The sequence below is a fragment of the Kitasatospora sp. NPDC058048 genome (assembly GCF_042885555.1).
GTDB classification, from domain to species: domain Bacteria; phylum Actinomycetota; class Actinomycetes; order Streptomycetales; family Streptomycetaceae; genus Kitasatospora; species Kitasatospora lactacystinica.
Genome location: NZ_JBHVRT010000015.1, coordinates 54,369 through 100,283, shown reverse-complemented (window position 1 = coordinate 100,283; position 45,915 = coordinate 54,369). Strand labels below are relative to the sequence as shown.

Genomic DNA, 45,915 nt, shown 5'->3' with positions numbered 1-45,915 from the left:
CCCGCCCGGCCCCCCCCCCCCCCCCCCCCCGCGGGTGGGGCGCGGGACGTCGGCCCGGCCGACTCCCCGCGCGGCGTGGACGTCCTCGATGTCGTCGGCGAGCGCGTACCCGCATCGCGGTGAAATGCGCGCAGCCGGTCATCGCCGGAAAGGGCGTTGCGCGATGGCAGGCCGGCCGTCCGTCTCCGGCCGGGGCTCGGAGAGTTGCGTGTCCGGGCTCATGCGGCGAGCCGCCGTCTTCGCCGTTACTGTACGAATCGGTAATGGGCCCGCGACAGCAGAAAGTATGCGGGGCCGGACTCTTGTGAGCCAGGGCTCCGGAGTGTGAGACTGCAAGAAAAGAAATAACCTGCCGAGGAGGTGGGTATTGTGGCGCTGCAGGCGAGTTGGGTCCACGGGAACGCCATGGTGGTGGAGAATCCCGAGAACCTCAGCCGCAACGGACACTTCGGGTGGGGCTCCGATGTGGACATCACACCCGGGAAGACCAGCTGGTTCCACATCGCCGTACCGACGCCGGTGATCGTCAACGACGTCCGGACTAACCTGGTCAGGGTCTTCGTCCTGTTCAAGACCGACGTTGGATTCGGCCGGCTCACCCGGGTGCACGTCTGGGACGCTTCCGGAGGGCCCATCCAGCAATTCGAGAACCTCGCAGGCGAAGGCGAACACCGCACCGGGCTGGACGGTCAGAACACGTTCAACCTCGACCAGCCCCATTCCGTGGCCTTCGGTATCGGAATCTCGTTCTTCGTCGTCGCGGCGATCGGGTTCGACACGCCGATCGCCCCCTCGCGTCTGATCCTCGGAACGGCGGGTGGTGATTTCACGACCTGACCGCCAGTCATTCCATCAGCCGCTCAGGGCATCGCGGCCGAACGCCGCCGGATTCGACCACGAGTCCTGGCGTCAGTTGCTCACGGCGTCCTCGGACAGCGACGTCGGTCGGCCGCGAACCGGCGGCCCGGACGGCGTGTGCCAGGTGCGCAGTCCTGGACGTACTGAAGCTTGATCGGGTGGTGTCCGGGCCGCCGTGGTGCAAACGCTGCCCACGTGAGCGAAGACGACGCTCCACGTACTGACGAGGACCATGACGGCGCGGGCGCCGGCGAGGACGCCAGGGGACGTCCTTGCCCTGCTGGGCGACCCCTGGGGCCGGGCGGCAAGCCCGACTGCCCGTCACGCAAAGCGCTCGGCCGGGCAGGCGGGCGCGAGCGGCTCGGTCATGCGCTTCCAGTACAGGTCGTCGGCCGTGCCGCCGTCGCTGGCACCTCTGGCAGGATGGCGCCGACCCGCCCCACCGAGATCATGAGGTACGAGTGAGCAGCGAGTGGACCGTCCACGGCAGCCGTCCCGTCTACACCAGCCCGTGGGTGCGGCTCGACCTGGTCGACGTCGAGCCGCTCGGAAGGGACCGGTACGAGCACCACCTGGTGCGTTTCGCACCGGTTGCCGCCGTCGTATTGATCAACGATCGGGACGAGGTGCTGATGATGTGGCGGCACCGCTTCGCGACGGGCACCTGGAGCTGGGAGATCCCCAGCGGCATCGTTGAGGACGGAGAATCCCTCGAGGCCGCAGCGGTCCGCGAGGTGTTCGAGGAAACCGGCTGGCAGGTGGACGAGGTCGAGGCACTCGCCTACACCCAGCCCATCGGCGGCATGAGCAACGCCGAGCACCACGTGTTCCTTGCCCACGGCGCCACCTACGTCGCACCGCCGGCGGACACCCATGAGGCTGACCGGATCGAGTGGATCCCGATCTCCCGGATCCAGGACATGATCGACCGGCGGGAGATCGTGGCAGGCGTCGCGGTCACCGGGCTGCTCCAACTGCTAGCCCGGCGGCCCTAGTTCGGCAGGGCCAACATCTCGCGAAGATCAACAACCAGCGGCAGGCGGGCCGCACGGGGTGGAACCGCCGCCGCGACTTCCCGGGCCCGGGCCAGCACAATCCCGGTCCGGTGTTCGTCCGGGAGCGTGGCAACCGCCACCATGCTGGTTTGCGCTCCCGAGCCGATCTCACCGATACGCATCAGGCCGTCTGCCTGGTCCAAAGCAATGAGCGCTCGGTCGAGGTACTGGGTGGGTGTGTAGAGGTTGAGAGCCTGGTCAAGGGATTGCTGCGCGCGCCGGATGTCACCAAGCGTGGTGTACATGCTGCCCATGTGCCATCGAAGTTGACGCTCCGTGTACCCGTATGCCAGGTCGGCGGTGTGTTCTGCCCCCAGCCGGACGAACGCCCGTTCAGCGAGGACCATGGCGGCGCGGGCTTCCTCGTGGCGGCCGAGGCGCGCGAGCGCGCGAGCTTTCAGCGCAGGCGCCCAGGCTGCGGTGGCACACACCGTGGTACCCGCGATCACCCGGGCCCGCTCGGCCAGCTCGGCCGCGCCCGCCGGCGCCCCGTAGTAGAACGGGATGACGGCCTCACGTGCTACAAGCCACGCGCGGAGGGCACGGTCATGAGTTTCCTCGGCCGCAAGCTGTGCAACCCGGTACCAGGCCCGTGCTTCGCGGTGCTCGCCCATCGCAACCAGGGCGATGCCTGCGGTGGCGGCGAGTCTGGCAGCGACGTGGCAGAGACGGGTGCGGTGGTCGGCCGACTGTCGGCGACTGAGGAGCTGCCGGACGTCGAGGAAGTCCAACACGGAATCGCCGAGGAGCCGGGCCGGCGGAGTGTGTTGGTAAGCATGGCCATACTCGGCAGCGGTGTTCTCCCACTGATCCACGGTGGTGTCGGCCACGCTCGCGGTGAAGACGGCGGCCCCGTCCTGGCGGGCGCTCATGAGGGCGGACAAGACCGGAGCGGACAGGCTCAGGCCTACCTGGCTGAGCAGTCCACGAAGTATGGCGTGCCGGGCAGTCGGCATCTCTGCCTGCATCGGGTCCACGGAAACCTCGGTGCTGATGCTGGTGCTCGGGGCGGACTCAGGGGCAGCTTGGCTGTCCACAGGGGTGTAGTCGGTGCCGTAGCCCAGACGGTCTGGTCTGGTCTGGTGGAGGCGGCACAACGCGTCAAGACGTTCGATCGATGGCCTTGTGGTGCCCTGCTCCCAGGCCGAGAGCTGTTGCACGGTGACGCGGTGGCCCAGCTGGGCGAGTTCGTCGGCTGCCTGTCGCAGGGACCATCCACGGCTGAGGCGTGCAGCCTGAAGCAGACTCACAGCGCATTCACGCGCGATTGCGCTGGATAGCTGCCAGGGTGTCCAGCCGGAGGCCTCAGCGGTGGAGACAAGTCGGGCAGCGGCAGTCCGCGGGTCGGCGGCGCGGGGCATCTTGGCTCCGTCCAACAGAGGGTTGTAGTTCCACGCTAGGCCATTCCTGCGGAACCCTGAGTCGGCTTTCGTCACGCTGTGGTGAATGGCTGTCGACCTGTAGCGGCCCCACCGTGAAATCACGGTGGGGCCGCAATTGCCGGAACCCACCGTTGCGATCGATCCTCTCGTTACGTTCCTCTCCGCGCCCTCCGAGGTCCCCATGCTCACTGCCCGTCGTCCCCGCATGTTCGTTGCGCGCCTCGATTCCCGTATCGAGTCCACGCCCCTGGCGCGCTACCTGCTCCGCGCGTACCTCTCCGCCCTCCCCGCGGGCGACCGGTACTCGGACACCGCCGAACTGTTGCTCGGCGAGTTGTTCGCCAACGCCGTCCAGCACTCCGACGCCCCCGACGACTGCCACATCGAGGTCCGCTTCACCGTCACCGGCTCCCGTCTGCGCCTGGAAGTCCACGACGCCGGCACCGACCACCCCACCCTCCACACCCCAGCCCCCGACGACGAACACGGCCGAGGCCTGCTCCTCGTCGACCGGCTCGCCGAACGCTGGGGCAGCGCCAACCGCCCCGGCGGCATCGGCAAGTACGTCTGGGCCCTCGTCGCGCCCGCCCCCGGCCCCGCCCTCGCCACCGCCTGAAAGCACCAACTCCCATGCACCTCACCACCCTCGCCGGCCACGCCCTCTCCCGCGGCCGGACCCCCGCCGACACCTACGCCCTGCTCGCCCGCCGGACCCACAAGCCCGTTCCCTCCGCCCGCGCGGTCTGCCTCGCCCTGACCATTCCCCTGGCCGAGACGATCCGCCGCCTCGACGAGTGCCACGACGCCCTCCTCGCAAACCCCCGCGCGGGTTCCGAGACCGACACCGGTGAACTCCTCGAAGCCCTCGGCGTCTTCGACGTCCCGGCCTCCCTCACGGACACCGAACTCGCCGTCGTCGACCTCTTCCTGGTCGCCATCGACGCCATGGGCGGCATCCGACCCGGCCACCACCACGGCCTGCACCGCTGGTTCACCACCGGCAACCTCACCGCCGCCTACCTCTCCCTCGCCGCCGCCCGACCCCTCCCCCGCACCGGAAACCCGACCACCTACTGGGCCGCCCTCGTCACCGCCGGCGAACTCCTCACCACCACCCCCAACCCCGACACCCGCCTCAAGTACGCCCTCACCCACTGCCGCACCCAAGCAGCCCGTACCTGAATTCCGCGCCGTGCACAGGAAGTCGGACCCGCCGACTTCCTGTGCAGTGCGGCAGGAGCCGGGCGCGTTCACCGTCGCGCATCCGCGAGCAGCGCCCGAGCTTGACTCTGTCGGTGATTTTGCGAGCTCAGGTGCCAAGGGTTCGCCAGGACTTCGGCCGGGGGATGTCGTTCTCGTCCGGGTAGGTCCGGAAGGCGGTCTCGATAACGAGGTTTCGTCCCGGTGACATGTGCGGCGAACCCCTTCCAGCTGATGATGTGCCCGCGGCGGACGTAGCGAGCCGTCGTGTCGTGCAGGGAGACGATCGCCGAGGCGGAGGGTGGCAGGCTGCCGTCGTCGGCGGCGAGGATCCTGGCCTTGGGCCGGGTGGGGTTCTTGCCCGGACGGACCGGGCGTCCGTCGCGCGGGTACCGGCCCGCGAAGCCCCGTTGCACCACAGCCCGTCCAGCCGGTCTCCGACCCGCATTGCGGTCGTGCCGACGGGGTTGCTCGACCGCGCGATCCGAGCGGTCGGAGAAGGGGCTTGCTCACCGGAGCCGGGGCGCAGCGACAACTGACACCTCAACAACTGCACGGTCTTCGATCAGCCCCGAGCATGCCCGCTGATCACGTCGGCACCGGCGCGTCCGGTCCCGGCGCCCTCGGTCAGGTCCTCGGGTCAGGCACCCGACCGAGGGTCCGGGCGGATCAGCGGATCAGCGGATCAGCGGAGCCGCCGGGGCCGCCGGATCAGGAGACGCGCTTCAGCTGCCAGGCGTTGTTGTTGAGGCTCGGGTTCGACCAGGCGACGCAGCTGCTGGTGTAGTAGGAGCTGGTCTGGACCCAGCCCGCGGGCGGGTAGGTGGTGGAGCAGGCCTGGACCACGGTGCCGACGGGCAGTCCGGTGAGCTGCTTGATCTGCTTGATGTTCGGGCTGAAGCTCCCCGTGCCGCAACTGCTGCTGTAGCCCCAGCTCACGTCGACGAAGCCGGCCGGGGTGACCACGCTTGCGCACGAGGTCGTGACGTCACCCGGGGCGGCCTGGGCGGGCGCGGCGGCCAGGGCGAGCATCGCGGCGGTGGCGGCGACGGCCATACAGGTGGTACGAAGGCGAATCATGGGTGAGGCTCCTTCTGGTCGGGGGTGGCCGGTCAGGCCGTGGAGCCATTCCTATGGTTTGATCACCGGTTTCGGATAGCGACTTTCAGGCCTAAAGATCCAGCGCGCAGAGCGGCGGCCAGGACGCGCGGGAAGGCTGGAGAACGGGACACGCGGGGAAGGCGGGGGCGGGCCCGGACCGGTCCGGGCCCGCCCCCGCCTCGGGTGCCGGTGTCGGACCTGGTAGCGGTCCGGCGCGAGCAGGTGCAGGTGCTCGGCGTCCCGGCCGGAGGCGACGAGCAGGGCCTTGGCCGGGTCGTCGATCGACATCTCGCCGCCGGTGCCGAGGTTGACGGTCTCGCCGAGCGCGCGGTCGGCACGGGCGATGGCCAGGAAGCCCTCCGCGGTGTCGGTCTCGTAGGTGAAGTCGCGGGTGGGAGTCGTCGAGCCGAGCCTGATCTCCCGTGCGCCGGAGTGGAGTTGGGCCAGGATGGTGGGGATCACGGCGCGGGCCGACTGGCGCGGGCCGTAGGTGTTGAACGGGCGGACCGCTGAGGCCGGCAGTGCGAAGGTGTGCCGGCAGGAGAGCGCCATCATGTCCGCGCCGATCTTCGAGGCGGAGTACCGGGGGGGGAGATGCCATCACCCGGCGCGCAGCCGCACACGCCGTTCCCCCGGCGGCGAGCTGACGACGGCCGACCGGGGAACGGTCCTGCTGGTCCGCGAGGTGGGCAGGGATGCCGACTTGTCCGATGCCGGCCCTGTTGCCCGTGCGGGCGTGGAGGAAGGGTGCAGCTCGGGGGGGGGCAAGGCGACCTGGCCGTCGGGGCGCCGATCCTGCGCGACAGGGTGTGAGAGCCTGACCCGGTGCTGGACGACGGACATGGCGGGCGGACAGCGGCCCGGCCGCAGTGGTGGGCCGCCTACCTGACACGGCATTGCGCGGTGGCCGACACCGAGCGCGAGCTGGTCGCGGGGTGGTTCGGTACCGGTGCCGCCGAGGCCGACGCCGTGTGGGAGACGGCGATGCTGGAGGGGCTGGAGGTGCGCCTGCCCTTCGGCGGCGGGCACGCGGTGCACGTGTACAGCTGCGACCTTCCCACGGAGTGGGGAACGGAGTACCTGGTCGTCCACCCCGACTGGGGCCGGTTGCGGGGCCGTCTCGCCGCCGTCGACACCCGCCTCCCGGAGCCGGAGCACCAGCAGGGACCGGGCCTGTCCTGGCGGGAGCTGATCCACGTCGCGAGCACGCCCGACCGCGCCGCGCCCGGTGTGCACGACCCGTCCGTGCGGCTGCTGCTCCTGCTGCCGACCCTCGGCGACGCGCAACTGCCGCCGGACGCCGCCGAAGTGGTGCGGGCGGCGCTGGCCGCCGTCGGGACACCCCCGGAGAACGCGGCGCACCTTGCCGCCTTCGTCCTGCGGCACCCGCGCTGGGCACCCGCTCGCTGGAGCGCACCGCAGGGCCGGCGATGGGCCCGGCCCCGGGCAGGGCGGGAGCGCGCCGTCGCCGGGATCCTGCGGTGCGACGTCCCGGGAAGCCCGCGGTTCGCCCGGCAGCTCGCCCACGGCATCACACCCGCGCAGGGCAGGCAGCTCGCCCGGGCGCTCGGGACCCGGCAACCGCGGTGACGGCCGTCCACCGGGCTCTCCGTCACGGGCCCGGTCGACGGCTCGGTCGACGGCTCGGCCGGGCACGGGCTCGGTCGACCACGGGCCCGGTCGACGGCTCGGCCCAGACCCGCGACAGGGGCCGGGGAGGGCTCAGAACCGCTCCGGAACGACGTCCACGCCGGCTGCGAGCATCTCGGCAGTGATCCGCTGCGCCAAGGTGTCGTTGCAGATCAGCAGTTGCGTCCACGGCGCGTCCCGGCGCCGGACCACATGGCCGCCGCCGCTCTCGTGGAGCTGCCACCGGTCACGTTCCGTGGTCCACAGGTACTGGTAGCCGCCGAGGGCGCGTTCGACCTCGACGGCTTCCGCCGCGGCCCGGGTCCGTCGGCCTGCCGGCGGGGGTGGCGGGGTGGCTCGCAGGGTGACGGCCGTCAGGTAGCCGTGCCGGTCCTGCGGCGCGATCGAGAGTTCCGCGGGCAGATCGTCGCCCAGGGCCTCCAGCACCTCGGTCGCCGGGTACCCGAAGAGATCGACGTCGGCGAGGACGACGGGCGTGCCGCCCGGCACGTGTGAGGCCGACCGGCCGCGGCTCAGCACGACGGACCGCAGGACAGGCTCGGTGGGCTCCGCCCCGGCCCCGCCCAGCTCCTCGGCGCCGTCCAGCTCCTCGGCACTGGCGGTCACTTCGATGTCCGCCCAGCGGGCGGTGCGGCTCCGGACCGTGTCGGGTACGGGCCTCGGCGGGAGCGGGCCGAGCCCGGCCAGGGTCTCGGCGGTCGTCCGGTCGTCCAGGCCGAACCGCAGGGTGCCCGCTGCGCCCGGCAGTTGGACCCCGATGCCGGGGAGCAGTTCGAACATCGGCCGATCCTCCCGCGGTGCCGGAGTGGGAGGCAAGCTCCGGAGCGGGAGGCAAGCTCCGGAGCGGGAGGCAAGCTCCGGAGTGGGAGGCGGGCTGCGAAAGGGCCCGGCGCCCCGCCGCATCGCGGGGCGCCGAGCCTGGGTTCCGCCGGGCCGGCTGGCGCTACCGGCGGCCGCTGCTGCTGCGGGTGCGGCGGGTGAGGGAGTCGAGGACGACGGCGGCCAGCAGCACCGCGCCGGTGATCATGTACTGGATGGCCTGGGCGGCGTGGACCATGTCCAGGCCGGTGGTGATGGACTGGATGACGAGGATGCCCAGCAGGGCGGACCAGGTCTTGCCGCGCCCCCCGAAGAGGCTGGTGCCGCCGATGACGGCCGCGGCGATGGCGCTCATCAGGACGTTGCCGCTGCCCAGTTGCTTGTCGGCGGAGCCCTGCTGGGAGGCGTAGAACAGGCCGCCCAGGCCAGCCAGGAACGCGGAGAGCACGAAGACGGAGATCCGTACCCGGGCGACGTTGACGCCCGCGCGCCGGGCGGCCTCGACGCCGCCGCCGACGGCGAAGACCTGGCGGCCGTAGCGGGTGCGGCGCAGCACGAAGTCGGTGGCGAGGACGGCGCCGAGCAGGACGACCAGGGACAGCGGCAGGCCGCGGTCCTGGTTGAGGGTGTAGGCGGTGGCGAGGGTGAGGACGGCGAGGGCGGCGGCGCGCACGGCGCTGTCGGCGGCGGGGGGTGCGGTGAGGCCGGCGGCGCGGCGCCGGCGGGCGGTGTTCAGGCGGGTGGCCAGGTAGAGGACGGGGGCGAGGACGGCCAGGGCCCAGGCGTAGGCGATGTCGCCGTCGCCGAGGAAGGTGCTGTCCAGGCCGGCGACGACGCCGCCGTGGCGGTTGTTGACGGTGCCGCCGTCGCCGAGCACGTACTCCTGCAGGCCGCTCCAGGCGAGCATCCCGGCGAGGGTGACCACGAAGGCGGGCACGCCGACACGGGCGAAGAACAGGCCGTGCAGCAGCCCCATGACGCAGGCCGCGCCGAGGGCGGCGAGGATCGCCACCCACTCGCTCCAGCCCTGGCGCACCGTCAGCACCGCCGCGATGGCGGCGCCGGCGCCGGCGACCGAGCCGAGGGAGAGGTCGATCTCGCCGAGGATCAGCACGAAGACGACACCGACCGCGATGAGGCCGGGCCCGGCGATGAAGCGGGTGATGTTGGTGAGGTTGTCGGCCTGCAGGAAGTGGTGGGTGACGGACTGGAAGACGACGGCGATGACGACCAGGCCGACGACGACCGGCAGCGAGCCGAGCTCGCCGGAGGCCAGGCGCCGGCGGGCGGCGCGCAGTTGGCCGGCCCAGCCCGGTTCGGTGCTGTGCAGCCTGGGGTCCGGCGTGGCCGCGGTGGCGGGGGCGGTGGCAGGGGCGGGTGCTTCGGGGGTGCTCATACGGCCTCGGCCTCCTCGGTGTGCCCGGTGCGGCGGGCCCGGCGGGCGTGGGCGTTGTCGGTGGCGCCGGTGATCGCGGCGACGATCTGCTCCTGGGTGGTGCCGGCAACCGGGAAGACGCCGTTGTTGCGGCCCAGGCGCAGGACGGCGACGGTGTCGGCCACCGCCCGTACGTCGGCCATGTTGTGGCTGACCAGCACGACCGCCAGGCCCTGCCCGCGCAGCCGCTCCACCAGGTCGAGGACCTGGGCGGTCTGTTCGACGCCGAGGGCCGCGGTGGGCTCGTCCAGGACGACCAGGGCCGGTTCGCCGACCAGGGCGCGGGCGATGGCCACCACTTGGCGCTGCCCGCCGGACAGGGCGGCGACGGGGGTGCGCACGTCGGGGATGCGGATGGAGAGGGTGTCCAGCAGCCGGCGGGCGTGCTGTTCCATGGCGACCTCGTCGAGCAGGCCGCGGCGGCGTTTCTCGTGGCCGAGGAAGAGGTTGGCGATGACGTCGAGGTTGTCGCACAGCGCGAGGTCCTGGTAGACGGTCGCGATGCCGAGGGCGGTGGCGTCCTGGGGGCGGGCCAGGCGCACCGGCTCGCCGTGCCAGGCGAGGGTGCCCTCGTCCACGGGGTGGACGCCGGCGATGGTCTTGACGAGGGTGGACTTGCCGGCGCCGTTGTCGCCGACGAGGGCGAGCACCTCGCCGGCGTGGACGGCGAGGTCGACGTCGGTGAGGGCCTGGACGGCACCGAAGCGCTTGGAGACCGAGCGCAGCTGCAGGACGGGTGCGCCTGTCACGGGAACAACCACCTTGGGGGAGCGGCTACTTGGTGTGATAGCCGAGGCCTGCTGGAGAGGGCCTGCTGAAGGGGCCTGCTGGAGAGGCCTGCTGGAAGGGGGCCTACTTGAGGCCGGCGGCGGCGCACGCGGCGGCGTAGTCGGCGGTGCAGATGTCGGAGACCTTGTAGATGCCGTCGGCCACCACGGTGGTGGCGATGGTGTCCTTGGTGACGACCTTGGCGTCCAGCAGCTTGGACGGGATGTTCTTGGCGGTGGCGCTGTCGACGCTGTCGGGGGCGATGCTCTTGACGTCCTTGCCCCGCAGCAGGGCGACGGCCAGTTCGGCGGCGGTGTCGGTGATCGGGCGGTAGGCCTTGTAGATGGTGTACGCCTGGTCGCCGTTCACGACGCGCTGGATGGCGTCCAGGCTGGCGTCCTGGCCGCCGACGGGGATGTTGATGCCGGCGCCCTTGAGCTGGGTGATGATGGCGGCGGCCATGCCGTCGTTGGCGGAGTAGACGCCCTGGAAGCCGTTCTTGCCGAACTCGGTGACGGCGGCGGAGATCTTCTGCGCGGCGACGGCGGCGTTCCACTGCCCGGACTGCTCGTAGACGACCTTCTTGATCTTCCCGTCGAGGGCCTTGTGCGCGCCGGACTTGAACTGGGCGGAGTTCGGGTCGGCCTCGTCGCCGTCGATCATGACGATGTTGGCCTCGGCGGCCTGCGGGCCGAGCGCGTCCAGCAGGGCCCGGCCCTGGAGTTCGCCGACCTTCTCGTTGTCGAAGGAGGTGTACGCGGCGACCGGGCCGCTGGCCAGGCGGTCGTAGGCGAGGACCTTGACGCCCTTGGCGGCGGCCTCCTCGACCCAGCTCTGGGTGGAGTCGGCGTCGTACGGGTCGAGGATGATCACCTTGACGCCCTGGGTGAGCAGGGTGTCGAACTGCTGCTTCTGCTTGGCCGCGCTGCCCTCGGCGTTGTTGTACAGCACCTTGCACTGCGCGCACAGGGACTTGACCTTGGCCTCGATGAACGGCCGGTCGAAGGACTCGTAGCGCACGGAGGAGGCGTTCTCGGGCAGCAGCAGGCCGATGGCGTCGGGGTTGCCGGCGGCGGATGCCTCGTTCTTGGTGCCGCCGGCCTTCCCGCACGCGGCGGTCATGGACAGGGTCAGCGCGAGGCCCACGGTGGAGACGAGGGCGCGACGCAGTACGGCGTTCATCGGATACCTCTCCCTGGGATCGCCGCGGCTTCGCGGCGGGGTGGGGGGAGTTAAACCTGGGCGCGTACATGACGTCAATAAGTAAAACCAAACTCCCCGGAATCCACCACCATTCGTTATCTTCGTGAACGCGCCTCGGACGGGCGGCGCACCCGCGGCGCGGGAAAGCGGAATGCCCGCCGCTCCCCTCGGACGGCGGGCACTCCCGGCTCGGACCTGACGAAACGTCAGGGACGGTCGAGCGTGATCGAGTTGATCGGACCCAGGTCGTCGTACACGCCGCGCTGCGCCGCGATGTCGTAGACGCAGTCACCGCCGCCCGAGGCACGGCACAGGTGGGCGTGCGCGCCGCCGGTCTGGTTGTTGAGCACCCAGTGGTTTCCGTACTGGCCGCTCAGGTTGTGCGCGCCGTAGCTCCGGTAGACGGCACTGGGGCTGACCGCCGGGTCCTGGTCCTGCGGGTAGATGCAGACCGCCCCGGACGGGCAGCCCGCCCAGTCGCCGGCCGCGGCGCCGGCACTGCCGGCTCCCATCGTGGTCAGCGCGGCGGCGGCCATGGCCAGGGCGGCGACGGCGTGGGTGATCCTGCGCATGAGTGGTTCTCCCTTGGCTGGTACGAGGACGGACGACCCGTCCGTCCGGTGCCCGTCAGCCTAGGAATCCGGCGCCCGCAGCGGTCCCTGACATCTGACAGGGGCGCGCCTGCTTGCCCCACGAGCCGGGCGCCCCCCCCAACGAGCCGGGAACCCCCCGCGAGTCGGGCGCCCCCCCCACGGAACCGGCGCTCCACGGAACCGGCGTCCCGCCGGCCCGGCCCCGAGGTCAGTGCGGGTGGCCCAGGTACGGGAAGGCCGGCAGCAGATCGGTGTGCGGCCCGATGTGGTCACCGGACACCTTGCCGTCGGTGAGCATCGTCAGCCGCGCCGACGTCACGTCGTCGGTCAGCGAGCGCCCGTTCGGGTAGACGGCCGGGCGGGCCCGGTCGTAGCGCAGGACGTCCGGCAGCACGATCCGCAGCTGCGCGTGCGCCGCGTCCGTGGTGTACCCGCCGAAGTGCTGCAGCTTCGCCGTCCACGGATCACGGTAGGTCACCCAGTCGTCCACCGGCTCCCCGGCGTTGTACGCGTCCTTCACGTCCTCCTCGTTGAAGTACGCCGTCAGCGACGGATGCGCACCCCGGTCCACCGACACCAGCCGACCGTCCTTGCGCACGCTCACCCGTGCCCACACCCCGATCTCCGGCGCCTCGCCGAACGCCGCGTCCGGCGCCTCCAGCACGATCCCGAAGACGTTCTTGTCAGCGCCCCAGTCCACCCCCGTCCACTGGAAGTCCTTCACGATCCCGTCCAGGTCCGCGAAGAACGGGTCGCTGCGCAGCCCCGCACTCACCCGGTACGACCCCGCCTCCACCACCGCCGGGGTGCCCGTGAAACTCACCGGCGCCCGCGACACCAGCACCTCACCGGTCGCCTCGTGCCCGCGCGCCCCCTCGCCGGTGGTGCGCCGCACCGTCATGCTCTGCGCCCCGCCCACCGGCTCGGAGAAGGTGAAGCTGTACGCGATGTCGGCCCGCTGGTCGCCGTCGGTGTCGATGTCGATCCGGTACACCGCCTCCGGATGGAAGGCCTGCCCGCCACTGGGTGCGACCGGGTTCACGTTCATGATCAGCACCGTCCGGCCCGGCTCCCGCGAGGCGAAGGCGAACAGGTCGGTCAGATCCAGGCGCGCGTCACCCTCCGGTGAGCGCAGGTTCGGTCCGCTGAGGTGGTGCGACACGACGGTCTCCGGTCTCCAGTGCTTCGCGTGCGTCCGCGTGGACACCCCCCGCCCCCTCCGGCCATTGCTAACACGACCCGCCCGTACCGGCCCGCCCCGCTGCGCCACCCGGGCGACGTCGCAAGGGGGGCGACGGGCCCGGGGCGGCGGGGTGGGGCGGGCCGGTACGGCAGCCACCGGCGGGCCCGGCCGGCCCGCGCGGCGCGCCCCTGCGCTCCGGCACGGGCGGTCCGGCACGGACGGGCACGGCACGGCTCACGCCCGCACGCGGCCCGCCTCGTGGATCCGCGGCGGCGCCACCGCGCTCGTGGCGCGCTCGAACAGGGCGCCGCTGCGGCTGTGGGCCACCGTGCGCACCCAACGCCAGCCCTGCGCACGGTAGTAGGCGTGCAGGGCGGCGTTGTCGCTCCACACGTTCGCCCGCAGCAGCCCGGCGCCCGCCCGCGCGGCCCGCCAGGCGGCCCAGTCGCCCAGCCGGGCGCCGATGCCGCGCCCGGCGTACCGGCGGTCCACCGTGAAGGAGCTCACGTAGCGGGCCGGGCGGGCGAGTTCCTCGCCGCTCCACAGGCGGGGGCTGCCGGTGGGGCGCAGCGTCACGGTGGCGACGGCCTCGCCCTGCGGCGCCAGCGCGGCGACCACCGTCGCGCCCCGGGCGATCAGCGTCAGGCCGCGCTCGGCGTCGTACGGGGCCGACCACTGGACCGAGCCGTGCTCCAGCGCGATCCAGGCGGCCGCCTCCGCCCGCAGGGCGGCCAGCCGGGGCAGGTCGGCGGGCACCGCGGCGCGGACGTACAGCGGCACCGGTGTCCTCGGCACGGGTGTCCTCGGCACGGGTCTCCTCACCGCGACGCGCAGGGGACGGCGGATCCCACGGGTTCGTCGAGGGGTTCGAGGACGAAGCCCGCGCGCAGGGCGTCCACCAGCCGCCGTCCGGGCGCGGTGAGCGCGGTGCCGTCCGGGGTGGTCAGCGGGTGCCGGGCCACGACCCGGGCGAGCGGCACCCCGGGGAGCAACACCGTCCCGGGGGAGGGGAGTTGCAGCAGCACGCAGTCGTCGGGCCCGCACTCCAGCAGGCCGAACCCGGCGCCGCAGTACCGCAGCCGCCCGTCCTTGAGCCGGTGCAGACCGCCCCCGGGCGCCGCCGCCACCCGCACCGGGGCGCCGGTGTGCCGCACCACCAGCTGCACGGCGCCCGCCGCGTCCGTACGCGGCTCGCCGCCGGTGGCGTGCCCGTAGAGCTCCAGGACGTGGCGCAGCGCGGACGGCAGCGCGTGCTCGGCCAGTTCGAGCTCGCCCAGCAGCCAGGTCGAGCCCTGCATACGGCAGTTGAGCTCCAGCAGCAGCGGGCGCTCGCCGTCCAGGACGAAGTCGGCGCCGAACAGGCCCCGGTAGCCGAGCGCGGCCAGCGCCTCGCCGACGCGCCGCGCCGCGGTGCCGGCCCGGGCCAGGGCGAGCGGCGCCAGCAGGGCCGGGGCGGCGAAGTCGCAGCCGGAGTAGGCGCCGAAGGGCGCGCCGACACCCTCGATACGGGTCAGCTGGACGGACGGGCGCAGCACCCGCACCGCACTGTCCGCCGAGACCAGGACGTGCAGGTTGACCGCGACGCCCTCGACGTAGCCGCTCACCAGCCAGGGCCCGCCGCCGACCCGGCGGATCGGGCGCAGGTCCGCCTCGTCGACGACCAGGTGGGTGCCCTTGCCACTGGAGCCCACCGGCGTCTGCACCACGTAGGGGGACCCGAAGCGGCGGCGCAGCTCCCGGTGGTCGAGCGCCGGGACCACCGCGTCCGGCGGGGTCGCGGCCCCCACCGACCGCAGCCACGCGCGCTGCGCCCGCTTGTCGCCCAGCATCGGCAGGTCCACGTGCGAGGGCGGCTCCAGCAGGCGGGTGCCGAGCGCGCCGAGTGCCGTGCGCCACTCGGCTTTCATCGCCGAGTAGGGCAGCAGCGCCAGTTCCCGGCCCCGCCAGCCGCCGCCCGCCGCGTCCGCGTCCGCGCCCGGGGCGCCGGCGATCGCGCGCAGCACCGCGTGGACCCCGGCCCCCGCCGAGGTGTGGTCGCGCACCCCCCGGTCCGGTTCCAGCGCATGGAAGGAGGCCCCGAACTCGCCCGCCCAGCCCGCGTCCGGGCCCTCCACGCTCACCACCGCGGACAGGCAGCCGGTGCGCAGCAGCGGCAGCACGTTCAGGGGACGGGCACAGCACGACAGTCCGGGCAGGGCCCGCAACCGGGCCACCGCTTCGTCACAGGATGTGATCACCCACGCGATTATGGAGAGCCCGGGACCGGGCCCGCCGCCGCCCCGAACCCCGCCCCGCCCCGCACGAGGCACGCCCCGCCCCCACCCTCACCCGAACGAATGAACCCCCCGCGTTGACGGCCCGTCGGGGCCGCTGTCGGCACCCGGCAGTACCGTGCACGAATGAACAGCCGCACCGCCCCCGACCCGCACCACCCCGCCGCCCGCACCGCCGCCCCCACCTGGCGGGTCACCGAGACCGCCGGCCTGGAGACCTCCTGGATCGACCTGCGTCCCACCGCCCTGACCGCCCGCGGCCGCGTCGCCGCCGCCGAACCGGCCCCGTACTGGCTCGACTACGAACTCGACACCGGCGACGGCTTCACCACCCGCCGCATGCACGTCACCGCCCGCACCCCCGACACCGTCCGCACCCTCGACCTGCGCCGCGACGCGACCACCGGCCGCTGGACCGTCGACGGCACCCCGCGCCCCGACCTCGACGGCGCCCTCGACTGCGACCTCGGCCTGTCCCCGCTCACCAACACCCCGCCCGTGCTGCGCCACGCCCTCCACCGCGGCCCGGGCGAGCACCACTTCCTGATGGCCTGGATCCGGGTGCCCGAGCTGGTCGTCGTGCCCTCCCGCCAGACCTACACCCACCTGCGCCGCCACGAGGACGCAGGCGCCACCGTCCGCTACGCCTCCGGCGACTACCGGGCGGACCTGCTGCTGGACGCGGACGGCCTGGTCGCCGACTACCCGGGCCTGGCCCACCGCATCGCCTGACGGCCCCGGGCCGGCGGCCCGGTTCGGCCCGACTGCCCGGCCCGACTGCCCGGCCCGACGGGGTACCCGACCTGACGGGGAGCCCGGTTCCCCCGCCCGGTACGCTCGGGCGCACCCCCCGACCCGCCACGAGGAGGCCCCGATGCCCTGGTTCGCACTGGAGCGCTTCGACGCCTCCTTCTTCGACACCGCCCCGCACCGCCATCGCCACGTGATGGACCTGCCGGTGGCACCGCGGAGCGTGTGGGCGGGGCTCGCCGGCCCGGCACCGCTGTCCTGGTGCCGGGGCCTGGCCGGCGGCCGCTACACCTCACCGGCCCCGCACGGCGTCGGCACCACCCGGGAGATCACCGCGCTCGGGACGCTGCGGCTGCGCGAGGAGTTCACGCTCTGGGAGGAGGGCACGCGGCACGCGTTCTGCGTCACCGAGGCCTCCCTGCCGCTGTACCGGCGCTTCGGCGAGGACTACCGCCTCGAACCCCTCCCGGGCGGCGGCACCCGCTTCACCTGGACCTTCGCCTACGAGCCGGCCCCACTGCTGCGCCGCCCCGCGGCACTGACCGACATGCCCGGGGCGGCCTTCCAGCGGACGCTGGTCGCCGACACCAAACGGCGCTTCGGCGCGGCCTGAGCCCGCCGGGCCACGGGCGCCCGGCCCTGAGCCCGCCCGGCCCGGCGCCCGCCCCGGCGGTGCGGCACCGGCCATCCCCGTGAAGGATCACTCGCACGAGTGAACGAGCTGGACCGGACGCTTGGCGACCACGTACAACTGCGCCCACAGGGCCACCCGTTGAACGACCCGACCGCCGTCGGCCCTGCCACCCACGACCCCCGGAGGGCCCGATGGCCACGGAGATCACCTACGAGGAACTGGCCACCCTGGTCAGGACCCGCGCCGGCGTCCAGGTCACCGCCGAGGAACTCGCCGACCCCGGCCGCATGTTCCTCGACCTCGGCGTCGACTCCCTGGGCGTGCTGGGCGTCCTCGCCGACCTGGAGAACCGCTACGGCGTCTCCCTCGACAGCTCCGACCTGCTCGGCCGCCCCGTCGCCGAGTTCCTCAAGGACGTCAACGCCTCGCTGAGCCCCGGCTCCTGACCGGCCCGGCGCGGGGCGGGAAGCCCGACCCCGGCGACCTCCGGCGGCCCCCGGCGGCCTCCCGCCCCGCCCCCGCCCCCGCCCCCGCCCCCGCGGCCCTACCCCTGCGGGTAGAACACGAACAGCGTGCAGCCGACGGCCGTCGACGGCACGTGCCACGACCCCGCCGGAGCGTGCAGGAACGTACCGGCCGGGTAGTCCCGCGCCCCGTCGCTGAAGACGCCCGCCACCACGAACACCTCCTCCGGCCCCGGCTCGTGGACGTCACGGTGCGGCCAGCCGGAGCCCGCCGCCATCTCCAGCACATGGGCGTGCGCGCCGTCCGGCCCCCGCCACAGCGCCCGCAGCCGGACACCGGGGAACAGTTCGCGGACCGGGGACTCGTCGACGGACACGGACGTGTAGCCCTGCTGGGCAAGGATCTCCGGATACATGCCCGCAACGGTGCCGCGCCCCGGCCGGCCCGGACAGGCCCCACCGCGACACCCTGGGGTACTTTCCTGCCATGCACCGCGTGGTGGCCCTGGTCCGGCCCGTCCAGTCGACCTTCGAACTCGGCTGCGCCGCCGAAGTCTTCGGCACACCGAGACCCGGCCTGCCGCAGCACTACACCTTCGCCACCTGCACGCAGGTCCCCGGCCCGGTGCCCACCACCGGCGGCTACACCATGTCCGTGCCGCACGGCCTCGACGCGCTCGACACCGCCGACACCGTGATCGTCCCCGGCTGGCTGCCCGTGGACGAACCCCTCGCCGACCCCGTGCGCCGCGCCCTGCTGCGGGCACACGCCCGCGGGGCCCGGCTGACCGCCATCTGCTCCGGAGTGTTCGCCCTGGCCCGCACCGGACTGCTCGACGGCCGCACCGCCACCACCCACCGGGCCCGCGCCGACCAGCTGCGCCGCGCGTACCCCCGGATCCGGGTCGAGCCGCACCGGCGCTACGTGGACCACGGCGACGTCGCCACCAGCGCGGGCGCCGGCGCCGGCCTCGACCTGTGCCTGCACCTGGTCCGGCGCGACCACGGCGCCGCCCACGCCGCCGCGCTGGCCCGGCACATGGCGATGGCGCCGCACCCCGACGACGACCGCACGCCGTACGCGCCGGCGCCGGCGTCGCCGCTGTCGCCGTCACCGCCGTCACCGCCGGTGCCGGTGTCGTCGGGGCAGGCGCTGGACGGCCTGCTCGCCTGGGCCGACGAGCGCCTCGGCGCGCCCCTGTCGGTCGAGGCCCTGGCCGCCCGCCTCGGCGTCTCGCCCCGCACCCTGGCCCGGCGTTTCGCCGACCAGCTCGGCACCAGCCCGGGCGCCTGGCTGCTCGCCCGCCGGCTGGCCGCGGCCCGGGTCCTGCTGGAGGACACCGACCTGCCCGTCGACGCGATCGCCGCCCGCGTCGGCCTGACCTCCGCCGTCAACCTGCGCCGCCGCTTCCGCGCCCGCACCGGCACCACCCCCGGCGCCTACCGGCAGGCCTTCCGCACCCGCTGAGCCGTAGTCCCGCGCCACGTGCCCCGCGCCCCGCGCCACGCCGCCACGTGCTGCGGGACGTACGGCCGTCAGCCGCGCCGGAGGGCCGCCGTCACCCGATCGAGTGGCCGGCGCCGCCGTTTCCCGTGCCGGTGACGTGCGCGTGGGTAGCGTCGGTCCATGATCGTGGACTCGTCAACAGGTCTGACATGTCGACGATTTGACTTATTGTCATACAAGTAAAGAGGCATTGTCGCATGGCAGAGAAGCGCCTGAAGTCCTGGGGCAACAACCGCTCCGGCCAGCTCGGGGACGGCACCTGGGCCGACCTCCGCACCACGGCCACCGCCGTGCTCGGGCTGACCAGCGCCGACGTGGTGAAGATCGCCGCCGGCGGGGCCGGTGCCACCCTCGGCCACGGGCTGGCCCTGCTCGCCGACCGCACGGTGCAGTCCTGGGGCGTCAACGGCTCGGGCCAGCTCGGCGACGGCACGGTGTTCAGCCACAACGCGCCCGGCCAGGTGGCCGGTCTCGCCGACGCCACCGACATCGCCGCCGGCGGCGCGCACAGCCTCGCCCTGCTCGCCGACGGCACCGTCCTGGCCTGGGGCCAGAACAACCACGGCCAGCTCGGCAACGGCACCGGCGCCGACAGCGGCGTCCCGGTGCGGGTCGAGGGCCTCCACAAGGTCGTCGCCATCGCCGCCGGCCTCCACCACAGCCTCGCGCTGCGCGAGGACGGCACCGTCTGGGCCTGGGGCTACAACAGCAACGGCCAGCTGGGCGACGGAACTTCGACCAACCGTGGCCTCCCCGCGCGGGTCGTCGGACTGACCGGCGTCAGCCGGATCGCCGCCGGCGCCAGCCACAACCTCGTCCTGGTCGGCACACCCGGCACCGGCGCCGCCGTGAAGGCCTGGGGCTACAACGCCACCGGCCAGCTCGGCGACAACACCACCATCAACCGCTACACCCCCGTCACCACCCACGGGGCCTGGACCGGCGGGGTCACCCGGATCGCGGCCGGCTGCAACCACAGCATGGCCGTCGTCGACACCGACCACCGCCTCAAGGCCTGGGGCCAGAACACCGCCGGCCAACTCGGCGACGGCACCACCGTCTTCCGCGTCACCCCCGTCACCGTCCCCGGCCTCAGCGGCGTACGGCTGGTGGCCGGCGGCCGGGAGCACACCGTGGCCCTGTCCGGGACCAGCACCGTGCACTCCTGGGGCAGCAACGGCTCCGGCCAGCTCGGCGACGGCACCACCGCCGACAGCAGCACCCCGGTGCCCACCCTCACCGCCCTCACCGGCATCGACAAGCTCGCCGCCCCCGTCGGTGGCGACTTCACCCTCGCCAACTGAAGCGCCTCGACGGTGCCCGGCCGTCCCTCCTGCCACAATGCGCGTGAGCACTCCGTAGCCGCCGCAACCCGTACAGTGAGGTCATCGTGTCGAAGGTCAAACTGAGCACCAACCACGGCGCCATCGTCCTGCGCCTCGACGCGGAGAAGGCCCCGGCGACGGTGGAGAACTTCCTCCAGTACGTCCGGGACGGCTTCTACGACGGGACGGTCTTCCACCGGGTCATCAACGGCTTCATGGTCCAGGGCGGCGGGATGGAACCCGGCATGAAGCAGAAGAAGACCCGCGCCCCCATCCAGAACGAGGCCGACAACGGCCTGAAGAACCTCACGTACACCGTCGCGATGGCCCGCACCGGGGACCCGCACTCGGCCACCGCCCAGTTCTTCATCAACGTCGCCGACAACGACTTCCTCGACCACAGCGGCAAGAACGCCCAGGGCTGGGGCTACGCCGTCTTCGGCGAGGTGGTCGAGGGCCAGGACGTCGTGGACGCCGTCAAGACCGTGCCCACCGGCTCCAGGAGCGGCCACCAGGACGTCCCCAAGGAGGACGTGGTCATCGAGAAGGCCGAGGTCGTCGAGTAGAGGGCGGGGTCGTCGGCCAGGGGCGGGGCAGCGGGCGTGCGCACGGGAAGTCGGCCCGGCCGACTTCCCGCTCCACGCGGCTTCGCCCCGGGGCCGAAAACCGGATGACCGCGGCCCCGGCCGCTTCCGACAATGACCCATGCCGACCGACCACTGGCCCCTGCGGGGCCTGCGGCTGCGCACACGCCGCCTCGAACTGCGCCTGCCCGACGACGACGAACTCGCCGCCCTCGCCGACCTCGCCGCCGAAGGCGTCCACGACCCGGACCGCATGCCCTTCATCGTGCCGTGGACCGATCTGCCCCCGCGGGAACGGGCACGCTCGGTGGTGCAGCACCACTGGCTGCGCCTGGGCACGTGGTGCCCGCAGGACTGGGCCCTGAACCTGGCCGTCTTCGAGGACGGCCGCGTCGTCGGCCTGCAGGTCCTCGCCGCCCGCGACTTCGCCGTCCTGCGGGAGGCCACCACCGCCTCCTGGCTCGGCGCCCGCCACCAGGGGCGAGGCATCGGCACCGAGATGCGCGCCGCCGTCCTGCACCTGGCCTTCGCGGGCCTGGACGCGACCGGGGCCAGGTCGGGCGCCTTCGAGGACAACCCCTCCTCGTACGCCGTCTCCCGCAGGCACGGCTACGAACCCGACGGCATCGCCCGCCACGTGGTCCGCGGCCGGGCGGTGACGGAGCGCCGGCTGAGGCTGACCCGGGAGCGCTGGCAGGCGCGGCGCGAGGTGCCCGTCACGGTCGACGGGCTGACGCCCTGCCGGCCGCTGTTCGGCCTGCCGGGCGACGGCGGCGAGGGCCGCCCCGGCCCCGGGTGAGCGGGAAGTCGGCCCGGCCGACTTCCCGCTCCACGCGGCTTCGCCCGCCGCGCCGCCGCCGCACGGGTGAATGCGCCCACGGCGGTGCGCGGCGCCCGCCCGGGCCGCGCCGGGCCGTCGAATACTCACGTACTCACGCGATGAGGCGCACGGCCCGTGCCGCCCGGACGAGGGAGGACCCGCATGCACCGCCGCACCGCCGCCAGGCCGGGACACCGCATCGCCGCGCCCCTGCTGGCCGGCCTGCTGCTCGCCGGGTGCACCTCCGCCGCCTCCGACCCCGAGGCCGCCCCCGGCTCCTCCGGCGCCGTGCCCACCGCGCCGCCGCAGCCCTCGCCGCAGCTGAGCGACCGGCAGGTGGCCTTCGCCGTCGACCGGATCGACGCCTACGTCCAGGACGCCCTGCGCAAGACCGGCGTGCCGGGCCTGGCCCTGGCGGTCGTCCACAAGGACAAGGTCGTCCACGCCAAGGGCTTCGGCGTCCGCGAACTCGGCAAGCCGGACACCGTCGACCCCGACACCGTCTTCCAGCTCGCCTCCGTCTCCAAGCCGATCTCCTCCACCGTCGTCGCCACGGCCGTCGGCCAGAAGGCGGTCGCCTGGGACGACCCCGTCATCGCCCACGACCCCGGCTTCACCCTCGCCGACCCCTGGGTCGGCCGCCACGTGACGCTCGCCGACCTCTTCTCCCACCGCAGCGGCCTGCCCGACCACGCCGGCGACCTCCTCCAGGACCTCGGCTACCAGCGCGACTACATCCTCCAGCACCTGCGCGACCAGCCCCTGGCCCCGTTCCGCGCCACCTACGCCTACACCAACTACGGCCTCACCGAGGCGGCCGTCGCCGTCGCCAGGACCAGGGGCACCGCCTGGGAGACCCTGGCCGCCGACACCCTCTACAAGCCGCTCGGCATGACCTCCACGAGCTCCCTGCGCTCCGCCTACGACAACGCGCCCGACAAGGCCGTGCCGCATGTGCGCGCCGGCGCCGGCGGCGGCTGGCAGGTCAGCACCACCGAGAACGCCGACCCGCAGTCCCCGGCCGGCGGCGTCAGCTCCACCGTGCAGGACCTCTCCCGCTGGATGCGGCTGCAGCTCGCCGACGGCTCCTTCGAGGGCAAGCAGATCGTCGACACCGCCGCCCTGGGCGAGACCTGGCTGCCGCACAGCCTCTCCAACCCGCCGTCCGCACCCGACGGCAACCCCGGCCAGTACGGCCTGGGCTGGAACGTCGGCCGCGACAACGGCGGCCGGCTGCGGCTCAACCACTCCGGCGCCTTCGAGCTGGGCGCCGCCACCGTGGTCACCCTGCTGCCCTCCGAGCAGCTGGGGATCGTGGTGCTGACCAACGGCCAGCCGGTCGGCCTGCCCGAGGCGGTGGCCGAGGAGTTCTTCGACCTCGCCGAGGAGGGCCACGAGACCGTCGACTGGCTCGCCTTCTTCGGCAAGGTCGTCCCCGCCGCCGCGCTGACCGGCGTCTCGCCCACCGACTACACCAAGCCCCCGGCCGACGCCGCCCCCGCCAGGCCCGACGCGGCCTACGTCGGCACGTACGCCAACGGCTACTACGGCCCGCTGACCGTGACCACCGGCAACGGCGGCGCCCTGGTGATGAGCCTGGGCCCGGACGACCTGCAGTTCCCGCTCCAGCACTACGCCGGGGACGTGTTCAGCTTCCGCACCCGCGGGGAGAACGCCGTCGGCCTGTCCGGGGTGACGTTCGGCGTGGGCGCCGACGGCCGGGCCTCCACGGTGGTGGTCGAACAGCTCGACCACGAGGGCCTCGGGACCTTCACCCGAAGCTAGGGTCCGTCTTCAGACCCCTGCCTGCGGGGCCGGGTGCCGCAGGAGGGCGAGGCGGCTGGCGGTGCGGTCGAGGTCGCGCATGAGGGCGGAGCCGGCGGGGAGGCCGGCGAGCGGGTCGGCGCCGATCAGGACCAGGCGGACGTCGCGGTCGCAGCAGACGTCGACCAGGTTGGCGAAGCGCCGGCGGCCGTCGGGGGAGGCCTCGGTGAGCGGCGGGACGCCGTCGAGGACGACGGTGGGGAAGCGGTCGGCGAGGGCGAGGTAGTCCGCGACGGAGGTGAGGCCCTCGCACAGCTCCGGGAAGCCGAACCACACGTGGTCCCCGCGGACGGCCCGGGCCGGCAGCTCGCGGTGGTGGGCGGCCACCGGACCCGCCTCCTCGGGCCGCGGCGCCGTGAGGCCGGCCGAGGCCTCGTCGCCGGGGCGGAGCCGGGCGCCGAGGCCGAACCCGTGGGCGCGTTCCGACCCGGGCAGGCGCCGGAAGTCGACCTGCCCGCAGACGTCGACCACGTCCATCCGCTCCTCGATCAACCTGATCGTCGGCTCGAAGAGGTGGTGGTACAGCGGGTCGGGCATCAGCCCGGCGGGCGGGTAGTTGGACGTGGTGACCAGGGTGATCCGCCGGTCCAGCAGGGTGTGCAGCAGACGGGCCACCAGCATCGCGTCACCCGCGTCGTGGGCGTGGAACTCGTCGAAGACCAGGACCCGGCAGTCGCCGAGCAGCTCGTCCACGGCCCGGTCCACGGCCGCGCCGTCCGCGCCGCGACTCCCGGCGTGGTGGGCGACGCCCTCGTGCAGCCGGCGGAAGAAGTCGTGGAAGTGCAGCCGCCGCTTGCGCGGGGTCGCCAGCCCGTCGAGGAAGGTGTCCACCAGCCAGCTCTTGCCGCGGCCGACCGGGCCCCAGAGGTAGAGGTGCCGCGGACCGCGGCGCAGCCGCCAGGCCGGGTGGGCGAGCTCGCCGGCCAGCCGGCTGAGCCGCTCGACCGGGAGCTCCTGGGCGGGGTCGAGCGTGAATCCGCGCTGCCCGGCGGCCCGGTGGAAGTGCCCCCGCATCGCCTCGTACTGCTTCTGCACCCTGTCCGTCACGGGTCGGGACCCTAGCAGGGCGTCAGCGGTGTACGGATCACCGGGAGTTGCCCGGTCACGGGGCCCCTTCACGGCCGGTCCGGCGCGGGGCGGGTGCTGACGGAGCGTCCCGCACCCGCCCGGCCGAGGTTCCCGCTCCCGCTCCCGGGCCGCCGGCCGGCGGAAACGGTGAAGTCCGGTGGAACCGCTAGTAGTAGCCCTTCGAGCCGTCGAGGAGCTCGCGGACGATGTCGGCGTGCCCCGCGTGGCGGCCGGTCTCCTCCACGAGGTGGATCAGCATCCAGCGCAGGTTGGCGCCGCCGGCGCGGAAGCCGGGCTTGCGGCCGACGTCGTCCAGGGAGGCCGCCGCGACGATCTCGTTGCTGCGGGCGCACTGGGCCTCGTACTCCGCGAGCAGGTCGGCGAGGGGGCGGTCGTCGGTGTGCCAGTCGGCGTCCTCGGTGGACTCGTCGAAGGACGGATTCTGCTTCTCGTCACCGCCGAGGAACATCACCTCCAGCCAGAGGTGCTCGGTCCAGCGCATGTGCGAGATGAGGCCGGCCATCGTCATGGCCGGCGAGGTCGGGACGACCGCCCGGTGCGCGTCCCGGTCGTCCAGCCCCTCGCACTTCCAGCGCAGGATCTTCCGCTGCAGGTCCAACCAGCCGATGAGCGCGGTGCGTTCGTCCGCCTGGAGTGGGGGGCGTTCCAGTTCCGATGCCATGGCGGTGCAGGCTACCGAGGTGTCGCGCCGGGCGCACCGGGTTTTCCGCGTGCCGCCCGCCGGCGCGGCCGCGGTGCGGGTGGCGGGCGTTCGGTTCGCGGACGATGAACCGGCCTCGGGCGGAGGCCCGTTGGAGTCGGAAAGAGAACGTTCACGCCCGATCACCATCGGGGCCCCGAGTCCGGAGGCTTCTTGCATGTCGATCAACCGTAGGACCCTTCTCAGGGGCGCAGCGCTCGCGGCCACGACCGGGGCCCTGGGCATCGCCGGCTCGGGCGCGTCGGCCGTCGCCGCGCCGGACCGCCTCGTCCACCGCCCCACCGACAAGTGGATGTCGCTGCTGGGCGACAACGTGAAGCTGTCGCAGCTGACGATCCCCGGAACCCACGAGACCTGCGCGCTGTACGACGGCGGCGCCTTCGGCTTCGCCCAGTGCCAGGAGTGGCGCATCAACCAGCAGCTCCAGGCGGGCGTGCGCTTCCTCGACATCCGGTGCCGGGTGGCGGGCGACGTCTTCACCATCCACCACGACAAGATCTACCAGAAAATCAACTTCGGTGACGTGCTGAACCTCTGCATCGACTTCCTGAAGGCGAACCCCCGCGAGACGATCATCATGCGGGTCAAGAAGGAGTACACCGAGGGGCAGGACTACCGCTTCAGCGAGATCTTCAACTACTACATGGACGGCTACGACGGGAAGGGCAACTACCGGCCCTGGTTCTGGCTCCCCAAGGCCGGATCACTGCCCGGCGGACTGCCCACACTCGGGCAGGTGCGCGGCAAGATCGTCCCCATCATGTCGGACTTCACCTGGGGCGACGGGCGCTACGACCCGCTGCAGTGGGGGGACAGTTCCCGGATCTGGCTGCAGGACGCGTGGAGCGACGGGCCCAGCCGCAAGGTCCAGCGGGTCAGGGAAGGGCTGGACACGGCGTTCTACGGCCAGAACGACGGCAAGCTCTACCTCCACTTCGCCAGCTCCAGCAGCTTCCCGGACACCCCGTACCAGATCGCCAAGGTCGTCAATCCCTCCATCCAGGACTACCTGACGCCGCGGATCTCCCAGCGCGCGCACTACGGCGTGATCGCGATGGACTTCGTGGACGAGCGCAAGGACCTGCTGCAGATGATCGTCGACTGGAACTTCGGGCTCTGACCGCAGCCACCGGCCCCGCCGTCCCGAGGGTGGGGCGGCGGGGCCGGTGATGGCTGTGGTCAGCGGGCGTCGAACTCGCCGGTGCGGACGGCGGTGACGAAGGCCTGCCAGGCGGAGGCGGGGAAGAGGAGGGCCGGGCCGGAGGGGTCCTTGGAGTCGCGCACGGGCATGACGCCGGCGAAGCCGTCGGCGACCTCGACGCACGTACCGCCGCTGCCGCTGTACGAACTCTTCCGCCAGGTGGTGATGTGGGTGGTGTCCATCGCGCGCCCTCCCGAGGCCGTGCCGCCAACTGGCCACCAGAGTAGGGGAAAAGGGCGGGAAGCCGGCCACGCCGGCTTCCCGCCCCTCAGATGGTCACCCGGATGGTTTTCAGTAGAACCAGACGGAGAGGCGGGCGGTGTTCGGGGCGACGTCGCAGAAGTAGCTGACCGCCTCCCCGCGAGCCACGTAGGCCTTGCCGGCCGCGTCGCACGCGGCGCCGCTCGGGTACATGCCGATGTAGGTGTAACCGGTCGTCCTTGTGGTGGACGCCTGGGCCGCGGGGGCGGCCATCAGACCGCCCGCAACCGTGAGCAGCCCGGCCAGGGCCATGGTGGAAACCGCCTTGCGAAGTGCCATGTCGATGTCTTCCTCGCTCAAGGGAGAACACCGGAGTCCGCTTCCCGGTGCTCGGCGGCGAGCCTTCCGGAATCCCGGATTCGGGGCAATGGTAGAGACCAATTTGGCCAGAAAAGAGCCGCCCGCTGCCCAGTTGCGCACACCTCGGCCCCGCCGCCCCTGGGCGGGGGCGGCGGGGCCGAGGGTTGTGGTCAGCGGGCGTCGAACTCGCCGGTGCGGACGGCGGTGACGAAGGCCTGCCAGGCGGCGGAGGGGAAGAGGAGGGTGGGGCCGGAGGGGTCCTTGGAGTCGCGCACGGGCATGACGCCGGCGAAGCCGTCGGCGACCTCGATGCATGCGCCGCCGCCACCGCTGTGCGAACTCTTCCGCCAGCAAGCGTCAGTCAGGTCGACATCCATTCAAGGTCTCTCCTTGCCGAGCGAATCATGGCCAACGAGTCGGACCGGTTCAAGGCCTCGACTGCAAGCCGATCGTAGCTCTTGGCCAGGGATGCGACGGTCTCGACCTCTCGATCGAGGTAGCCGCGCTGCTCGTTCTCGCTGTAGCCGAGCAGTTTGCGTCCAGGCATGGTAAGGAGATGAACCATGCGGAGGAACGGCTGATTCTCTCCGAGCGTGAAAGGCGCGACCTGGAGCACCATGGTCGGCAGCTCGGCCAGCTGTTCAAGATGGAGCAACTGCTCAATCATGACGCCGCGGCCCCCGACTGTACGCCTGAGGCAACTTTCGTCCATCACCGCGTGGAGAAGAGGCGCTGGCGTGCGATCCAGGCACTGCTGCCGAGTTAGCCGGAACGCGACGCGTTCCTCGGCCTCCTCCGGGGTGGCGGTGCCTTGCCTGACCTTCCCCGCTTCGAACGCGGCGGCATAGTTTCGGGTCTGTAGGAGCCCCGGGATGATGTTGATCTCGAACATCCGGATCTGCTCCGCGCCGTTCTCGTGGTTGGCGTACTCCGGGAAGCCCGGCACGAGTGCTGTGTGCTTGTGCTGCCACCACATCAGCATCAAGGTCCCGCCCGTTTCCAGGACTTCGTCGGCCTTGGTAGCAAACTTTTCACTCGGCGGTCGGTGCGCAAGTTCAACGAACGAGACGTACGAGGCGCTGACTCCGCATTTGCGCGCGAGCTGGTGCTGCTTGAGGCCCTTCGCCTTGCGTGAGTTGCGGAGTTGGATGCCGAAGGGGGCCCAGGGACTGGACGACGGGTCGATTTCCTTGATGTTCACCATGGGTGCTCCGACTCAACGTGGCCTCGAAGTCAAGTTGTTTGGCGCTTCCGATCCTAGGTCACGTCAGGCCACCATGTGCACAGAACGTGAAACTCCGATCGCAGAGGGTTCCCTTCCCATGCACCACGACCAACTCCCTCGCCTCCACGGCTACGGCGTCCGCTGGGACGCCGGGGCCGACCGCTACCGGGTCCGCAACGAGCTCACCGGGGAATGGCTCCGCGGCGCCAGCGGCGAACTCGCGGCCTTCACCTTCTTCGGGGACGCGTACGGCGCCTGGCGCGCCTTCGAGGTCCACAAGCGGCCGGGGGAGTGAGCAGCTTGTCCTCCACCCTCTCCCGCGCGATCGCCGAGCAGCGCCGGCAGGCCGCCGACGTCCTCGACGACCTCGCCACCGTCCTCGCCCTCGGCGGCGTCAAGCTGCCCACGCTGGAAGTCGACTGGGCGGACGGCCGCCTGACGTGCAGCTACCTGCTGCGCCTCACCGCGCGCCCGCTCGACCTCCTGCGCATGGTCGACCTGCTGCGCAAGGGGCTGCGCTACGAACGCCTCACCCACGACGACTGAACATCCCCCACCGCGTCGAGAAAGCGACCTCCCCCATGCAAGACCCCCGCCTGCTCGCCAAGCCCCCCGTCTGCCGGCTCGGCTGCCTCGTCCTCGTCCGCAACCAGCGCGGCGACGTCCTGCTGGTCGACCCCGACTACATGGACGGCATGATCCTGCCGGGCGGCTCCGCCAAGCCCAACGAACCCCCGCACCTGGCCGCCGCCCGGCACCTGCACGCCGAGACCGGTCTGATCGTCCGCCTCACCGACGTCCTCGCCGTCGACTTCACCCCCGCCGACCGCCACCTTGAGCGCCTCACCCTGGTGTTCGACGGCGGCGCCGTCCCCGACGGCACCCTCATCACCGTCCCCGCGCAGCGCAGGAGCGGCCTGTTCGGCGCCCGCTTCGTCCCCGCCCGCAGCCTCCCGGACTTCATGGCGCCCTCCCAGGCCGCCCGCGCCGCCGAGGCCCTCGCCGGCCGCTCCCTGCCCGCCCTCCTGCACGGCCAGCGCGCCGCGTGACGGCACGCGGACATGCCCCGGCCCGGCGCGGGCTCCCCGCGCCGGGCCGGGGTGTTCCCGTCCTGGCCAGACACCTCACGGTGCCAAGCCGTCAAGTCGGGACAGCGGGCACGAGCTCAATGTTCGATTTCGAGGTCCCTGCGGGTGCTCAGGGAGCGTCCTTGGTGTGGCTTCGGGCGAAGTTCCATGGGGCGGGTGCGTTGGCGGCCTCGTACTCGTCTGCGATGCCGAAGACGCTCGCACATCCTGGGCATTCCGCCCGGCCGAACAGGTGCGTCAGGCCCCAGGCGAGCCTTTGCCGGCCATCCCGTACGGCCGACTCGTGCAGCATCCGCCCGGTGCCGGTCAGCTCGTGCGGGATGGCCGGCCGGAGCGGGACCTGGTGGACGTCCCCCAGATTCCAGTCCCGGATCGAGGAGTAGCAGCCGTAGTCGCCGACCGCGATCGTCACCGGTGCGTCGCAGTGCGGACAGGCGACAGTGACGAAGGAATCGGTGAAGTCGTCCAGAGTCTCGAACCACAAGGGCCGGCCGTCGAACGCGAGCATGGCCTGCAGCCGGCTCAGGTAGGTCTTCCCGTCCAGGCCAGGCCTCAGCCGGGCGGCGGCCGTGGCCCGCAGCTCGGCCAGGGTGGGCGCACACCGGGCGACTTCTTCGTCGGCACCGTGGGGTTGGAGGAGGCCACCCGCTATGGCGCCGGCCAGATCGAGCGCCCAGTCCCCGATGTCCTCGGCCTTCGCGATGTCCGCCAGCCGCGGCAGTGCGGCGATGCTCGCGGGTGTGATCGTCCCCTGGTGGCACAAGCTCCCCCAGAGCAGGTCGATCGCCTCCTGGTCACGATCGACGGCCCGGTCCAGCAGCCCGGGTATCGCATGTGCCGGGCCGTAGGCGTCGTGGAGTGCGGACCAGTCGATCATCCGGTGATTCAAGCATGCTGCCGAGCGACCTCTGCGGGTCGGTGCGTCGCAAGCGAGATCACCTGTGCCACCGCCAGTGCTGGGGCCTGCGGCGCCGGGAACGCGGCGTGTTCGTCGAACAGGCGGCGGTTCTTGAGGCAGTGGTAGAGCTGGCCGAGCATCCGGTTGAACAGATTGCGCCGGCCGGCGGCGTGCCGGTCGCCGTGGTCGTCGCGGCGGCGCCGGTAGTGCGCCCGGATGCGAAGCGAGAAGGGCGTCCCTCGGGGAGGCCGGCCACTCCGAAGCACGGCCTGACCTGCGGGAGGTTCGTGCGGTCAGAGCACCACTGATGCGAGCAACGCATCGAACATGTCCCGGAGTTCGGTGGCGTCGATGGGATTGATCTCCATCTGCAGGTGACAGACCTCGTCGTCACCGTTGGGAGTCAGATACACGAAGAAGGCGAACCTGTCTTCGACGGGTTCGGCGTGCAGCCTCAGCGGGTTGTTGCGGCCGGGAGTCACTGCCTCCGAGAATCGAGAGCCCGACGGGGCGCGCAAATGGGACAGCATCCGTGCGGTGAAGTCCGCAACCTCCTTCCTGGTGAGGTAGGCGGTGAAGTCGGCTGACAGTGATGAGCACCAGTCGGCAGTGACCCGCCAGCTGTCCTCGCCGGTCTGAGCCAGTTCCAGCCACGAATCATCGCTACCGAGGCGTATCTGCGGCATTTCCATCATCAAACACTCCGCCCTTCGGACCCTGGGGCCGTGATCTTACAGAGGCGGCTTCCCCTGCTGCATCAAGCCGCCACGCCCACCACGGCGAACCTTCGCGGTCACAGCCCTTAGCGGCCCGGCGCGGGCTCCCCGCGCCGGGCCGGGGCGGTTCCGTCAGTCCCTCGGGGTGCGGCGGCAGGCGTCCGCCGCGACGGTGGCGGCGATTCGTCGGACCAGCTTCGTAGTGATCAAATCCTCTCGAAGGGCATGGAGTTGGCGGGACGAAGGGAGCATGATCCGCCCACGATCCCCGGCCCGGGGCATGCATGCCGGACCGCGCGCCGTGCCCGTCCGGACGCCGGGCCGACACCCGACCAAGATCACCCGAAGACGAGGAGGGAGGGTCGTGCCGGGCCCGCCGACCACCGTGGTGGCAGGATGGCGGCATGGAACGAGTAGTGGGCATCGGCGGGTACTTCCTGCGGGCCGCCGACCCTGCGGCGCTGGGCGCCTGGTACCGCGACTGCCTGGGGCTGGACGCCGACGGACACGGCCTGTGGCGCCAGGAGCCCGGGCCGACGGTCTTCGCGGCCTTCGAGTCCGGGACCGACTACTTCGGCTCCCGCACCCAGCGGACCATGCTCAACTTTCGCGTCCGCGACCTGGACGCGATGCTCGCCCAACTGCGCTCCCGGGGAGCGGACGTGGCCGAGGAGACCCAGGACATGGCGGGCGTCGGCCGGTTCGGCTGGGTCACCGACCCCGAGGGCAACCGGATCGAGCTCTGGCAGCCCGCCTGACCGCACTGCCCGCCCGCACCGCCCGGCGGCACGCCTCGGCCCGGCGCGCACTCCCGCGCGCCGGGCCGAGGCGTTCTCGCCGTCCTGCGGCTACTTCGAGGTGAACCAGCTGAACTCCAGGACGGTGTCGTTGTAGTCGGCGTCGTCGCCGTTCTCGGCGACGACCACCAGGAGGTTGTAGTTGCCGATCTCGTACGGGCCGCCGGAGTTGAGCTTGCTCGGCCGGAAGACGCCGTCGGCCCCGGCGTACTCGAAGACGGCCTTGAGGCCGGCCTGCCCGGTGACGGTCTCCTGGCCGATGACGGTGTTGCGCTCGCCCGTCCCGCTGAACAGCAGGTCCACGCCGCCGTCCTGGCCGGTGAGCCGCACCTGCTGGACGCTGGACGAGTTGGTCTTGGCCTTGACGGTGACCTGGGTGCCGGCGGGCAGGCTGATCTCGGCCGTGTTGTCCTTGACGTAGACGTAGGCGTCGGACATGGGATTCCTTCGTTCCGGAGGGAGTTCTCGTGGTGATCGCCGCTCACGCTAGCCGCGCCGTGATCGATTCCAAGGAGCTCCGGTCCGGGACAACACCTTCGGGGGAACAACCCGGGCATCAGGTTTCAACTGGGCGAACCAGCACCGGAGATGAGGGTTCTCTGAGGGTGCTTTCTCGGGGACAACCCCGATGCCGGACCCGGCCGTCGGGCCCGAGACTCGGGTGCATGCGCATCACACGGGCCGGCTGGGCCGTCATGACGGTGCTCTCCACCCTCATCGTCGCCGTCTCCGCCAAGTACCTCAGCTTCGATCCGGCGGTCTTCATCGAGCAGCAGCGCGCCACCTACCTGAGTCACGAAGTGCCGCTCTACATCCACATATTCGGCGCGCTCACCGCTCTGCTGGTGGGGCCGTGGCAGTTCTCCCGCCGCCTGCGCGAACGCCGCCCGCGCCTGCACCGCCGCATCGGCGTCACCTACCTGATCGGCTGCCTGGTCGGCGGAGCGGGCGCGCTGCTGATGGCGCCGGTCGCGTTCGGCGGCGCGGTCTCCGGGACCGGCTTCGCCTGCCTGGCCATGGCCTGGCTGGTGACCGGCGGCGCCGGGCTGCGGGCGATCCTCGACGGGCGGGTGGTCGACCACCGCCGCTGGATGGTCCGCAGCTTCGCGCTCACCTTCGCCGCCGTCACCCTGCGGCTCATGCTGACCGTCGCCATGGCCGCGCACCTGGACTTCCGCACCTCCTACACCGCCATCGCCTGGCTGTGCTGGGTGCCCAACCTGCTGCTGGCCTGCTGGTTCACCCGCCGCAGCCCCGTCGCGGGGGCGCCGGCGTGAGCGGTGCCCGGACCCGGGCGCGGACGCGGGCGGTGGGGCTGCGGCCCGGGGTGCGGACGATGCGCAGGGCGCTGCCCGAGTAGCCGACGTTCGGCTTGTCGCCGGCGGCGGCGGAACCGGCCGAGGTGACGGCTGCTCATGTTTCCGCCGAAGGCCCGTCGTTGATCGAACAGGGGAGTGCGGCCCCCCGTTAGCCCGGCCGGGCAGCGGGGTTCCTCCGCCCGGGTAGCGGATGCCTTCCCCGGCGGCGGGCCCGGGTGGTTCGGGTACGGATCGGGGTCGATGCGGGGAACAGTCCGCCGTCGACACAGCCCGACCCCACACCCCACACCCCAGGAGGCCGCCGTGGCCCGCACGAAGCCCCTCGTCCTGACCGCCCTCACCGCCTTCAGCGTCCTGGCCGCGAGTGCCGCCGTCGCCTTCGCCGACGGCAAGCCCGCCGGCAAGCCGAGCGTCGTCGTGCCCCACGACGAGGCCGCCGCCGACCCCGCGCTGCTGTCCGCGCACAACCAGGTCTTCGGCGACTTCGTCGACGTGGCCCCGGGCGGCAACGGGTTCGCCACCGTGACCTGCCCCTCCGGCCAGGTGCCCACCGGCGGCGGCGGCCAGACCAGCGCCTTCCGGATCTTCTTCACCGACTCCTACCCGAGCGGCAGCTCCTGGGTCGTGCGCGGCACCAACACCGGCACCGCGACGGAGTCGATCCTGGCGACCGCCGTCTGCACCATCCCCTGACCTCCGGGGGGAACGGCCCGGGCCCGGCATTCGGGCCCGGGCCGCCGCATGTCCCGCGGGCGGACGGTGTGGCGCAGCTCACGGCGCGCGGGCGGCGCGGGGATGTCACAAAACGGCGGGCTGTCCTGTCTTCAAGGGCAGCAACGGGACCACCGACCGAGGAGCACCCCATGGAAGCCCGCCTGAACCCCTTCGCCAGCCCCGTCATGGGCAAGGTCTTCAAGCACCTGATCGCCGCCAACAGGCCCGTCGCCGAGTCGAGCCTGCCGTACACCGTCCAGGAGCTGGTGCGGCTGCGCGCCAGCCAGATCAACGGCTGCGGCGCCTGCATCGACATGCACTTCAAGGAGGCCGTCCACGCCGGGGAGGACCCGGTGCGCCTCAACCTGGTCGCCGCCTGGCGCGAGGCCACCGTGTTCACCGACGCCGAGCGCGCCGCGCTGGAACTCGCCGAGGAGGGCACCCGGCTCGCGGACGCGGCGGGCGGGGTGAGCGACGAGGTGTGGGCGAATGCCGCCAAGCACTACGACGAGGAGCAGCTCGCCGCGCTGGTCTGCGTGATCGCGATCATCAACGCCTTCAACCGGGCCAATGTGATGCTCCGCCAGCCCGGCGGCGGCTACGAGGTCGGCATGTACCAGCACTGACTTCCTCAACCGGCCTGCCGGGCCGGGCCGGAGGGAAGACCGGGGCCGCTCGACGGTACGGCCGCCGCGAGGGTGCGGCGCCGCGCCGCCGGGCGGCCCCGGCGGCCGTTCAGCGGGCGCCCGGACCGGGCGGGTGCGGGTGGCCTACCATGTCCCACTGATGATCATCTCGTGGCCGCACCCGGTGTACGGGGAGCGGGCCGAAGGGGGACGGGTATGGAGATCGGGCTCGCGGACACCATCCGGGCGCTTCGGCAGGAGCTCGCCACCGCGATGGCCGACGGCGAGGGCTCGCCGGTGCGGCTGCGCGTCAACTCCGTCAAGCTCGACGTCGAGGTCGCCGTCACCGCCTCGGCCGAGGTCGAGGGCGGGGTCAAGTTCTGGGTGGTCTCCGGCGGGGCCAAGGCCGCCGGCGCCAGGACCGCCACGCACACGGTGTCGCTGGAGCTGACGGCCGAGACCGAGCAGGGCGGTGCGGTGCTGACCAACTCCGAGGCCGGGATCCTGCTGCCCGACTGACGCCGGGCGGGGCCCGGCGGACGGCGGTAGCCACCACCGGGGAGGCTTTGCGGAACGGTCCGAACGGCGGGTGGGGGACAGGGCATGCGGCGCGGCCCGAACGGCATGCTGGACAGGGTGGTGATGGTCGCCCGACGGGACCGGACGACCGGTGGGACGCGGTTCCTCGCCTCGGGCTTCCTGCTCGCGAGCGGTCTCGCACTCTCCGTGCGCCACGCCTTCGAGGACTCCGAGCGCTACGCGTACGAGGTCCGTCCGGCGGTGGGATCGGCCGGCGGGAGCGGCAAGCCCGTCGCCGTCGACCTGGTGGTCGGCCACCAGGACCCCTCCCTCGACCTGGCCCTGCTGGTGCTGGCCGAGGACCGCGGCGACCTGCCGCCGATCCGGCTCGGCGTCGCGCCCACCCGGCTCGGCCGCATCGCCTTCACCGCGGTCGGCTTCCCGGACTTCGCCATCGACCGGATGCGGCCGACCACCCGGCAGATCGACGGCGACGTGCTGCTCGGCTCCTTCCTGGGCCGCGCCGACCTGGAACTGTCACTGACCTCCCCACCCCCCGCGACGCCCCCCGCGGCGCCCACCGACCGGCCCGGCCCGGCATCACCGTGGACGGGCTTCTCCGGCGCCGGCGTGTTCACCCGCGACGACGTACTGCTGGGCGTGTGCAGCAGCCACCACACCCGCGGCGGGACCGCGAGCCTGACGGCCACCGGCTTCCAAGGACTGTCCGAGGACCCCAGGTTCGTCCGCTACCTGCGCGCCCACGACGTCGACCCGGACCCGGTCGCGGTGACCGACCGCGAGGGCTCCGCGCAACGCCTGCGGGAGATCCACACCCACGACGAGGTCGTCCGGGGACTGCACGGACGCGAGACCCGCCTCGTGGACGACCGCCTCTCCTTCGTCAGCCCCGGCCCCCTCCACGAGGCCCAACCGCGGAACCTGCTGCGCCGTCTCTCGACACCGGACCCGCGAGGCGTCCTCCTGGTCGGACAGGCCGGCGCGGGAAAGACCCGGACCTGCTTCGAAGTCGCGCGGGCCGCCCATCTCGACGGCTGGCAGGTCCTCCACCTCCAGGCGAACAACTCCGTGACGGTGGACGACCTCTCGCAGGTCGTGCGCGAGGCCGAGCGGCCCCGGGTCCTGCTCGTCCTCGACTCCCTCGACACCTGCGCCCAGCTGGACCCGCGGGCACTCGTCGACGCCCTGCTGCCCGAGGCCAAACGGTGCGGCGTCCACGTCGCGGCGCTCGCCTCGACCCGTCCGGGAGCACGCCACCGGCTCCACCAGCGCGGTGCCGGGCTCCTCTTCGACGAGGTCCTGCTGCGCCAGGACGAGGACCACCGGACCACGGTGATCACCCACATCCTCCGTGAAGTCGCCCCGCAGGCGCTCCAGCGGTGGGGGGAGGAGGAACTCGCCCGGGCCTGCGGGCGCCGTCCGGTCATCGCCCTGCTCATCGCCGACGCCCTCGAACGCCGGATCCGCGCCGGCCACCTCGCCCCGGACCTCGCGCGGGTGCGCCCCGGTGAACTGGTCAGCTGGATCCGGGAGGGAATCCGGCAGGACTCGCTGACCCCCGTCGGCACCGGGGACGCGACCGGCCCGCTGGCCACCGCCCTGCCCGACCTCGCCCACCTGGCCTTCGCCACGGCGGTCAGCATCTGCCCGCAGCCCCGCCCGGCCGTGGAGGAGGCACTCGACGCGCTGCTCGACGCCCACCCCTCCACCGCCGCGGGCGTCATGGGCGGACGGCACGTCACCGACACCCTGGTCTCGCTGGGGTGGATGGACGAGTCCGGGGGCGAACTCCACGTCGTCCACGACATCGTGACGGACGAACTGGTCCTCCACTCCCTCCTGCCGCCACCGGGCTGGAGCATCCACGGCGCATCCGCCGAAACGCTGTTCGACGCCACGTCCCGGCACTCCCGCTCGTTCGCCCTGTTCACCGGCCATCTGCAGCGGCTGGCCTCCGACCTGGACGGGCCGGGAACGGGCCACCGGGCCGGCGCACTGGAGCGCTTCTGCCGGGACTGGGCCACCCGCAACGCCGTCAGGCTGGGAAAGCTGCTGGAGCACGCGGGCCGGGACGGCGAGCAGGCGCTGCTCGCCATGACCCTCGACCCGCCCTGGAAGTCCGCGGCCCTGGAGACCTGGGACGCACTGGTCCGCCCCTGGCTGACCCGGGCCGAACTCGACCACGCCGCACGGCCGTTCCTCTCGGCGGCGCTCGGCGATCCGCAGAACGTGCCGCAGCCGCTGATCTCGGCCTCGCTGTCCTGGCTGTCCCGGCGGGCCGGGCAGACCGACGCCGACCACGTCATCCAGGCGCTCCTGGAACGGGACGACCTCTCCTGCGGCCAGGAGCGGCTGGCCGTGGACCACGCCCTGGAGTGGGTCCGCGGACACGCCGGCTGGCGCTCCGCCCCACTGGTCCTCAAACAGCTGCTCAAGCGGGACCACGACACCCCCACCCGCGGCCGGGTGGTCCAGTGCGCCTTCGACTGGCTGAGCCCGCGCCGCCCGTCCGAGGCGAGCGCCGCCGTCCTGCAGCACCTGCTGACGTACGGGAACCCGGCGGGGGAGCAGCGGGAGGAGGCCGTGCGCCGCACCCTCGCCTGGTTCGCCGACCACCGGGACGCCGCCGGCACACTGCGGGCCGCGTCGCTCCTGCGCACGCTCCTGAGCCACCCCGCGCTGACGGCGCCCGAGGAGCACGCGGCGCTCGAACGGGGCCTCGACTGGCTCGCGGCGCACCACGCCGAGGTCCCCACCGCCGGCGCGGTGCTCCGCGTCGTCCTGGAGCGCCACACGCTCACCCCCGACCGGGCGCGGCGGGTGACCCGCTACGTCGAGGCCTGGAGCAGGCTCCATCCCGCCAGTCCGCACCGCAGCCACGTCCTGCGCGTCCTGCTGGCCAGCGAAGGCACAGGCGCCGGCGAAGGCACCGGCGCGGGCACCGGACTGCTGCACCAGCTGGCCGGCGATCCCGCCGATCCGGCGGCGGCCGTCGCGCTGCAACGACTGCTCGAACGCCCGCTGACTCCCGAGGAGGCCCGCCCCCTCATCTCCCGGGCGTTCCGGTGGCTGGAGCTGAACGAGACCTCCGCCGACCGCCGGCGCGTCCTCCAGGTTCTGCTGTGGCGGAGGGAACTGACCGGAGAGCAGCTGACCGAGGTGGCCGATCTGGTGGTGGCGGAGCTCCGCGCCGGCCCCGCCCAGCCGGCCCTCCTCGGCTCGCTCCTCGGCCGCCGCACCGGACTGCGGCCCGACCAGGCCCGGTTCGGGATCGACCTCGCGATCGACCTGTGCGCCGTCCACACCACCTTCCACTTCCAGCGGCCGTTCCTGTGCCCGCTGCTGAGACGGTCGGACCTGACCCCCGAACAGGCCTCCCGGGCGGTGGCGCTGGGACTGGAGCGGCTCTCGGCGAACTTCAGCAACAAGACCCGGGAGATCCTCTGCGCCCTGCTGGAACGGCGGGACCTCTCCGCGGCCCAGCTGTCCCCGCTCCTGCGGCACACGACGGACTGGCTGGCCAGGCGCGGCTCGACGCCGAGGGCCCCCTTCGTCCTGCTGCACCTGCTGGAGCGCGACGACCTGCCGGCCGGGATCGAGCAGGAGGCTCTCCGCAGGGCCCGGGAGGCACTCCTGGCGTACCCGGACACCCTGCCGGCGGAGCGCCTGCGCGCACGGCTGGCCGGACGCGGCCCGGCCGGGGCCTGAGCGCAGGGGCGCCCCGGCCGGGGCCTGAGTACAGGACACCAGGCCCGGCGGGTCCCGGCGTTGTTCAGCCCAGCACCGCCGCCACCGCGCGCGGCGTCCAGTGCCCGGCCGCGCCCGGGCGGGTGGCGAGGTAGCCGGCCGCGCGCCAGGGGCCCCAGCCGTGGGACTCGGCCAGGCCGGTGGCCAGGGTGCGCAGGTAGGGCGGGGTGGGGGCGTTGAGATCGGCGCCGGCCACGCCCCGGGAGGCGGTGAAGGTCAGCAGCGGGTGGCCGTCCGACTCGCCGACGTGCAGCAGGGTTTCGTAGCGGCCCGGGCCCAGTTCGGCGCGCCCGGCGGCGAGCGCCGGGGCGAGGTCGAGGTCGGTGCCGGGAGGCCGGCGCATCTCCTGGGCGGCGATGTCGCTGAACTGACCGACCGTCACCAGATAGGCGCGGCACGGCACTTCGCCGCCGCCGACCGGGTCGTAGAAGGCCGATCCGCCGCCCCAGGTGAGCGAGTGCCCGGCGAAGTAGAGCGTGCCCGGCAGCACGGTGGCCACCGCCCGGCGCGGCGGACGCGGATCGCGGCAGCCGGGCTGGGCCTGCGCCCCGCCGTCCGGGCGCCCGCCGCGCAGGTAGCAGGCGAGGCGGGCGGCGTGCAGGTTCGAGCCGTACGCCACGTACCAGACGAGCGTGCTCCCGTTCCGGCCGTCGGCGCTTGTCCGCGGCCCCTCGTCCTCGGTGGAATGCCCAGCCGATTCCCAGCCCGAGGAGCCCTTGCCCGGCCCGCTCACAGGACGGAGCCGCGGCGAGGTGCGTGAAAGGATCCCACGCGAAGATGTGAAAACCGTGAACAGTCCGATGATCCGACCAGAACCCCCCGATCCGGTAGCGACCCCCTCGCCACCGGTAGCGTTCCGGACGCCATGGTGTTCATCACCCTTCCCTCTCCCGTCGCGCCGTTCCGGTATTCGGCGATTACTCTTCACCAGCGGAAACGAGCGAAAACCCGCGAAATGTCATTCGATTCATACCGTTGCTGTTCCTGTGCGGCATCGATGATGAGAATTCCCTTTGATCGAACCTTCGCTGCATCCAGCCGACTCCCAGCAGAGTCATGGTGAGTGGGCGCCCTCCGCAGGTGACAACCGGGTCATCCGGCGTCACACCCGTACACCCGTACACCCGTACGCGCCCCCAGGACCCCGGAGCCAAGGAAACCCATCCATGGACGCACGCCACGACACGGCCGGCCCAGGCACGCTGCACCGCCCCCACCAGGGCCCCGCGGCCGGCTGGCCGGTGGCCCAGGCCGCCCACCCCCGCAGCCTGCTCGACATCGTCGCCGCCACCGCCGACGCCCACCCCCACGCGCCCGCGCTCGACACCGGCGACACCGTCCTCGACTACCGCGCCCTGCTCCACGAGGTCGACACCCTCGCCGGGCAACTGGCCGGCCACGGCATCGGCCGCGGCGACCGCGTCGGCATCCGCATCCCCTCCGGCACCGCCGACCTCTACATCGCCGTCCTCGCCGTGCTGCGCTGCGGCGCCGCCTACGTCCCCGTCGACGCCGACGACCCCGACGAGCGCGCCGGGATGATCTGGCAGGACGCCGCCGTCTGCGCCGTCCTCGGCCCCGGCCGCAGCCTCCACCCCGGCGCCGCCGCCCACCCCGGCGCCGCCGCCCACCCCGGCGGCCGCCCCGCCTGGCCCGGGCCCGCCGACGACGCCTGGATCATCTTCACCTCCGGCACCACCGGCCGCCCCAAGGGCGTCGCCGTCACCCACCGCTCCGCCGCCGCCTTCGTCGACGCCGAGGCCCGCCTCTTCCTCACCCACCGGCCGCTCGGCCCCGGCGACCGCGTTCTCGCCGGCCTCTCCGTGGCCTTCGACGCCTCCTGCGAGGAGATGTGGCTGGCCTGGCGCCACGGCGCCTGCCTCGTCCCCGCCCCCCGCGCCCTGGTCAAGGCCGGCACCGACCTCGGCCCCTGGCTCGTGACCCGGCGCATCACCGCCGTCTCCACCGTCCCCACCCTGCTCGCCCTGTGGCCGCAGGAATGCCTGGACGCCGTCCGCCTGATCATCGTCGGCGGCGAGGCCTGCCCCGCCGAACTCGTCGAACGCCTCGCCGTCGACGGCCGCGAGTTCTGGAACACCTACGGCCCCACCGAGACCACCGTCGTCGCCACCGCCGCCCGCCTGCTCCCCGGCGAACCCGTGCGCATCGGCGCCCCCCTCGACGGCTGGGAGATCGCCGTCGTCGACCCGGCCGGAAACCCCGTCCCCTGGCACGCCAGCGGCGAACTGCTCATCACCGGCGTCGGCACCGCCCGCTACCTCGACCCCGCCAAGGACGCCGAGAAGTTCAGCGCCCACCCCGCCCTCGCCTCACCCCGCGTCTACCGCAGCGGCGACCTCGTGCGCAACGACCCCGACGGCCTCGTCTTCCTCGGCCGCGCCGACGACCAGGTCAAACTCGGCGGCCGCCGCATCGAACTCGGCGAGATCGACGCCGCCCTCCAGGCCCTGCCCGGCATCCGCGCCGCCGCCGCGGCCGTCCGCAGGACCCCCGCCGGCGCCGACCTGCTCGTCGGCTACCTCGTCGCCCACCCCGGCACCACCCCCGACCTCACCACCGCCCGCCGCCGGCTCCTGGAACGCCTGCCCGCCCCGCTGGTGCCCGTCCTCGCCCTCGTCGACTCCCTGCCCACCCGCACCTCCGGCAAGGTCGACCGCGGCGCCCTGCCCTGGCCGCTCGCCACCACCGGCACCGCCCCCGCCGCCCAGGCCCTCGACGGCACCGCCGGCCTGCTCGCCGGCCACTGGGAACGCCTGCTCGGCACCACCCCCGGCCCCGACGACGACTTCTTCGCCCTCGGCGGCTCCAGCCTCACCGCCGCCCGCCTCGTCTCCGAACTGCGCACCCGTCACAACGGCGTCTCCGTCGCCGACCTGTACGCCCACCCCGTCCTCGCCGACCTCGCCGCCCACCTCGACACCCTCACCCCCACCACCGCACCCGAGGACACGGCCGCCACCACCGCCGTCCGCGGCCGCACCGTGCGCCGCACCCCCCGCAGCGCCGGCCTCTGGCAGAGCCTCCTGCTCCTCGGCATGTTCTCCCTCGCCGGACTGCGCTGGATCCTCGTCCTGATCGCCCTCGACAACCTCACCGGCAGCGACCTCGCCTGGGCCCCCCACAGCTCCTGGTGGCCCGTCGCCGCCGGCCTGCTCCTCCTCTACAGCGCCCCCGGCCGCACCCTGCTCGCCGCCACCGGCGCCCGCCTGCTCACCGTCGGCATCCGCCCCGGCAGCCACCCCCGCGGCGGCCACGTCCACCTGCGCCTGTGGGCCGCCGAACGCTACACCGCCATGTTCGGCACCGCCGCCCTCGCCGGCACCCCCTGGGCCCCCCGCTACGCCAAGGCCCTCGGCTGCCGCGTCGGCCCCGGCGTCCAACTCCACACCCTGCCCCCCGTCACCGGCCTCGCCCGCCTCGGCGCCCACGCCTGCGTCGAACCCGAAGCCGACCTCGCCGGCTGGTGGCTCGACGGCGACACCCTCCACCTCGGCCGCATCGACATCGGCGAAGGCGCCCGCATCGGCCACCGCGCCACCCTCATGCCCGGCGCCCGCATCGGCGCCCGCGCCGAGATCGCCCCCGGCTCCTGCGTCACCGCCACCACCCCCGTCCCACCCGGCGCACACTGGACCGGCTCCCCGGCCCGCCCCGCCACCGAAGCCCCCGCCGACTGGCCCACCACCCCCGCCCCCGCCCCCCGCCGCTGGAACCTCGCCTACGGCGCCGGCTTCACCGTCCTCGGCCTCGTCCCGATCATCGCCGCCCTGCCCGCCCTGCTCATCGTCTACCCGATGGTCGACACCGACGCCACCCTGGCCGGCGCCCTCCTCCAACTCCTGCCCGCCACCGTCCCCCTCGCCGCCCTCACCATCACCTGCTACGCCACCCTCATAGCGCTCCTCGTCCGCCTCCTGTCCCGCCCGCTGCGCCCCGGCTTCCACCCCGCCACCGGCCGCGTCGCCTTCTGCGCCTGGGCCGTCAGCCGCCTCGCCGACACCGCCCGGCGCACCCTCTTCCCCTTCTACGCCAGCCTCTTCACCCCCGTGTGGCTGCGCCTGCTCGGCGCCCGCGTCGGCCGCCGCGTCGAAGCCTCCACCGTGCTCGCCCTGCCCGGCCTGATGCGGGTCGACGACGGCGCCTTCCTCGCCGACGACACCCTCGTCGCCCCCTACGAACTGCGCGGCGGCTGGCTCCACCTCGGCCCCGCCCACGTCGGACGCCGCTCCTTCGTCGGCAACTCCGGCATCGTCGGCCCCGGCCGCCACCTGCCCGACAACTCCCTCGTCGGCGTACTGTCCGACACCCCCGCCCACGCCCCCGAAGGCTCCTCCTGGCTCGGCCGCCCCGCCTTCGCCCTGCCCCGCGTCGCCGACACCGGCACCGAAGGCCGCACCTACGACCCGCCCCGGCGCCTGATCTGGGCGCGCGCCGGCGTCGAACTGTGCCGGCTGCTGCCCATCGTCCTCGCCGCCCTGCTCGGCGACCTCGTCCTCGCCGTCCTGCAGGAACTGCGCGACGACTACGGGCTCGGCGCCGCCCTCGGCGCCGCCGGACTCGTCCTGATCGCCGCCGCCGTCACCGCCTGCGCCGTCACCACCGCCGCCAAATGGGTGCTCGTCGGACGCTTCCGCGTCGCCGAACACCCCCTGTGGTCCTCCTTCGTATGGCGCAACGAGCTCTACGACACCTTCGTCGAGGAACTCGCCATGCCCTTCGGCGGCCACACCATCACCGGCACCCCCTACCTGAACGTGTGGCTGCGCAGCCTCGGCGCCCGCATCGGACGCGGCGTGTGGTGCGAGACCCACTGGCTGCCCGAGACCGACCTGGTCACCGTCGAGGCCGGCGCCAGCGTCAACCGCGGCACCGTCCTGCAGACCCACCTCTTCCACGACCGGGTGATGCGCCTGGGCCCCGTCCACCTCGCCGCCGGCTCCACCACCGGCCCGCACTCCATCGTGCTGCTCAACTCCTCCCTCGGCGCCGGCACCACCGTCGGCCCGGCCTCCCTCGTCATGCGCGGCGAGAACGTCCCCGGCGGCGGGCACTGGCTCGGCAACCCCGTCGCCGCCTGGAACGCCGACCCCACCCCGCCCGCCGGACGGCGCCGCCGCCGGGCCACCGCCGGGGTGTGACGCGGATCACCCACGCGGGGCGATGAGTTCGCGGTGCGGTCACGGTCCACCCCCGTGACCGCACCGCTTCCCGCCGTGCCCCGCCGAGAGGAACCGCCCATGACCGCCACCCCCGCCGCGAAGACCCCCGCCGCGAAGAAGCCGGCCGCCGCGAAGCCCGCCGTCGAGAAGAAGCCGGCCGCCAAGGGCAACCCCGCCTCCTACTTCCCCGCCATCGAGAAGAAGTACGGCCGCCCGATCGAGGAGTGGAAGGACCTCGTCCGCACCTCCCCGCTCACCAAGCACATGGAACTCGTCGCCTGGCTCAAGACCGAGCACGGCCTCGGCCACGGCCACGCCAACGCCCTCGTCGCCCACACCCTCGCCGAGAAGGCCGCCTGAGCCCGGCCGGCACGTGCGCAAGCGCCGCCGCGCGGGCCCGGGAGACGACCCGTCAGGTCGTACGGGCCTCGCGCCAGGGCCCCGTGACGGCGGGCCCGGAGGATCCGGCCCCCGCCGCCCACCCGCCGCCCGACGACTTGCCAGCCGTCCGGCGCTCCCCGACAGTGGGCGCGGGGAGTCGGCGATCACGCCGCTCAACTCCGCTACCGGGACAGGGGATCGGCATGGCAAGGCAGTTCAGGGAGCCCGCGTTCGGCGCGCTCCACCGCAGTGCTTCCGTCATCGGCGTCCCCGGGCTGCTCTGGCAGCTCGGGCGGCGGTTCGTCCTGGTGTTCAGCCTGGTACTGCTCGTCGGCCTGGTGGTGATGCGGCCGGACAACGCCGTGATCAAGACCGCGATCGTGGTGGCGATCGTCCTGGCGGTCTACGGCCTCGCCTTCGCCTGGCGCTGGGCGGCCGGGCGGCTCGGCATCCGCCAGTGCCGCCTGCACGAGGACGGCGTGGCCGTGACCGACCTCCTCGGCGGCGTCCGGGACGCGGTCGCGTGGCGCGACCTGGCGACGGTCAGGGAGATCAACGCGACGGGCGTCCTGACGTCCTTCCGCCGCTTCGAGTTCCAGCACCGGGCAGGACACCTGGCGATGGCGGTCGTCGTCCCCTCGGTCCACCGCGCCTTCGCCAAGGACCTCATCCACCTCGCCAACCGGAAGATCGGCGCCCAGGGGTCCTGATTCGTAGACCGCCGGAGTTCACGGGAGTTCACGGGGGTCACGGGCGCCGGGCCACGAAGACGAACTCCCGGCCCGGCCGGTCGGGCGCGTCGCGGACCTCCTCCACCACGAAGCCGTGGGCGGCCAGATCCCGCTCGACCTCCTCCCGCTCCCGGAAACGCAGCGTCGAATCCGAGGTCAGCACCTGCCCGTCCGCGGCGAACACGTACGTCCACCGGAACGACACCAGGGGCCAGTGCACCCCGGTCAGGTCGACCCAGCTCTCGACGGAGCCGACTCCCGGGACGTCCGTCACCCGGTGGGAACGCCCACGGGTCCACTCCTGCCAGGCGCGCGCGGCCGGGTCACGGGTCTCGAAGACCAGCCGCCCGCCGGGCCGCAGCGCCCCGAAGGCCCCCCGCAGCGTCCCCTGCCAGTCCCGCGGACCGACGACGGCCTGGGCGACGTTCGCCGTCATCGTCGCCAGATCGACCCGCAGCGGCGGCAGCCGCGTGGCGTCACCGTGGATCCACCGCACCCGCCCGCCGCCCGGCTTGGCCCGCGCGACCTCCACGGACGCCGGCGCGGGATCCACGCCGACCACCTCGACCCCGCGCCCGGCCAGCAGCAGCGCGAACACCCCCGTGCCGCAGCCGATGTCCAGCACCCGGCGCGCCCCGAACTCCCGCACCATTCCCAGGTAGGCGTCGAGATCACCGCGGTCCGGGTCGAGCGGGTCGTAGACCGCGGCCAGCCGCGGGTGCCCGAAGCATGCGTCCACCATGGGCCGAACATAGGCGAAGCCCCGCCCGGCACCCAGCGGGGCGGCACCACTTCGCCCACGGCCGGCCGAAACCGGCCCCGTCCCGCGCCCGCCGGGCCGAGGCCCTCGCCGCCCGACAGGCCGTGGTCGCGCTCAGCATGCGCTGCGCCCGGCCGGGACTGCCTCCAACGCGCCATTGCCGCAGCCCTGTTGTGCCGGATCCGGGCACCTGGCCGACCTGGCGCACGGGCGT

Annotated in this window: 49 protein-coding genes and 2 pseudogenes (1 of these 51 cut by a window edge); 28 read left to right on the top strand and 23 right to left on the bottom strand. The window is 73.1% G+C overall.

Annotated elements, in window-relative coordinates; all coding sequences use genetic code 11:
* Window positions 1–369 precede the first annotated feature (369 nt).
* Together ACFVVA_RS17950 and ACFVVA_RS17945 are read left to right on the top strand one after the other, a co-directional pair.
* Window positions 370–837, top strand: a complete 468-nt coding sequence (locus ACFVVA_RS17950) for a DUF6623 family protein (RefSeq protein ID WP_387690553.1) — start codon at window positions 370–372, stop codon at window positions 835–837.
* A 482-nt stretch (window positions 838–1,319) separates the two neighbouring features.
* Window positions 1,320–1,853, top strand: a complete 534-nt coding sequence (locus ACFVVA_RS17945) for an NUDIX hydrolase (protein WP_387690551.1) — start codon at window positions 1,320–1,322, stop codon at window positions 1,851–1,853.
* Here ACFVVA_RS17945 and ACFVVA_RS17940 read toward each other — a convergent pair.
* Window positions 1,850–3,163 (bottom strand): helix-turn-helix domain-containing protein, encoded by a 1,314-nt coding sequence (locus ACFVVA_RS17940; RefSeq protein ID WP_387690549.1) that lies wholly within the window; start codon window positions 3,161–3,163, stop codon window positions 1,850–1,852. The two genes, ACFVVA_RS17945 and ACFVVA_RS17940, sit on opposite strands and share 4 nt — an antisense overlap.
* Before the next feature lie 337 nt (window positions 3,164–3,500).
* Between ACFVVA_RS17940 and ACFVVA_RS17935 the strand changes: the two genes are divergently transcribed.
* Both ACFVVA_RS17935 and ACFVVA_RS17930 read left to right on the top strand, forming a co-directional pair.
* A complete protein-coding gene (locus ACFVVA_RS17935) occupies window positions 3,501–3,911 on the top strand; it encodes an ATP-binding protein (protein WP_387690547.1) in 411 nt (136 codons plus the stop codon).
* A gap of 14 nt (window positions 3,912–3,925) precedes the next feature.
* Window positions 3,926–4,477, top strand: coding sequence for a hypothetical protein (locus ACFVVA_RS17930; protein ID WP_387690545.1), 552 nt, complete (start codon window positions 3,926–3,928; stop codon window positions 4,475–4,477).
* 729 nt (window positions 4,478–5,206) lie between these two features.
* Here the strand turns inward: ACFVVA_RS17930 and ACFVVA_RS17925 are convergent.
* Window positions 5,207–5,575 carry a hypothetical protein gene (locus tag ACFVVA_RS17925; RefSeq protein WP_387690543.1) on the bottom strand — a complete coding sequence of 123 codons (369 nt, stop codon included), beginning with the start codon at window positions 5,573–5,575 and terminating at the stop codon, window positions 5,207–5,209.
* 252 nt (window positions 5,576–5,827) lie between these two features.
* Window positions 5,828–6,178: pseudogene (locus tag ACFVVA_RS17920) on the bottom strand (NAD-dependent epimerase/dehydratase family protein); the annotation flags it as partial.
* A gap of 243 nt (window positions 6,179–6,421) precedes the next feature.
* Here ACFVVA_RS17920 and ACFVVA_RS17915 point away from each other — a divergent pair.
* Window positions 6,422–7,186 carry a hypothetical protein gene (locus ACFVVA_RS17915; RefSeq protein WP_387690541.1) on the top strand — a complete coding sequence of 255 codons (765 nt, stop codon included), beginning with the start codon at window positions 6,422–6,424 and terminating at the stop codon, window positions 7,184–7,186.
* Between the two features lie 132 nt (window positions 7,187–7,318).
* On the opposite strand, the gene ACFVVA_RS17910 is transcribed toward ACFVVA_RS17915, so the two are convergent.
* From ACFVVA_RS17910 to ACFVVA_RS17875, 8 genes are all read right to left on the bottom strand, one after another.
* Window positions 7,319–8,026, bottom strand: coding sequence for a hypothetical protein (locus ACFVVA_RS17910; RefSeq protein WP_387690540.1), 708 nt, complete (start codon window positions 8,024–8,026; stop codon window positions 7,319–7,321).
* Window positions 8,027–8,189: 163 nt separating this feature from the next.
* A complete protein-coding gene (locus tag ACFVVA_RS17905) occupies window positions 8,190–9,461 on the bottom strand; it encodes a sugar ABC transporter permease (protein ID WP_387690538.1) in 1,272 nt (423 codons plus the stop codon).
* Window positions 9,458–10,249 (bottom strand): ATP-binding cassette domain-containing protein, encoded by a 792-nt coding sequence (locus tag ACFVVA_RS17900; RefSeq protein WP_387690536.1) that lies wholly within the window; start codon window positions 10,247–10,249, stop codon window positions 9,458–9,460. Before ACFVVA_RS17900 ends, ACFVVA_RS17905 begins: the two co-directional genes overlap by 4 nt.
* A 103-nt stretch (window positions 10,250–10,352) precedes the next feature.
* The gene (locus ACFVVA_RS17895) at window positions 10,353–11,450 is read right to left on the bottom strand and encodes a sugar ABC transporter substrate-binding protein (protein WP_387690534.1); all 1,098 of its coding nucleotides are present in this window, start codon (window positions 11,448–11,450) and stop codon (window positions 10,353–10,355) included.
* Window positions 11,451–11,677: 227 nt separating this feature from the next.
* Window positions 11,678–12,043, bottom strand: a complete 366-nt coding sequence (locus tag ACFVVA_RS17890) for a hypothetical protein (RefSeq protein ID WP_387690533.1) — start codon at window positions 12,041–12,043, stop codon at window positions 11,678–11,680.
* Window positions 12,044–12,272: 229 nt separating this feature from the next.
* Entirely contained in the window at window positions 12,273–13,226 is a 954-nt protein-coding gene (locus ACFVVA_RS17885) for a DUF4331 family protein (protein ID WP_387690531.1), read from the bottom strand.
* 255 nt (window positions 13,227–13,481) lie between these two features.
* A complete protein-coding gene (locus tag ACFVVA_RS17880) occupies window positions 13,482–14,057 on the bottom strand; it encodes a GNAT family N-acetyltransferase (protein WP_387690530.1) in 576 nt (191 codons plus the stop codon).
* An 8-nt stretch (window positions 14,058–14,065) separates the two neighbouring features.
* On the bottom strand, window positions 14,066–15,484 hold the full coding sequence (locus ACFVVA_RS17875) for an ATP-grasp domain-containing protein (protein ID WP_387690528.1): 1,419 nt from the start codon (window positions 15,482–15,484) through the stop codon (window positions 14,066–14,068).
* 162 nt (window positions 15,485–15,646) lie between these two features.
* Between ACFVVA_RS17875 and ACFVVA_RS17870 the strand changes: the two genes are divergently transcribed.
* From ACFVVA_RS17870 to ACFVVA_RS17860, 3 genes are all read left to right on the top strand, one after another.
* Window positions 15,647–16,252, top strand: a complete 606-nt coding sequence (locus ACFVVA_RS17870; RefSeq protein ID WP_387690526.1) for a putative glycolipid-binding domain-containing protein — start codon at window positions 15,647–15,649, stop codon at window positions 16,250–16,252.
* Between the two features lie 142 nt (window positions 16,253–16,394).
* Window positions 16,395–16,883, top strand: a complete 489-nt coding sequence (locus tag ACFVVA_RS17865; protein WP_387690525.1) for an SRPBCC family protein — start codon at window positions 16,395–16,397, stop codon at window positions 16,881–16,883.
* A gap of 212 nt (window positions 16,884–17,095) precedes the next feature.
* The gene (locus tag ACFVVA_RS17860; RefSeq protein ID WP_387690523.1) at window positions 17,096–17,350 is read left to right on the top strand and encodes an acyl carrier protein; all 255 of its coding nucleotides are present in this window, start codon (window positions 17,096–17,098) and stop codon (window positions 17,348–17,350) included.
* 98 nt (window positions 17,351–17,448) lie between these two features.
* Here the strand turns inward: ACFVVA_RS17860 and ACFVVA_RS17855 are convergent, their stop codons facing one another.
* The gene (locus ACFVVA_RS17855; RefSeq protein WP_387690521.1) at window positions 17,449–17,784 is read right to left on the bottom strand and encodes a cupin domain-containing protein; all 336 of its coding nucleotides are present in this window, start codon (window positions 17,782–17,784) and stop codon (window positions 17,449–17,451) included.
* A gap of 71 nt (window positions 17,785–17,855) precedes the next feature.
* Here ACFVVA_RS17855 and ACFVVA_RS17850 point away from each other — a divergent pair, with 71 nt between their 5' ends.
* The 5 genes from ACFVVA_RS17850 (at window position 17,856) to ACFVVA_RS17830 (ending at window position 23,389) form a co-directional block, all read left to right on the top strand.
* Complete coding sequence (locus ACFVVA_RS17850; RefSeq protein ID WP_387690520.1) at window positions 17,856–18,836, top strand: helix-turn-helix domain-containing protein; 981 nt, start codon at window positions 17,856–17,858, stop codon at window positions 18,834–18,836.
* Window positions 18,837–19,072: 236 nt separating this feature from the next.
* Entirely contained in the window at window positions 19,073–20,179 is a 1,107-nt protein-coding gene (locus ACFVVA_RS17845) for an RCC1 domain-containing protein (RefSeq protein WP_387690518.1), read from the top strand.
* A gap of 86 nt (window positions 20,180–20,265) precedes the next feature.
* Window positions 20,266–20,766 (top strand): peptidylprolyl isomerase, encoded by a 501-nt coding sequence (locus ACFVVA_RS17840; protein ID WP_387690516.1) that lies wholly within the window; start codon window positions 20,266–20,268, stop codon window positions 20,764–20,766.
* Between the two features lie 139 nt (window positions 20,767–20,905).
* Complete coding sequence (locus ACFVVA_RS17835; protein WP_387690514.1) at window positions 20,906–21,583, top strand: GNAT family N-acetyltransferase; 678 nt, start codon at window positions 20,906–20,908, stop codon at window positions 21,581–21,583.
* Between the two features lie 183 nt (window positions 21,584–21,766).
* Complete coding sequence (locus ACFVVA_RS17830; RefSeq protein WP_387690512.1) at window positions 21,767–23,389, top strand: serine hydrolase; 1,623 nt, start codon at window positions 21,767–21,769, stop codon at window positions 23,387–23,389.
* 9 nt (window positions 23,390–23,398) lie between these two features.
* On the opposite strand, the gene zapE is transcribed toward ACFVVA_RS17830, so the two are convergent.
* Together zapE and ACFVVA_RS17820 are read right to left on the bottom strand one after the other, a co-directional pair.
* Complete coding sequence (gene zapE, locus ACFVVA_RS17825; protein ID WP_387690510.1) at window positions 23,399–24,475, bottom strand: cell division protein ZapE; 1,077 nt, start codon at window positions 24,473–24,475, stop codon at window positions 23,399–23,401.
* A 187-nt stretch (window positions 24,476–24,662) separates the two neighbouring features.
* Window positions 24,663–25,178 (bottom strand): DinB family protein, encoded by a 516-nt coding sequence (locus tag ACFVVA_RS17820; protein ID WP_387690508.1) that lies wholly within the window; start codon window positions 25,176–25,178, stop codon window positions 24,663–24,665.
* A 196-nt stretch (window positions 25,179–25,374) separates the two neighbouring features.
* On the opposite strand from ACFVVA_RS17820, the gene ACFVVA_RS17815 reads away from it, so the two are divergent.
* Entirely contained in the window at window positions 25,375–26,337 is a 963-nt protein-coding gene (locus tag ACFVVA_RS17815; RefSeq protein ID WP_359913017.1) for a phosphatidylinositol-specific phospholipase C, read from the top strand.
* A 59-nt stretch (window positions 26,338–26,396) separates the two neighbouring features.
* On the opposite strand, the gene ACFVVA_RS17810 is transcribed toward ACFVVA_RS17815, so the two are convergent.
* The 4 genes from ACFVVA_RS17810 to ACFVVA_RS17795 all read right to left on the bottom strand — a co-directional run bounded on the left by ACFVVA_RS17810 (window position 26,397) and on the right by ACFVVA_RS17795 (window position 28,183).
* Window positions 26,397–26,600 carry a DUF397 domain-containing protein gene (locus tag ACFVVA_RS17810; RefSeq protein ID WP_387690506.1) on the bottom strand — a complete coding sequence of 68 codons (204 nt, stop codon included), beginning with the start codon at window positions 26,598–26,600 and terminating at the stop codon, window positions 26,397–26,399.
* Between the two features lie 109 nt (window positions 26,601–26,709).
* A complete protein-coding gene (locus tag ACFVVA_RS17805) occupies window positions 26,710–26,958 on the bottom strand; it encodes a hypothetical protein (RefSeq protein WP_387690505.1) in 249 nt (82 codons plus the stop codon).
* Between the two features lie 191 nt (window positions 26,959–27,149).
* Window positions 27,150–27,356 (bottom strand): DUF397 domain-containing protein, encoded by a 207-nt coding sequence (locus tag ACFVVA_RS17800; RefSeq protein ID WP_387690503.1) that lies wholly within the window; start codon window positions 27,354–27,356, stop codon window positions 27,150–27,152.
* Complete coding sequence (locus ACFVVA_RS17795; RefSeq protein ID WP_387690502.1) at window positions 27,341–28,183, bottom strand: helix-turn-helix transcriptional regulator; 843 nt, start codon at window positions 28,181–28,183, stop codon at window positions 27,341–27,343. The genes ACFVVA_RS17800 and ACFVVA_RS17795 overlap by 16 nt, the downstream gene beginning before the upstream one ends.
* A 118-nt stretch (window positions 28,184–28,301) precedes the next feature.
* On the opposite strand from ACFVVA_RS17795, the gene ACFVVA_RS17790 reads away from it, so the two are divergent.
* Genes ACFVVA_RS17790 through ACFVVA_RS17780 form a run of 3 tightly spaced genes read left to right on the top strand, consistent with a single transcriptional unit; the run spans window position 28,302 to window position 29,253 of the window.
* Window positions 28,302–28,499, top strand: coding sequence for a hypothetical protein (locus ACFVVA_RS17790; RefSeq protein WP_387690500.1), 198 nt, complete (start codon window positions 28,302–28,304; stop codon window positions 28,497–28,499).
* A gap of 5 nt (window positions 28,500–28,504) precedes the next feature.
* Window positions 28,505–28,750 (top strand): hypothetical protein, encoded by a 246-nt coding sequence (locus tag ACFVVA_RS17785; RefSeq protein ID WP_387690498.1) that lies wholly within the window; start codon window positions 28,505–28,507, stop codon window positions 28,748–28,750.
* A 35-nt stretch (window positions 28,751–28,785) separates the two neighbouring features.
* Window positions 28,786–29,253: an NUDIX domain-containing protein gene (locus tag ACFVVA_RS17780; protein ID WP_387690497.1), complete on the top strand. Its 468-nt coding sequence runs from the start codon at window positions 28,786–28,788 to the stop codon at window positions 29,251–29,253.
* A 148-nt stretch (window positions 29,254–29,401) separates the two neighbouring features.
* Here ACFVVA_RS17780 and ACFVVA_RS17775 read toward each other — a convergent pair whose 3' ends face one another.
* Window positions 29,402–30,169, bottom strand: a complete 768-nt coding sequence (locus tag ACFVVA_RS17775) for a hypothetical protein (RefSeq protein WP_387690495.1) — start codon at window positions 30,167–30,169, stop codon at window positions 29,402–29,404.
* 14 nt (window positions 30,170–30,183) lie between these two features.
* On the opposite strand from ACFVVA_RS17775, the gene ACFVVA_RS17770 reads away from it, so the two are divergent.
* A complete protein-coding gene (locus tag ACFVVA_RS17770) occupies window positions 30,184–30,498 on the top strand; it encodes a hypothetical protein (RefSeq protein WP_387690493.1) in 315 nt (104 codons plus the stop codon).
* Here the strand turns inward: ACFVVA_RS17770 and ACFVVA_RS17765 are convergent.
* Entirely contained in the window at window positions 30,484–30,885 is a 402-nt protein-coding gene (locus tag ACFVVA_RS17765) for a hypothetical protein (RefSeq protein WP_387690492.1), read from the bottom strand. The two genes, ACFVVA_RS17770 and ACFVVA_RS17765, sit on opposite strands and share 15 nt — an antisense overlap.
* A 425-nt stretch (window positions 30,886–31,310) precedes the next feature.
* Here ACFVVA_RS17765 and ACFVVA_RS17760 point away from each other — a divergent pair, with 425 nt between their 5' ends.
* Window positions 31,311–31,664: a VOC family protein gene (locus ACFVVA_RS17760; RefSeq protein ID WP_387690490.1), complete on the top strand. Its 354-nt coding sequence runs from the start codon at window positions 31,311–31,313 to the stop codon at window positions 31,662–31,664.
* A gap of 90 nt (window positions 31,665–31,754) precedes the next feature.
* Here the strand turns inward: ACFVVA_RS17760 and ACFVVA_RS17755 are convergent, their stop codons facing one another.
* Window positions 31,755–32,141 carry a fucose-binding lectin II gene (locus ACFVVA_RS17755; protein WP_387690488.1) on the bottom strand — a complete coding sequence of 129 codons (387 nt, stop codon included), beginning with the start codon at window positions 32,139–32,141 and terminating at the stop codon, window positions 31,755–31,757.
* Between the two features lie 227 nt (window positions 32,142–32,368).
* Between ACFVVA_RS17755 and ACFVVA_RS17750 the strand changes: the two genes are divergently transcribed.
* The 5 genes from ACFVVA_RS17750 (at window position 32,369) to ACFVVA_RS17730 (ending at window position 38,610) form a co-directional block, all read left to right on the top strand.
* Entirely contained in the window at window positions 32,369–32,980 is a 612-nt protein-coding gene (locus ACFVVA_RS17750) for a DUF2306 domain-containing protein (RefSeq protein ID WP_387690487.1), read from the top strand.
* A gap of 345 nt (window positions 32,981–33,325) precedes the next feature.
* Window positions 33,326–33,715, top strand: coding sequence for a hypothetical protein (locus tag ACFVVA_RS17745; RefSeq protein ID WP_387690485.1), 390 nt, complete (start codon window positions 33,326–33,328; stop codon window positions 33,713–33,715).
* Window positions 33,716–33,885: 170 nt separating this feature from the next.
* Window positions 33,886–34,362, top strand: a complete 477-nt coding sequence (locus ACFVVA_RS17740; RefSeq protein WP_387690483.1) for a carboxymuconolactone decarboxylase family protein — start codon at window positions 33,886–33,888, stop codon at window positions 34,360–34,362.
* A gap of 216 nt (window positions 34,363–34,578) precedes the next feature.
* Window positions 34,579–34,881, top strand: coding sequence for a trypco2 family protein (locus ACFVVA_RS17735; protein ID WP_359906629.1), 303 nt, complete (start codon window positions 34,579–34,581; stop codon window positions 34,879–34,881).
* Window positions 34,882–34,965: 84 nt separating this feature from the next.
* A complete protein-coding gene (locus tag ACFVVA_RS17730; RefSeq protein ID WP_387690481.1) occupies window positions 34,966–38,610 on the top strand; it encodes a trypsin-like peptidase domain-containing protein in 3,645 nt (1,214 codons plus the stop codon).
* Window positions 38,611–38,674: 64 nt separating this feature from the next.
* Here the strand turns inward: ACFVVA_RS17730 and ACFVVA_RS17725 are convergent, their stop codons facing one another.
* Window positions 38,675–39,268 (bottom strand): histone deacetylase, encoded by a 594-nt coding sequence (locus tag ACFVVA_RS17725; protein ID WP_387690479.1) that lies wholly within the window; start codon window positions 39,266–39,268, stop codon window positions 38,675–38,677.
* A 547-nt stretch (window positions 39,269–39,815) separates the two neighbouring features.
* Between ACFVVA_RS17725 and ACFVVA_RS17720 the strand changes: the two genes are divergently transcribed.
* From ACFVVA_RS17720 to ACFVVA_RS17710, 3 genes are all read left to right on the top strand, one after another.
* Window positions 39,816–43,808, top strand: a complete 3,993-nt coding sequence (locus ACFVVA_RS17720) for a Pls/PosA family non-ribosomal peptide synthetase (protein WP_387690478.1) — start codon at window positions 39,816–39,818, stop codon at window positions 43,806–43,808.
* A 213-nt stretch (window positions 43,809–44,021) separates the two neighbouring features.
* A complete protein-coding gene (locus ACFVVA_RS17715) occupies window positions 44,022–44,189 on the top strand; it encodes a DUF4287 domain-containing protein (protein WP_387690732.1) in 168 nt (55 codons plus the stop codon).
* 224 nt (window positions 44,190–44,413) lie between these two features.
* The gene (locus ACFVVA_RS17710) at window positions 44,414–44,920 is read left to right on the top strand and encodes a hypothetical protein (protein ID WP_387690476.1); all 507 of its coding nucleotides are present in this window, start codon (window positions 44,414–44,416) and stop codon (window positions 44,918–44,920) included.
* A gap of 37 nt (window positions 44,921–44,957) precedes the next feature.
* Here the strand turns inward: ACFVVA_RS17710 and ACFVVA_RS17705 are convergent, their stop codons facing one another.
* Window positions 44,958–45,683, bottom strand: coding sequence for a class I SAM-dependent methyltransferase (locus ACFVVA_RS17705; RefSeq protein ID WP_387690474.1), 726 nt, complete (start codon window positions 45,681–45,683; stop codon window positions 44,958–44,960).
* Here ACFVVA_RS17705 and ACFVVA_RS17700 point away from each other — a divergent pair.
* Window positions 45,671–45,915, top strand: a pseudogene (locus ACFVVA_RS17700) (lasso peptide biosynthesis B2 protein) (its annotated part continues 94 nt past the right edge of the window); the annotation flags it as partial. The gene ACFVVA_RS17705 and the pseudogene ACFVVA_RS17700 overlap by 13 nt on opposite strands.

Excerpts from the sequence above, each read along its gene's own strand:
- ACFVVA_RS17935 (WP_387690547.1), top strand. The coding sequence starts at position 3,501 with ATGTTCGTTGCGCGCCTCGATTCCCGTATCGAGTCCACGCCCCTGGCG.
- ACFVVA_RS17930 (WP_387690545.1), top strand. The coding sequence starts at position 3,926 with ATGCACCTCACCACCCTCGCCGGCCACGCCCTCTCCCGCGGCCGGACC.
- ACFVVA_RS17925 (WP_387690543.1), bottom strand. The coding sequence starts at position 5,575 with ATGATTCGCCTTCGTACCACCTGTATGGCCGTCGCCGCCACCGCCGCG.
- ACFVVA_RS17910 (WP_387690540.1), bottom strand. The coding sequence starts at position 8,026 with ATGTTCGAACTGCTCCCCGGCATCGGGGTCCAACTGCCGGGCGCAGCG.
- ACFVVA_RS17905 (WP_387690538.1), bottom strand. The coding sequence starts at position 9,461 with ATGAGCACCCCCGAAGCACCCGCCCCTGCCACCGCCCCCGCCACCGCG.
- ACFVVA_RS17895 (WP_387690534.1), bottom strand. The coding sequence starts at position 11,450 with ATGAACGCCGTACTGCGTCGCGCCCTCGTCTCCACCGTGGGCCTCGCG.
- ACFVVA_RS17890 (WP_387690533.1), bottom strand. The coding sequence starts at position 12,043 with ATGCGCAGGATCACCCACGCCGTCGCCGCCCTGGCCATGGCCGCCGCC.
- ACFVVA_RS17870 (WP_387690526.1), top strand. The coding sequence starts at position 15,647 with ATGAACAGCCGCACCGCCCCCGACCCGCACCACCCCGCCGCCCGCACC.
- ACFVVA_RS17865 (WP_387690525.1), top strand. The coding sequence starts at position 16,395 with ATGCCCTGGTTCGCACTGGAGCGCTTCGACGCCTCCTTCTTCGACACC.
- ACFVVA_RS17860 (WP_387690523.1), top strand. The coding sequence starts at position 17,096 with ATGGCCACGGAGATCACCTACGAGGAACTGGCCACCCTGGTCAGGACC.
- ACFVVA_RS17855 (WP_387690521.1), bottom strand. The coding sequence starts at position 17,784 with ATGTATCCGGAGATCCTTGCCCAGCAGGGCTACACGTCCGTGTCCGTC.
- ACFVVA_RS17850 (WP_387690520.1), top strand. The coding sequence starts at position 17,856 with ATGCACCGCGTGGTGGCCCTGGTCCGGCCCGTCCAGTCGACCTTCGAA.
- ACFVVA_RS17845 (WP_387690518.1), top strand. The coding sequence starts at position 19,073 with ATGGCAGAGAAGCGCCTGAAGTCCTGGGGCAACAACCGCTCCGGCCAG.
- ACFVVA_RS17835 (WP_387690514.1), top strand. The coding sequence starts at position 20,906 with ATGCCGACCGACCACTGGCCCCTGCGGGGCCTGCGGCTGCGCACACGC.
- ACFVVA_RS17830 (WP_387690512.1), top strand. The coding sequence starts at position 21,767 with ATGCACCGCCGCACCGCCGCCAGGCCGGGACACCGCATCGCCGCGCCC.
- ACFVVA_RS17820 (WP_387690508.1), bottom strand. The coding sequence starts at position 25,178 with ATGGCATCGGAACTGGAACGCCCCCCACTCCAGGCGGACGAACGCACC.
- ACFVVA_RS17815 (WP_359913017.1), top strand. The coding sequence starts at position 25,375 with ATGTCGATCAACCGTAGGACCCTTCTCAGGGGCGCAGCGCTCGCGGCC.
- ACFVVA_RS17810 (WP_387690506.1), bottom strand. The coding sequence starts at position 26,600 with ATGGACACCACCCACATCACCACCTGGCGGAAGAGTTCGTACAGCGGC.
- ACFVVA_RS17805 (WP_387690505.1), bottom strand. The coding sequence starts at position 26,958 with ATGGCACTTCGCAAGGCGGTTTCCACCATGGCCCTGGCCGGGCTGCTC.
- ACFVVA_RS17800 (WP_387690503.1), bottom strand. The coding sequence starts at position 27,356 with ATGGATGTCGACCTGACTGACGCTTGCTGGCGGAAGAGTTCGCACAGC.
- ACFVVA_RS17795 (WP_387690502.1), bottom strand. The coding sequence starts at position 28,183 with ATGGTGAACATCAAGGAAATCGACCCGTCGTCCAGTCCCTGGGCCCCC.
- ACFVVA_RS17790 (WP_387690500.1), top strand. The coding sequence starts at position 28,302 with ATGCACCACGACCAACTCCCTCGCCTCCACGGCTACGGCGTCCGCTGG.
- ACFVVA_RS17780 (WP_387690497.1), top strand. The coding sequence starts at position 28,786 with ATGCAAGACCCCCGCCTGCTCGCCAAGCCCCCCGTCTGCCGGCTCGGC.
- ACFVVA_RS17775 (WP_387690495.1), bottom strand. The coding sequence starts at position 30,169 with ATGATCGACTGGTCCGCACTCCACGACGCCTACGGCCCGGCACATGCG.
- ACFVVA_RS17770 (WP_387690493.1), top strand. The coding sequence starts at position 30,184 with ATGCTGCCGAGCGACCTCTGCGGGTCGGTGCGTCGCAAGCGAGATCAC.
- ACFVVA_RS17765 (WP_387690492.1), bottom strand. The coding sequence starts at position 30,885 with ATGATGGAAATGCCGCAGATACGCCTCGGTAGCGATGATTCGTGGCTG.
- ACFVVA_RS17760 (WP_387690490.1), top strand. The coding sequence starts at position 31,311 with ATGGAACGAGTAGTGGGCATCGGCGGGTACTTCCTGCGGGCCGCCGAC.
- ACFVVA_RS17755 (WP_387690488.1), bottom strand. The coding sequence starts at position 32,141 with ATGTCCGACGCCTACGTCTACGTCAAGGACAACACGGCCGAGATCAGC.
- ACFVVA_RS17750 (WP_387690487.1), top strand. The coding sequence starts at position 32,369 with ATGCGCATCACACGGGCCGGCTGGGCCGTCATGACGGTGCTCTCCACC.
- ACFVVA_RS17740 (WP_387690483.1), top strand. The coding sequence starts at position 33,886 with ATGGAAGCCCGCCTGAACCCCTTCGCCAGCCCCGTCATGGGCAAGGTC.
- ACFVVA_RS17735 (WP_359906629.1), top strand. The coding sequence starts at position 34,579 with ATGGAGATCGGGCTCGCGGACACCATCCGGGCGCTTCGGCAGGAGCTC.
- ACFVVA_RS17730 (WP_387690481.1), top strand. The coding sequence starts at position 34,966 with ATGCGGCGCGGCCCGAACGGCATGCTGGACAGGGTGGTGATGGTCGCC.
- ACFVVA_RS17720 (WP_387690478.1), top strand. The coding sequence starts at position 39,816 with ATGGACGCACGCCACGACACGGCCGGCCCAGGCACGCTGCACCGCCCC.
- ACFVVA_RS17710 (WP_387690476.1), top strand. The coding sequence starts at position 44,414 with ATGGCAAGGCAGTTCAGGGAGCCCGCGTTCGGCGCGCTCCACCGCAGT.
- ACFVVA_RS17705 (WP_387690474.1), bottom strand. The coding sequence starts at position 45,683 with ATGGTGGACGCATGCTTCGGGCACCCGCGGCTGGCCGCGGTCTACGAC.